A 57671-nucleotide genomic window follows, 5' to 3' on the forward strand; every position below is an offset into this window, starting at 1 on the left:
ACACCCCGGACCTCAATCCCGAAGAGCAGTGCAATGCGAGCGTCAAGAAGGCCCTGCTCAACACTCTGCCTGGAAGCATTGAGGAATTGCGTCGACAGGCGCGCAGGGAGTTTCGGCGGCTCCAGCATCGCCCTGCCACCCTCCGCGCCTACTTCGCTCACGCCGGCCTACCTCTTAACTCGACAAGCTGAAGCTCATTAGTCGAGGTACTACTGCAGCTTTTTCGCGTCGGCGACACGCGCGTGGCGCAGCATCTCTCGGCGTATGCTGCCCACGGCCCGTTCGGCGTAATAATTCATGATTGGCAGATGGACGGGCGTCAGCTCGTCGTCGATTTCGAGCACGAGCATCTGCCGCGCGAACTGCCCGGCGAAGTACGAGCCGTGAACGTGGACCACCTTCTTCGGGCGGCGCTTCTCGCGAGCGCAGGCCTCGTTGAAGGTGCGGATGGTCCACACCGAGTCGACGTCCCAGCCACCGTAGATGCGCAGATCGATGAGTTCGCGTGTGTGGACGTCGATGATGAGTAGCGTCTGCAGCCAGATGCCCTTGGCCGTCTTCACGGCGAAGAAGTCGAGCGCCCAGAGGGCGTCCTTCACTGTCGACGTCACGCGTTCGAAGTCGAGCTTGCGGCCCGGTCTGGGCGAGAAGCCGTTCTTACGGAGGATTCGCCCGACGGAGGGCTCGGAGATGGTGATGCCCATGCGCCGAAGCTCCTCGCGGATGCGGCGCTGTCCCCACGCGGGGTTCTCGCGCTTGAGCGTGACGACCGGTTCCACCATCTTCTCGTCGATTCTCGGCCTGCCGACGACAGAGCGGCGTCGGCCTCACGAGCGGAAGAGCGTCGCCCACCGCTTGCTGGTCAGCACCGAGGCTGAGAGGAAGTGGCGCGTGAAGGGCTCGTTCCCGCGCGTGAGGAAGTAGGCGAAAACCTGCGCGGCTCGCGTCGCCATCGGGAGCGGCGCGGGCTGCGTGCGTCGATCCAGCTCGGCTTCGCGCAAGTCGCTCTGCGTCTTCAGCACGATGTTCTCGCGGTAGAGACGCATCGCCTCGGACATCGCCGAGGTGCGTGGTAGCCGGGTGCTGCGCTCGACGGCGGTGAGGAGGGCCTTGTAGTAGGTTAGCTCGAACACGCGCAGCGTGAGGTCCATGGCGCTGACGACGCGCTCGCCAATGCTGATGCAACGTGCCGTCGAACTCTTGGTGGCGCTACTCACTGGCATTCACACCATTGGAAGGTCTTGGAGTCGATCAGCCTGACGAGCGCCGCGTGCTGCAAGGGCGCCACGACCTTGACCGGGTCCTGGGTGAGCAGAGTCATTGCCCACCAGCACCTTGTACTTCGCTGGAATCCGACGCGTAGGTCGCGATGCTTCTGATGGTTCTCGCCTCGGGGGCATCAGCAGCGGCTTCTCCGAAGACCGCATGCCGAGAAGTTGGGCGCCAATTGCCCGGGCAAACACCTCGGCTAGCAATGAGGGCACGGCGTTACCGATCTGCTTCTGAACCACATGACGGCTGCCGCGTACCACGACGTCGTCGGGGAAGGTCTGAATCCGGCAGAGTTCTCGCATCGAGAGGCGCCGGTTGTCCCAGTGGAACGGACCGATGGCCGGGCCGGGCTGTGCCTGAACAGTCCACGACGGCTGGTTCTTCGCGAGCTTCAGTAGGAAGGACCAGTACCGGCGACGCCAACCGAACAGGGGGACGCCACCGCCACGGTCAGTGTGCCAGAGGTAGTTCGACCCCTCCGGAATCGACGGCAACAGGTCGGCCCAGTGCCCTGTGGCGGCGACGTCTTCTTCGGGAGCAAGGACGAGATCGCCAAGCGCATCCCAAGCGGTGTGCGGCGGCGCGAGATGCACATCTGCAGGATCGGATTCGGTGACCGAGACTCGATGGGTTGGCGAAGGGACGTTGAATACCTTGCCGTCGCGCGCACCAACCATGATGAGGCGTTTTCGAAGCTGCGGCACGCCGTAGCTCGCGGCGTTGACGACATGGAACACCGGTCGGTACTTGGTGCCGATGCGGCCATTGATCGCCTCGATCTCGTCGAGGAGCAGGCGCAGTCCTTCATCTTTGCCCCGGTAAGCGAGGCCTTCGACGTTCTCGAGCAGGAACGCGCGTGGCTTGGTCTGCTCCAGCATGCGCAGGTAGGCAGCGAGTGTTGCTGCCCGCGGGTCGCTCAGCCGGAGAGCGTCGCCTCGCGCCCAGTAGCCCGCCTTCGAAAAGGGTTGGCACGGCGGCCCGCCGATCAGAACATCCGCCTCGCCAATCTTCAGGCCGGCAGCCTTGAGCACGTCTTTGCCGCGGACCTTCAGGATGTCGGTCTCCATGACGGTCCACGACGGACGATTCTCACGCAGCGTCTCGCAGCACGCGTGGTCCATCTCCAGCGCGACTGCGGTCTCGAATCCGGCGGCCTCGAAGCCGTAGTCCAGACCCCCGGCACCCGAGAACAGGCTGATGACTTTGGGCTTGGTCATGCGGGTACTCCTACGAATAGCTCTGGCAAAAGGTCGGCGTACAGCGGAGCGAGTGCGCGGGCCTGGTCGAGACGCAACTCGTGTGCGTTCGAGAGGTCAGCGACGAACTGCACCCGCTTGATCCCTGCAGGTAGCGGTTGCGGCACGGTCGGAACGTCTACGGCGCGATACAATCTTAGGGTCTGTCTCGTGGCATCGAGGTCGAAGCGCACGTCATCGGCGTCGGCATCCGGCCAGTCGCGCCCCAGAGAGTCGGCGATGATGGTCTCCAGCCGGGCGGTAGCCCCGTCACCGACTCGAGTTCCAATCTGTTCGACGAGGTCGAACACGCTCACCCCGTGCGGAGTCTGCTGCAGCATGAGCGAGGCGATGACGGTCTCGCCCGTGATCGCAGTGCTCAGTTGGTCGAACTGGAAGTGGTGCTCGCGCAGCTTGGTCAGCGTGGACTTGATCTCGAGCCGATGTGATCCGAGCGCGAAGTCGTGAAGTTCGGTTGGTTCCGAGTGCCAAGCCGAGATTGCAACCTCTGGTACACGGGCCCACGCGATGATCGCGAGTTCGGCCCAGAGTCCTTGGACCGACTGCCTTGGCGCTCGGTTCAGAACACTAAACAGCGCGGTGATTCCGTCGAGCGTCCGCTCCACTTCCTCAGCAGAGGGCGCAGTGACGGAACCGTCGCCCACGTTGCCGAAGAATGCTCCGACCACCCGACAGAAGTAGCGCTCGAGTTCGGCATCGTCGGCGGTGCAGACGAGTACCGCGAAACGCACGTGTTCGGAAGCGCCATCGGCGCGGGCGACAATCATCTCTAGCGGAGGTGCGAAGGTGAGGTTGGCTAGCCGTCGCGGGGTTAGCCCGCTCCCAGTGGTCGCAATTAGGAGCGCCGGCTGATTGGCAGAACTGCGCGCGAGGCGAAGCGCTCCGGCACCATGCGCGATCGTGTACGTAGCCTCAGGCGAGGGGCGTGGTAGTGCGCGATATGTGCTCCAGAGGTCCGTCATTGTCCCTGCGCGATGACGTCGTCCTTGCGGAGCTTGGTGTGGATATGGACGGCGATTGCCGGCACCGGGTTCTTGAGGTCGGGAACGTTTGAAATCCGAAGCCAATGGATCTGGAGCGTGACGAACGTCGTGTCATGCATCTTCGCGTCGCCGGGATACTTCCCCTCGCCCTTGGCTGACGACCGGCCCTGGTGGAGCTTAAGGGCACCGGCTCTCGCATCCACGCTTCGCGCACGGGAAAGGCCTGCGTCCATCTTCATGACCAGGACCTGTGCTTCCGGGTTGTCGTCCAAGATGTCGCGCAGCGTGACGAGCTGCCCGTACCAGTCCGCGACGTCGCCGCCGCGAACCTGATAGGCGAGGAGCACATCGCGGAACAGTGGAGCAAGCGGAGCTGTCGCAACCCGGTGTTTGAAGAACGCCTCGTCGGCCTCGAAGATAAGGCCCGCTTCGAATTCGCGAAGCATCACGCCGTTGCGAGCGGAGGCCTCTGGATCAAGGTGAGGCTGCTCTTGCAAGAACCACTCATGGTCGGCCGAGATCCGATAGTAGGGGTCGGCGAGGACGTTCTTGCGGGTCGGCTTGAGCTGCGAGTCGAGGAAGAAGGCTCGTCGCCATTCCCGCAGCGGCCGGCCACGATGCTGCGCGAGCTGGGTTCGCACATCCTCCTCATGGCGCACATACGACCGATAGGCGTGAATGACATCGGGGTGCAGGTAGAGTCTGCAGAGTGAGAGGTACGCCTGCTTGTAGCCAAAGAAGCGGGCGCGCTGTTGGATGGTATCGGCGTTCCAGTCACCTGCGCTGCGCGGCATGTACGTGACCGTCAGCCCCTCGACGGTGAAACCGCGGTTGAGCTTTTCGCCACCGACAAGAATGTGGGTCTCGGCATTGTCCCAATCGACCTGGTCGTTGCCGTTGCTCGAGTTGACCTCGCTCAGGTGGACGTCGCTCACGCAGCGCCGGAGCTGCACGACCAGCTCGTCGAAGGTGGGCAGCGTTGAATCCGTCGTGCGCAGGTCATTGTAGGCTGGGCGAAACTCAGCGAGCGTATCGGTGCGCTCATCGCTGTCCTGGCTCCGCAAGCCGGTGGTCCACCTCCCGATGATCGCCTGCACCCACGCCAAGTAGCGCTTGTGGTCGTCCTGGTGCTGGCTCGGGTGGATCAGCATCGAGATCGGACGAGGCTGGTTCCGAAGGCCTCCCACGGCGGCGCCGACAAAGAAGACGCGCATCGCGCTGAGCAGCGTTTCGGGCGGTTCTTCAGTTGCGCTGACGTCCAAGTCGTGAGCTGGGATGGCGTGAACGAGCGCGGGGTTGGCGTCGACGCCAAAGAACGTCTGCCCGCCGGTGTAGCCATCGCCAGGGCGCACGAGCTCGGCGAACGCGGGGGAGAGCATGTCATCCAGCGCAATCAGCAGCGGTGCCTGCGGCGTCGCCGTGTACTGGAGGTAGGTGTGGTTTGGGAGTGCCGCGCGAACCCGTGCGATGCGCTTGTAGGTGGTTGATGCCTCGACGGCGTTCGGCTTCGTATTGAGGCCTGCCTGATCCGCTTCATCATCAAGAATCAGCGCCGGGATGCCGCGCAAGTCGACCTTGCTGAGGAGCGAGGCGAGGCCGTCGAGGTGGGTGTGGTTCTTCAGGACCAAGTAGAGCAGGGTCTTCTTGTCCTCCTCCCGAAACGATCCGTCGCGCCAGTCCTCGGCGGCACGCTGGAGATCTCTGACCGCATGCTCGCCGAACCCCTTGGCCGAGTTAAGGATGCGCCACGCGGATGGCCGCCCCGACGCTTCGCGGAGGTCCTTCTGAAATCGATCAGCGTTCTGCTGCAGGAGGTTGGTCGTCACGCCGGCCAACAGGATGATGATACGGCAGCCGTTGTCTCGCGCGAGGGCGCTGACCGTGGTCATCGACATCGTCTTGCCACTTTGGACGTAGCCGATGGTGAGGCCCGTTCGGGTATCGTCGGTGGCGCTGGTGAACGGGCGGCAGTTCCGCACGATTGCCAGGGCGTCGTCGCGCACCCGCGTGACTGCCTCAGGGGTCTTGAGCTTGCCAATCCTCTCCAGATACTGCCCGAGGCGGATCGTGGTCTCGCCGATCACGGGCGACCATTCACTGCCGGCAGGGGCAACCACACGGGCTTCGTCGAAGGTCGTTGTCATGAACTAGGAAGGCTCCACCGAGAGCGCGTTGAGGATCTTGTTCGCGCCGCTGCGCACGATGCTGGTATGGCTGATGCCGCTCTTGCGAGCCATGCGCTCCGACAGCGCAAGGGCGGCCAAGATGCGCAGGATCGGCTGCAGGGCCTGCTCGTTGTCGTTGATGAACGCGATGCTGAATCGGTGGTCGAGGTTGAGCCGAACGGAGAGGACCTCCTCACTGGTTGCGCTCTTCTCGACGGCCGCGACGAAGAAGTCAGCCGCTTGATCCTGGACGAGTTGGAGCACAACCCTGATGGATGAGCCCTCCCACGGCAGCACGAGGATGTGTTCGCGCTGCTGAAGCACCGCCTTGGGCTCGGGCGACGGCGACACCTGATCGACCTCGGCGGGGGGAGGCGCGGCGGCAACTTCGCTGATGGCCTTGCTCGTACCGGCGTCGGCGATGGCCTCGGAGGCATCTGCGAGCGCGTTCGCCCCAAAGTCCTTGGGAAGTTGGTCTGCCGTCTTCCGCGCGCGGTATCCGTCGGCCTGGTCGAGCAACGGGCAGTCAGGCGAGTTGATCTGTCGCCAAATCTTGTCGAGGAGTTCGTCTTCGTAGCCTCCCCACTGGATACCATCTTTCGTGTGCGAGACGTCGAAGCCCTCGACGAACATCTCGCCGATCACACGCTGTGACGCGAAGCTATTGGGCGTGCCGAAAAGAGCGGACGGCTTGTAGGCTTCTCCAACGCTGCCCTCGATGAGCCGACGTCGGCGGAAGACGCTGAAGCCGGCGTGGACGTGGCTACCCTTCTCGAGGATGCCGGCCCAGCCCGTGACTTTACGGTCGCCGAAGTCCACGTCGAACGTCTGGCGCCAGAGCCGCGAACTCGCGTTGCGAGTCTTGTAGTATGGGGCGTCGAGCAGTTTCGGTGGGTCGTAGGAGAGTTCTTCGACGCTGCCCGCAGTCGTGACACGGAGCTTGACGATGCCCTCGTTAATGAGGACGCGGTAGATGCTCTGCAGGTGATCTTTGATCTTCGCCAGGGTGCGGCCCTTTGGGCGCACCCTAAGGTCAGTGAGCGTGACGACGGTGAAGTGGTCGCTCTCTCTCGCCGTGGTCGTCTCGATCGGGAGCACCTCAGCCCCAGAGCGCATGATCGCCGGGATGTTGAAGGTCACGGTGCGCTGAACCGGCTCACCGAGCGCGGAGGTGCGAACGGTCCACTTCTTCGCAAACCAGCATGCTGCCGCCTTCATGCCGAGGCCGAACTCGCTGAGGCCGGTGGCATCGGTAGGTGGCGTTGCCGGTGAGAAGGCCCGCGGGAAGTCCACCCAGGCGATGCCACCTGCGCGGTCGGTGATCGCGATCTCGTTGTCGTCGATGTTCACGTCGATCACGAGCGGGCCTGCGTGGCCAGCGTCGGCGAGGCGCTGTTGGTTCGAGAGGAAGCTCTGGATCGAGTTGTCGATGAACTCGGCAAGGGCGAACCAAGGCTTGTAGTTGAGACGCGCGAACGCGGCGTACATCCCCACCTGTGGGCGGATGTTGAGCTGACTCGAATGGGTGACCGACCGTGTGGCGGCGGTTGGCGTGGCTTGGTGTTCGGTGGCCTTCGCCTTGCTCGTCGTCCAGATGCCTTCCGAGAGCATCGCCTGCACATAGCGGTCGATGTTCTCCGGCCGGAACGCATACAACGTCTCGCCCGACGTATTCTCGTGCGTGGCGAACCCGGTGTCGGCGGCCTCTTCGAGCAGCGACAGAGGCATGAACATTGAGAACCGGGTCGTTCGACCCATGCGGCGGTAAGGATCGAAGGCGACGATGACGGCCCGTCCGGGGCCCTGCTCCTGCCAGATGCCAAGCAGCAACTCGTGGCGGTTCGGGTCGTCGATGATCGGTGTGCCCTGGGCCGGGTTCTGGAAACGGCGTTCGAGGTGGCGACCCCGAGCACTCCCGCCGATGCGGCGCGCATAGATGGCTACGTTGAAGGTCTGACTGTCGACGGTGAGCGTTCCCTTGGTTGGCCAACCCGAGCCGGCGTCGACGACCGCCAGCGCCGGTCGCAGCAGTTCGCCGAGGCTCATCGCGGGCGAGGCGTCGTCGCGTGCTGCGCGCTCGGCACGACCGGGCGACTTCTCCGCCACGTCTACACCAACCTCCTCGTCATCATCCTCCTCATCCAGCGCCGTCGCGCTCTCGGAGCGGAGCTGGCTCACGTAGTTTCCGAGCAAGGTGCGCCCGTGCGTCGCCTGCAACTGCGCTCGGAGCGAGTTCGGATCAGTCCTGAGCAGGGTCGCCAAACGACGAACGGCGCGGGCATCCTCGCGCACCTCGGACACCGTCTGGTCGAGATCGAACTCCTGTGCGACGGGATCGAGACGAAACGCCAACTCGGCTTGCAGGTCTTCGAAAGAGCGCCGCGCCTGACCTCCGAGGTTCGTCGCGACCAGGTTCCAGTCTGCCAACGTCAACGGCCCCGTGTGGCTGACCAAGTTCGTGAGATCGGGTCCCACACGCGTCATCGCCGCTACGACCATCTGCTCGTGCGTCCGAGCGCGCGGGAGACCATAGTGATCGACGATTCGCCGCAAGTCGTCGATAGGCAGAACTCGGAGAAGGCGGCGAGACAAACGTGCAGGGCGACCGGGCGGCATGTTGGAACCTTATACGACACGCTCCTCTCGACCAGAGGAGCCACGCTCTGCCTTAGACGATTTCTCGATCAGACTCAACACATGTTCAGGTGTGCGGCAGCATCTGCGCGAGCAAAGACGCGAGGTTACGGCTCAATGGCGACCGGTAGGCCGACCTGGGTGGCGACCGGCGTCCTGATGTCGGTGTCGACGCCGGGCGTCTCGACAGAGAGCACCAGCGCGTAGCGCACGCCGTGCTCGCTGCGTTCGCGCTTGGACTGGTCCTTCCTCCAGCCGCTCACCGGGTAGACCGCGATGACGGCGACGTCGGCGGCATTGCACGAGAGGATGTCCGAGTGGAGCGAGCCTCGGTTGCGGGCGTGCTCGCCGAGGCACCACTCCGACGAGTCGCCGCCGGTGGTGGGCTTGGCCTCGTCCTCCTCGATCGCCTGCTTGTTGAGGCGCTTGTGGAAGTCGGCGAAGGACTCGGTGGGGCCCTTCACGTCGAAACGCAGGCCGTGGGACTGGTAGCGGTGCCGCTTCTTCCAGCCGGGTCGGCCGGGGTTCGGCTCGATGAAGTACGAGAGAGTGATGCGCAGGCGCGCCGGCGTAGCACCGAGTTCCGCGAGCACGTCGCGCGGCCACGGCAACTCGAAGAAGTGCAGCTCGCGCATCTGGCCGTCCACGAAGGGGCGGATGCTGCTCTGCGCGACGAGGGTGAGCGCGTCGTTGGCGCACCGCAGCGCACGCTCGGCGCTGGGCACGCCGAAGCCGTAGCGTTGGACGAGCTTCGCGCGGGCGCGCTTGCCGCTCGCGCCGAGCAGGTGGGGCTGCATCTGCGCCGACCACTCTGCGGAGTGGACCACTAAGAGTTCCTGTCAAAAGTAGTCCCATAGGTACGCCAGGATGCATCCGCTTCCTGGCGTGCGTACCTCCGGGGGCATGAGGCGTGAACTGGTGCCTGATGCCCTCTGGAAGCGGAGCGCCCCACTGCTACCTCGTCGTCGCCGAGCCTCCACGCGAGGGCGGCCCAGGTGCGATGACCGGGCGGCGCTGCGCGGCATCATGTTCGTGCTCAAGACAGGCATCGCCTGGGAGGACCTGCTGGCCGAGGTTTTTGGCGTGAGCGGCACCACCTGCTGGCGTCGGCCGGACGAGTGGGCGCGTGCCGGGGTGTTCGAGCGGCTCCAGCAGCGACTGCTGGATGAGCTGGGCATCCTGGTGCGCATCGACTGGCGGCGTGCGGCGTTCCACTCCGGCAGCGTCCGGGCGAAAAAGGGGGCCCAAGGCCGGCCCGAACCCCACGGACAGAGGGAAGAAGGGCACCAAGCACCATGTCGTGACGGACAAGAGGGGCAGTCCGCTGGCGGTGCTGCTGACAGCAGCGAACGTCCACGACAAGAAGTGTGCGCTGCCGCTGCTGGACGCCATCAGGCCGGTCCACAACGGACGCCGAGGTCAGCCTCGCAAGAGGCCCAAGAAGGGACACGGTGACAAGGGGTACGACTACTCGAACATCCGGCGCGGTCTTCGCAAGCGCCGCATCATCCCGTGTATTGCGCGCAGAGGTATCGAGTCGAGTCAGCGGCTCGGCCGACACCGGTGGGTCGTGGAACGCACGTTGGCCTGGCTCCACAACCTCAAGCGGCTGCGCATCCGCGAGGAGCGCCGGGACGACATCCACCTCGCCCTCCTTCACCCGGGCTGCAGCCTCATCCTGCTGCGGAGGCTTGCCGGGCATTATTGAAAGGAGTTCTTAGCGCTGGCCGAACTTCACGGCGGCCTGCAGGCGGATGACGTCCGTCAGCGCGCCCGGGTCCACCAGCTCCATGGCCGCCTGCTGGGAGAGGCCGGCGTAGCGGCGCTTGCGGTACTCCTCCTCGTCCTCCTCACCGCCGCCCTTGTCGCCCTTGTCGTCACCGCCGCCCTTGCCGTCATCCGGGCGGAGGGACAGCGACTGCGCCGGGGACAGCCCCTTCTCGATGTGCACCGACGAGAGCGCGTCCGCGCGCAGGGAGGTGAACAGGCTGGCCATGGAGAGGCAGAAGACGACGGCAACGGTGAGGTTCTTCATGGGGGGGCTCCGTTTCTCTTGAGGGGATGACGCGCGGCCTCGAACGGAAATTCAAGGGGCCGTCGGCGCCTTCATGGTGCGGATGTATCCCACCAGTGCGTCAATCTGCGCTGGGGTGAGCTTGTCCTTGAAGGGCTTCATCTTGCTGTTCCGTGGATCGCCGTCGGCAATCACCTTGCGGATGTCGGCGTCCGTCCGGGACTGCTGCCAGGCGGGCCGGCTCATGTCGCCGATGGACTCCTTCTGGCCCATCTTCGTCTGCGCCTTGCCGTCACTGCCGTGACACACGGTGCACTTCGCCTTCCACACGTCAGCAACAGCGTCCGCGTGGGCGCCGGTGGCTCCACCCAGGCTCAGGACCAGGACCAGCCGCTTCATCATCGTCGGGGGCTCCTCGCGGACGGCATGCCGGGCCCTGGGCCCGGGTCCCCGAGCATACGCCGAAGAGGCCCGTTCGCACGCGCGACGGCGGCGGTGCGGACGCCGCCTACTGGCAGCCTGCCGTGGAGGCGTGCTTGTCACAATCCATGGGGCGTACGGCCGCCGTCAGGCCATCCGCCTGGAATACCAGCTCCGGTTTCCAGTCCGGCGCTTCGAGCGTCCCCCTGTTGCGCAGGAGGACGAGCCGCTCCGTCGGGGGCAGCGGGGCGTTCTGTTCGCACACCCTTCCGCCGGGCGCCGGCGGAGCCACGACGGGCGCGCCGGCGCCGGGGTTGCCCAGCCAGCACAGGCCCACCAGCAGGTTCACGTCGAGCTTCGGCGGGATGACCAGCTCCGGCCCCAGCTCCGCGCATTCGCAGCCGCCCACGCCGCAGGCGTTCTCCTGGCAAGCGGGCATGGGACACACCGAGCCCCAGGCATCACTGCATGCCAGTGCCTCCCAGCGCATGCGCGTCACCTGGACGCCCTGCTCATCCATGACGCGCGTGCCCAGCCGCACGGGCTGGTGGGTCGCGCGTGCTTTCTGACGGGCCTCCTGCATCATCAGCACCAACTCGCGCTGCGCGGCGCTGAGTCGCTGGCGCTCCGTCATGCCCTGGAAGCTGGACACGGAGAGGGTGGCGAAGAGGCCAACCAGGGCCACCACGACCATCACCTCCAGCAGCGTCATGCCTCGGTTCCGTGGCCGCATGTCAGCCCCCCGTTCCCACGAACGCGAAGTTGCGAGGCGCCAGGCGGATGACGCTGTGCCGGCGCTTGTAGCCATCCCGGAGGTTGCCGTCGTCGTCTCGCGCTCCGGGCGCTTCGTTCCCCGTCAGCTCGGCGCGCTGCGAGCGCGCGGTGATGGACACCTCCACCACGCGCATGTGGCGCATCAGCTCGTCACCCGCGCTGCCCGGGCCGCGGTCCGGTGGAACGGGCACGCCCGGGTCCCAGGCCCAGGAGATGTGCGCGGCGCAGGCGGCCTGGGTGCAGGTGGCCAGCGAGGGGCGCCCGGCCTCCGCGTCCGGGAAGAAGCGCACGGGGGCGCCAGGGAGCACGTTGGGTGCAATCACGCCCAGCCGGACCTGCAACTGCTCGATGTCCTGGGACACCGCGGTGTAGCCCGCGGGCCCCATGGGCCCATCCGCGTCCATCTCCAGCACGGGCGTGCCGCCGGGCCAGTTCACCCGGTAGCTGCGGCTGGTGAGCGGGAGCAGGTACATGCCCCCTTCGCGCGGCTCCCGTGTGCCAAGCCAGGGCGACTCGGGAAGCGCCACGGCATCGGGATGACAGTTGCCGTCGGCGGGCGCGGGCCGGCCTGGGATGGCGGGCGTCCACTCCACGCCTTCCGCCACGAGGTTCGTCACCTGCCCCACGCAGGCCCAGCCCCGCTCGTCTTTCGTGCCCGGGAACACCACGGCGATGAACGCATTGTCCAGGTAGGCGGGGGGCAGGCCTCCGATGCACAGCGTGTCCTCGAACCAGGCCGCAGTCGCCGGCAAGGGACACTGCTCCAGCAGCACCATGCGCGCCGGGTCCGTCTCCCAGACCTCCAGGGCATCCGACAGCAGCGCGGCGTTGGCGGGTGGGACGAAGGTGGCGTCATTCGGGAAGGTGGCCTGGGGCCGGGCCCACACGGCGTAGAACAGGTCTGCTTCGCCGGCGGGAGTCCGGCCGCCGGTGAGGGAGACGCTGCCGATGCCCGCGCCCGCCCGTTGCACGCCGAACGCCATCAAGTCACGCGCGGCCCGGCCCTTGTTCTGTGTCTCCATGATGCGCTCTTCCAGCAGGCCCCGGCGCTGGAGGTGGACGCTCACGCCAATGGCGGTGGCGAGCACCACCATGGACATCGATGCGGCCACCATCAGCTCGATGAGCGTGAAGCCGTGCGGCGTCGTCGAACGAAGTCGCTTCATGGCGCCATCCGGGTCTGCAGGGCCACCGCGCGGCGGGGCGCACCGGGCTCTTCCATCCAGCTCACGGTGACGCGGACGTTGACGACCTGGTGCAGGGCCAGGTTGCTGGCGTGGGGAAGCGGGATGGCGCGGTTCAGCGCGGGCTCGCCTGTCTCGGCGCCCTCGAAGGGTGGGTCCACGTCCAGCGTCAGCGTGTAGGCCATTTGCGGCGTCGCGGCCGGAAGGGGCGGCGTCTCCGTCATGCGGCCATTGGCGGACCACCACACGTCACGCCTCGTGTTGTCGAGCTGCTTGATGTTGACGCAGGGGTCGTTCAGCGGCTCGCCCACGCAGCGGAGGTTGACCACACGCTCCAGCTCCTGCTCGGCGATGAGGCTCGCCTGGCTCAGGTTGTTGTTGCGGCGGTTGTGACGGGACGCGGTGCCCAGCGTGAGCATGATGCCCAGGATGCCGAGCATGAGCACTGCGGCGGTGGCGATGGTCTCCAGGATGCTGAGGCCGCGCGGATGGGCGTGGAGCCTGCGCCGGTTCATGGCACCACCTCCTGGACGCGTGAGCCGGACTGCACGTCCCAGATGAGGACCCGGGAGCTGCTTCGCGGCGACTCCGAGGTGGGGTTGTTGTACGTCCCGCTTCCCAGTGCGCGCACCTGTCCGTTCTTCACGATGAGCAGGTGATTGTCATAGAGCACGGGCGCGTGCGTGCCGTGGCCGTCGATGGGGGTGTCGTTGCCCGCGAGCGCATTGCCCGAGGTGCTGTAGGCGTAGACCCTGCCGCTGGTGGTGCTGTCCAGGTCGCACGCGCTGGCGGCGCGGCCCACGGCGCTGGTGGTGAAGACGCCATCCTGGGTGGTGGAGACGCCGCCCCAGACGACCTGGCCCGCGCCCAGCTCGCGTGTCCATTCGAGGTGCGCGGGGCAGTTGGCGCCTGGACGCGTGGCGGGCACCGGGTCGCGGTCCTCGAAGGCCATCAGGTGATAGCGGGGCCGTGGGTCGGCGGTGTCGTCCGGCTCGTTGGCGATGTCCGGATTGTTGGCGGTGCCGAAGTACAGCCGCACCCGGCGGGAGCCGCTGTCAGGCACCACCGACGCGGAGATGGTGGAGTAGATGCGTTGGCTGGTGGGGTTGCGGATGCCGGGCACGGCCTGCGCGTCCGCGACGACACAGGAGGCCAGCACCTTGCCCAGCGGCGTGTTCGACCCGGTGTTCGAGTAGGTGGGGTTGATGCGGTAGATCTTCCCCGAGGTGGACGGGACGTAGATGACGTCGACGTTGCCGTCGCCATTCACGTCCAGCGGGATGGGCTCTCCGCCGATGCCTTCATTCGCGTCCGCGGTGGTGCCCAGCGTGACGACGCCCGCCAGCCGCGCCTTCGCGCTGTTGCCCGTCACCTGCGCGGGCAGGCCCGTCTTGAGGTCCATCAGGTAGACGGTGCCCACCGTGCCGGACTCAGGCGAGTAGTCCGTGCCGAACATGGACACCCACTTCTTGCCACCCGCCTGGCCGAAGTCCATGCGCACCAGCGAGGGCGCATGGCGCGAACCGCGTGTGTCGGGCTTGGGCGTGGCGCCGGTGAAGAGCGCCGGCAGCGGGTTGCAGCCGTTGCCGCTGCCCGTGCACGGAATGCCCGCTGACGTGAAGCGGTCCCGCTTCATGTCGAACTCCCACAGGGGCGTGGGGTAGCTCGAGTCCGTGGGGTTGGTGACGTCGAGCGCGAAGAAGACGCTCTGCTTGGGGCCCGTGGCGCTGGCCAGCACCGTCTTCGCGCCCTCGTTCCGGGCAGGGCGGGGACGCCAGGCCTCGTCGGTCTCCCGAGGGTCGTGGCCGGTGTCCGGGCGGTAGTCATCGCTCCGCAGGTCCACGTCCGCCACGGAGGGCGTGGCGTCCATCGTGGCGCGCTCGGTGGAGTACGCGTCGTTGGCGCGGCGGTAGTTCTCCACGTAGTAGGGCAGCATCTTGAAGGGCAGGTAGGCGAACAGCTCGTTGCCCGCGCCGTAGTCATGGCCACTGGCGCAGTTGCCGGCGCGGCCGAAGTAGCCCTGGTACTCCACGCGGCCTGGCGTGCAGGGGTCATCCCCCGTGCGGAAGTAGCCCGTGCCCAGCGCGTGGAGGTACCCCTGCGTGGTGCCCACGTACGTCACCGTGGGGCGGCCCGTGTTGGCCGCGCTGAAGTTCTCCGTGAACTTCCGGCGCTCCGCGTCCAGGTTGCGGCCTTCGAGCAGCCACGCGGGCACGTTGGGCGGCCCGATGACGGCCGCGGTGGACAGGTTGATGCCGCCCAGCGGCCAGGTTCGCATCCGGTTGCGGATGACCGAGGACTGGCGGTCCTCCCAGCCGTAGAGCCAGTCGCGCAGCGCCACGCGGTCATCCGCGGTGCAGCCGTTGCGGCCGTCCAGGTCATACAGGTACACGCTGCCGTTGCGGCGGGTGCAGTAGGTGTCTGGGAAGAGGGGGCTGGTGGTGTTGGTGCGCGCCATCAGGTCCTTCACGTCGATGGCCTGCTGGTTCGCCGGATTGAGCGTGACGAGCCTGCGCGTGTCGAGCGGCTCGCCGGGGCGGGTCTCCAGCGTGCGCATCAGGTCGCGCATCCACTTGCCGGAGTCCCAGACCTCCTGGGTGGGCTCATAGGGCACCAGCGTGGCGGGCTCGTAGAGCTTCTTCAGGTAGATGTGGCCCCGGTCGATGGTGTCCGGACGGTTGTCGTAGGTGCGGATGGAGACCTGGTCCACACCTCCGTCGGCGACCCAGGCGCGCCCGGGCGTTTCATAGACGCCGTGGATGACGGCGTTGGCCATGGGGATGAGCGACGCGCGGCCGTATTCACCGCTGCGCTGCGCTTTGTAGGAGACGTTGATGTTGTGGATGGTGGGCTGGCAGGACTCACCCGGGCTCTCCATCACCGCGCGCCAGCACAACTGTGTTCCCACGCGGCCCTGCTCCAGGAAGTCCTGCAGGACGGCTGTCTCATTGCGCACGCCGCCGTCGCTGTCCGGGATGGGGACCCGGAGCCAGTTCGGATTGTCGTTGAGGATGTACGTGGGATTGGAGGTGTTGCAGGGCTCCTGGCAGACCTTGCAGTCCAGCGCCACGTCATAGCTGATGTCCGGCCTGCGCTGGCCCGTGCCGCCGTCCGGCAGCTTGACGGAGAGCGAGCAGGGCGCGACGCCGCCGCCATCCGCCGCGTAGTAGGGCTGGTCCTCCACGGTGAACGTCACCTCGGTGATGGTGAAGTCCAGGGAGATGTCCGGAGAGATGTCCGACACCACGTCGGAGCGGTAGGAGCCGTTGTTCTGTTTGTTGATGAGGATGACGATGTCGCTGTACGTGCGGTCACCGCCCGCGTTCTGGTCTTCCCAGCCCAGAATCCAGACCAGGGGGTTGTCACGCGGCGCGCCCACAATCGTGTGCGCCGCGCGGCGGTTCACGGAGGGGACATCCTGCGTCTGGTCGAACGGGAAGACGACGCCGCCATAGGCCGGGTCGTTCTCCAGCCGTGGGTACACCATGGGATTCAGCCAGTTGGTGCGGAGGTTCTTCTGCCTCACCACGAGCGGGTCACTGCCCTGGTGCAGGTCCATGTTGAGCGGCGTCTTGGTGAAGAAGACGTTGATGTCGCCGTGCATCCACAGGTCACACTGCACCTCGCGCCCATCCGTCGTCGGACGGGTGATGAAGCACGAATCCGTGGCCGGGCCGTACACCTGCTCCACGTAGGTGACGAGGAAGAAGACGATTTCACGCCGGCCCGCGAGGCGTCCCATGGGGACGACCTGGTCCTCGGCCTTGGTGATGGCGGCCGTTGTGCTCTTGCCGGTGATGAGGCGGCCCGCGCTGTCGAACGCGCTGGCCTTGTAGTCAGGGATGCCGTCCGCCTCATCGGATTTGTCCCAGGCCGTGCCGGTGCGCATGACCTGGCCGTTGCCGTCGAGCGTCCAGCCCTGACGTGGCGCGAAGCACTCCGCCGATTCCGATTCGTGGCACGACGTCTCGTCGTCGTCCGTGGAAAGGAAGACGAGGTTGCCAATGCCTCTGTTCCCGTTGAGTGCATGCCGGGGCTCCAGCAGGTTCGGGATGTGCGGGAACAGGCCCTGGTCGCTGAAGTAGGTGTCGATGATGCCGGAGGTGACAGCGCTCTGCCTCAGGTTGTCGCGTCCGTGGTAGGGGTCATACGCGAGCAGGTCGTTCGCGAAATCACGCACCGGGCGGCCCACCACGCCGCCGGTCGAGGGCCGGGTGGGGTAGTCAGCGCGCCCCTGCCACCTTCGAGGTCCCGTATCGGCGGTGTAGCGACTGCCGGCGTTACACGGACCCATCAACAGTTCGGGCTCGCGCAGCGTCACCGTCCCCGCGTCGCCCCAGCGCCGGTGGATGAACGTCCGGTTGGGACAGCGGGGCGCCACGCCGATGTAGCGCGTGGGGTTGAGGTTGTAGAGGTCCTCGTGGAAGTCGGGCACGCCGTTGTTGTTCTTGTCCAGCAGCCGGTCGTCATCGGAGTCCTCTCGCGTGCCGTTGTCGTCGATGTATTCGGCGTCGATGAGCTCGTCGTAATAGAACCAGCCCAGCGTGCTGGAGGCGCCGCTGCCCGCGCGGTCATCGACGATGAGCGCGGTGAGCTCCTGCTCGAAGGGCAGGATGATTTTCTCCGGGTCCAGGACGTTGAGGTTGGTGTTGAGCCGCAGCTTGGGCGGGTTGTCATCCGTGACGATGATGGCGCTGGGGATGCCCGCGTCCCTGCTGAAGTCGGGTTGCTTGTCCTGGTCCGTGGTGTCGATGCACAGCGCGAGGCTGTTGGCGCCGCCATCCGTGCCGCCACTGCCCGTGTCGCCGCCGGGACTTTGGGCGAGCACGGCTCCCGCGGCGGCCACGGCCACCGCGGCCATCCAGGTTCGAGTCCAGCGCATGATGTCCCCCCTGGCGGCCGGTGCTTCAGGGCCGCCCGATTCAGGTGCAACGGATTGCGGTCGAAGGCTTGGGAATCAGAATGTCGGAAGGCCGCTGCTGGAGGTGCCGTTGCCCCGGCAGCCCATCTTCATGCCGTAGCCGCACGCGAGCCCTCCCGGGGTGCTGCTGTGCTCCAGGAGTGAGCGGACGATGGTGCGGTAGGGGAGGCCCGGGCCTGGGGGTTGGACCTCGCCCACCGACACCAGCCAGATGCGGCCGTTGGCGTCGGCGTTGCGGTCGGCGTCGTCGTCGTCCTCCACGACGAAGACGCGGAAGGAGACGCTGCGAGCCTCCGGGTAGGCGCGGATGGGCTCGCCCTCCACGTCGTTGATTTCGACGGAGGCGCCCGGCACGGTGTCGTCGATGGCCGTGCCACGCGCCAGCGTGTACGGCGTCTGGGGAATGAGCTCTCGCCAGGGCACGCCGCCCGCGGCGACGTCGGGCAGGCCCTGCTCGGCCACGACCTGCAGGCGCTGCAGGACGTCCTGGCTGTAGCTGCCAACGCCTCCCGCGACGGGGTTGTTCATCATCGCCAGGACGACGGCGCGCCCTTCAGCCATGCCCGCCTCGGCGGCGAAGAGGGCTTCACGCGAGCGGCGCTCATGGGATTGGAGCGTGCTCTCCGTGGTTACCGCGCGGAGGGACACGAGCACGCCCGCGGTGACCAGCGCGATGAGGCCCAGCGCCAGCAGCAGGGTGAACCCTCTCCTCGCGCCAGAGGCGTGTGCGGGCTTGCGGGTCGGATGACAGCGCACCGGGGACTCCTTGCCCTGAAGGGCAGCAGGGAAGCGCAGGTGTCTGTCTCAGCAATCCTCAGGCCCGCTCTCGCGATGCAGCCATGCCAATGCATCCAGCCGCTTGGCCAGAGGCCTGGGTAAAGCCTGACACGGAATCACACGACACGAATTGCGGACCTCGCAAAACTTGCGAGTCAGCGACAAAGTGGGACGGACCGTGAGGCTCATCCCAGGGGGCGAGACGGGTGGTGGCTCCGTGACAGTCTCACGGAGCGTCGAGTTTCAGCCGCGCCCTCGAGGCCAGAACGTCACGTCGCGTTCCGGCGCGTTCAACCAGACGGACTTGAGGAAACGCACGGCGTTGCGGTCCGCGGTGTCATGCCGGCTGGTGAAGACATGCGCCGTGCCCAGCAGCAGCAGCACCGCCAGGGATGCTCCCAGCGCGGGCACCGCGGGCCACGTCTGGCCGGGCTTCCGCGCCAGGCTGACGAAGACCCAGGCGGCGGTGCCCAGCAGCAGCCCCGCCAGCACCCCACCCGTCAGTCCCGCCGGCAGCCCCAGGAAGGTCAGCACGCCAGGCGGGAAGTAGCCCGCGCGCAGCAGCGGCAGCGCCAGGGCGCCCACGGCGTTGGAGACATCATCGGGGATGTAGTTGATGAAGGTGGCCACTCCGGTGGCGACGATGGACACCGCGCACAGGAGCGCGGCCACGCCCAGGGCCCACGTGCCCTGGCCGGCCGCGCGCAGGCGCTCCAGGAAGAGGCCGGCCGGCAGCAGGAGGAAGGGCACCAGGCCGGTGAGGTGACGCGGCCCTGTCGTCCAGCCCCACGAGTCGTAGGAGAACGACGAGGTGAAGTACGTGTAGCCCAGGAGCAGGGCCAGGCTCAGCCACGCCAGCGCACGGGCTTCCGGCGACTGGCTCCGGCGGCGCCACACGAGCAGCAGCCCCGGCAGCGCCAGCAGGAGGAAGGGCGCCAGGGTGAACAGGCCCCGCAGCGGGGAGAAGAAGGACAGGGCGAAGGCACGCGGGTCCGGCGTGCGGATGCCCAGGAAGCCGCCCAGGTGCCAGGGCTGGTAGCCCGCGTCGTTGAGGTACTTGTAGCCGCTCGTCAGCGGGTGGCCGAACGTCACCTGGTGGTAGGCCATCAGCGCCACCAGGAAGGGCAGGGCGCCCAGCGTGGCCAGCCCCGCGGCCCGGCCCAGGCGCGCCCAGCGAACACGCGCGGGCGCGTCCTGGAAGGCGATGGTGAGCACCGCGTACAGCACCAGGCCGAGCACGCCCAGCGCGCCAGTGTACTCGGCGGCCACGGTGGCGCCCGCGAAGGCGCCCGCCAGGACATAGCCCCGCTCGCGCCATTCGCCACGCGCGCAGCGCCACAGCGCGTAGAAGCTGGCGAAGAGCAGCACCGCCGTCGTCTGGTGGCTCATGAAGAGCAGCGAGTAGCTGAAGGCCAGCGAGCCCAGCCCATACGTCACCGTGAGCGCGTCCGCGACGAGCGGCTCCAGGGACGCGCGCAGGTAGCGGCGCACCAGCCACAGCAGGCCCAGCGTGGGCAGCACGGTGAGCAACAGGCGCGAGAAGAAGACCAGGGGGACTTCTGGCACGGCATGCCGGTGGCCGCCGCCCACCGCGCGCAGCGCGGCGTAGAGGGGCACGGCGGCGAACGACAGCAGCGGCGCCTTGCTGGGGTAGTACTTCCCGTCCTTCACGGACAGGTCTCCGACCTTGCCGTAGTCGTGCAGCGCCTGGTTGATGTGCAGGGTGCCGTACTCCACCAGCGCGCGCGTCTGCCACAGCCGGCACAGCTCGTTGGGCGAGCGCAGGCCCGGGTGGTACGGGAACAGCAACACGTACAGCGCCGCCAGGGCGGCCCACACGGCGCGCGGCGCGCCTCGGGACGGCAGGGGCTGGCGCTCGGGAGTGGGGGCCGTGGTGGGCTCCGGGGGCGCGTCGGCGGGCAAGGGCGTGGAGTTCATGGCAGCGGGGCCCTGCTCTCGGGCGAGGCCGCCTCGGAAGGCGGCTGCGATTCAATGGACAGCCGGGGTGTCACGCGTGGCGGCGGTGCCTCACGCATCGCCCCCGGTGGCGCGGGCCACGGCGAAGAGGCTCATGCCCACCGGCAGCTTCACGTGCGACTCCGCCCGCGCAATCAGGGGCGCCAGCGTGTCGTAGAGCTTGAGCTGGAGCTTGGGCACCGAGCGGCGGCGCAGCAGGCGGCTGTTGACGAACCATCCCGGCAGGCCGGCCAGGTTCATCCACTCCAGGGTCTCCACCTGGAAGCCGTTCTCCTCCAGCACCGCGCGCAGCGTGGAGGGCGTGTAGCGGCGGTAGTGGCCCACGGCCTCGTCGATGGCGCCGAAGAGCTGCTGGAGCGCGGGCACCAGGATGACCACCCTGCCTCCGGGCGCCAGAATCTGCTTGAAGCGCCGGACGGCGGACGCGTCATCCGGGATGTGCTCCAGCACGTTGGAGAGGACGATGGTGTCCAGCCGCTCCGTCTTGAGCGACTCCCAGTCCGCCAGGGCCACGTCGGACAGGTACGGCCGGATGTGCGGCTTGCCGCGGAAGAGGTTCTTCAGGCGGTCCACGTAGAAGCGGTCCACCTCCAGCGCGATGAGCAGCTCCAGGCCCGACTCCAGCTCGCGGGTAATCGTGCCGATGCCGGCGCCAATCTCCAGCACCCGGCGGCCCAGGTGCTCGCGGAAGCGGCGGCCCAGCCACTGGTTGTAGTGGACGGCGCCGTCCATGCGCTCCAGCGTGGTGTAGCCCTCGTGCTGGTTGTCCGCGTCGTCGCGCACCGTGGCGTAGCGGACCAGCGTCTTGAGCCGGGACAGGTGCGCCGCGGGCGTCCGGCGAGGCACCGCGCCAGGGGGCAGCGTCACCTCGGTGAGGCGGAACAACTGCGCGGCCAGCTTCACCACCAGCTCCGCGTCCACCGCGTCGTCGTCGCTGGTGAGCGTGACGGAGCGCAGCGCCTCGGTGCGGAAGGCGCGCAGACCGGTGAGCGGGTCCGTCAGCGGCACGTCGGTGACGAAGCGGGTGACGTGGCCCAGGGCCCGGTCCGCCAGCAGCTCCGGCGCCAGCCCCTGCGCCGTGCGCAGGCCGAAGACGGCGTCCGCGGTGTCCGCCTGGATGGGGCGCACCAGCGCGTCATAGACGTCCTGCGAATACGAGGTGTCTGGATCCTGCAGCACCGTCACCGCGCCCGACACCTTCTCCAGTGCGGCACGGATGGCCGCGCCCTTGCCACCCGGCACCGTGAGGACGTGCACGTTGGGCGAGGAGGCGGCGTCGATGGAGCCCTCTCCTGCGAGGACGACCTCCGCGCCAGGAGGCAACGCTTGGGCGAAGCGGGAAGCGGCAGCCGCGGTGTCGGGCGAGAAGGGGAGGACGAAGGAAAGCGGTGGCGTCACGCCGGGCTGACTAGCACAGCCGGCTCGGCCATGCGCGTCAGTGCCCGCGAAGAAGCGTGGATGGAGGGCATCCAGGCGACTGCGGAACGATGGACAACCCCGCGGGGACACGGCACGCTCGTCGCGGTCCCCAAGCGTGTGGGTGTAGGTCGGCGGAGTGCCGCCAGGCCGTGGAGTCGCTCTGGAGACAGCAGGGAGACGTGACGTGGATGGAACCGGTTTCGACCCCGCCGGCGGTGCCGGTGGCCTGACGCCCGCGGGCCTCATGCAGTATGTGCGCGCGGTGTGGCGCCGCAAGTGGGTCGTCCTTGGCGTGGCGGTGGTGGTGGCGGCGCTCACGGCCGCCCACACGTTGCGCCAGCCCAAGGTGTACTCGGCCAGTGCCTCGCTCATCATCGACGTGATGGCGCCCCGCTTCCTGGATGGGGAAGTGAAGGAGGTGATGGGCGAGGAGCGCAGCAACTACTGGTTCAACAAGGAGTACTACGCCACCCAGAGTCAAATCATCACCTCGCGCGCGGTGGCGGGCCGGGTGGTGGACAAGCTGGGCCTGTCCACGGACGCGGACTTCCTGGGCATGGCGCACATCACCGACGAGAAGGCGCGCCTGCAGGCGATGCAGGGCGCGGACGCGGTGGCGCTGGTCCAGTCGCGCATCCGGGTGATTCCCGCGAGGGACTCGCGGGTGATGAACATCGCGGTGGATGACTTCGACGCCAGGCGTGCCGCGCTGCTGGCCAACGAGGTGGCCGCCGCGTACATGGCGGAGAACCTGGCCCTCAAGCTCCGGACGACGGAGGACGCGCGCGACTGGTTGGAGATTCGTCTGGCCGAGCTGGAGTCGCAGTCCAAGACGAGCGAGCTGGCCGTCTACGACTTCAAGAAGGACGCGGACATGCTGTCCACGTCGCTCGAGTCGAGGATGAGCATCGTCAGTGAGCGCATCAACAGCTTCAACCTGAAGCTGACCGAGGTGCGCATCCAGATTGCCGCTCAGCAGGCGCGGGTGGAGGCCATCCACCGGCTGCGCAAGGCATCTCCGGAGGATGAGACGTGGGCGGAGGCGCTGTCGGGCGCCTCGGACGGACCCATCCAGGACCTGCGGCGCAGCTACACCGAGCTGCGCATGACGTGCGCGGAGCTGGGCGAGCGCTACCTGGCCGAGCACCCGAAGCTCCTGGAGTGCAACCGCAAGCTGTCGGTGGTGCGCGAGGACTTCCTCAAGAGCCTGAGCAACGTGGTGCGCAGCGCGGAGACGTCGCTGGCGGAGTCGGTGGCGCAGGAGAAGAACCTGGTGCGCCTGCTGGACGCGGAGAAGTCGGAGGCCTTCCTGGTGAACAAGAAGGCCATCGAGTTCGACCGGCTCAAGCGCGACTCGGACAACAACCAGCGCCTCTACGAGCTGGTGGCCCGGCGCCTGAAGGACATCGAGCTGTCAGGCATGCTGCGCACCAGCAACGTGCGCGTGCTGGACCCGGCGCGGCCCATCCTGGTGCCGGTGAAGCCCCACGTGCGCCGCAACCTGGCGGTGGGGCTGGTGATGGGACTGCTGGCGGGCCTGGGCGTGGTGCTGCTGCTGGAGCTCCTGGAGAACAGCGTGGCCACGCAGGCGGACGTGGAGGAGCGGCTGGGGCTGGCCTTCCTGGGCGTGATGCCGCGGCTGGACGGCAGCAAGGCGCCGCGCGAGCGGGACCTGCACGTCCACCGCGAACCCAAGTCGACAGCGGCGGAGTGCTGCCGCGCCATCCGCACCAACCTGCTGTTCATGTCGCCGGACAACCCGTTCAAGACGCTGGTGGTGACGTCCAGCGGGCCGCAGGAAGGCAAGTCCACCACCTGCATCAACCTGGGCGTGGCCATGGCCCAGAGCGGCAACCGGGTGCTGCTGCTGGACACGGACATGCGCCGGCCGCGCCTGCACCGCGCCTTCGGAGTGCCCAACGAGCTGGGCATCTCCTCGCTGGTGGTGGGTGAGGGCACGCTGGACGCGGCGGTGAAGAGCACCGAGGTGCCCGGCCTCTTCGTGCTGCCGTGCGGACCGCTGCCGCCCAATCCGGCGGAGCTGCTGCACACCCAGGCCTTCACGGACCTGCTGAAGGCCGCCTCCGAGCGCTTCGACCGCGTCATCCTGGACAGCCCGCCCATCAACGCGGTGGCGGACGCGGCGGTGCTGGCCACGAAGTGCGACGGCGTGGTGCTGGTGCTGAAGGCGGCCAAGACGAACCGCGAGTCGGCGCGGCGTGCGCTGCGCTCGCTGGCGGACGTGCAGGCGCGCATGTACGGCGCCATCCTCAACGACGTGGACCTGTCGGCGCCGCGCTACGGTGACTCGTATCTGGGCTACCAGGGCTACGGGCAGTACGCGGAAGACTCCAAGGATGGGGTGGCGCAGTCGTGAAAGCGCCATCAGCGGGCGCGGGCTTGCGGGTGCTGCACCTGGGCAAGTTCTATCCTCCCGCGTCGGGCGGCATGGAAGCCCACGTGCAGACGCTTGCGCGCGCCCAGGCGGCGCTCGGCGCGCAGGTGGAGGTGCTGTGCGCCAACCACGCCGCGGACGGCGCGGGCACCAGCCACGAGTTCCAGGGCCGCAGCCCCACGTGTGAGACGTGGGACGGACCGGTGCGCGTGACGCGCCTGGGCCGGCTGGCCTCCGTCGCGCGCATGGACGCGATGCCGGACCTGCCGCGCATGCTGGGACGCGCGTTGTCGCGGGGCGTGGACATCGTGCACCTGCACACGCCCAACCCGACCTGGGTGCTGGCCCTGGACGTGGTGCGCCGGCTGCCTCCTGTCTTCATCACCCACCACAGTGACGTCATCCGGCAGAGGGTGGCGGGCGCGCTCTTCAAGCCCTTCGAGGCGCTGCTCTACGCGCGGGCCCGGCGGGTGCTGGCCACCAGCGAAGCCTATGTCTCCGGCTCACCGCTGCTGCGCGCCTTTCGCGGCAAGGTGCGGGCGTTGCCGCTGGGGCTCGACCTGGCGCCGTACCTCCATCCCTGCGCCGCCGCGCGGGAGGCGGAGGCCCACTGGCGGGCACAGGCCGCGGGCGCGCCGCTGTGGCTCATGGTGGGGCGGCTCGTCTACTACAAGGGCCTGTTCACCGCGCTGGAGGCCCTGCGCCGGGTGCCGGGGCGGCTGGTGGTGGTGGGGCAGGGGCCGCTGGAGGCGGAGGCTCGACGCCGGGCGCGCGTGCTGGGCGTCGCGGACCGGGTGACGTGGGCGGGCTATCTGCCTCCGGATTCGCTGGTCGGCGCGCTGCACGCGGCCACCGCGCTCTGGTTCTGTGGCAATGCCCGCAGCGAGGCGTATGGGTTGTCGCAGGTGGAGGCCATGGCCAGCGGTCTGCCCGTGCTGAACACGGCGATTCCGCACTCGGGCGTCGCGTGGGTGAGTCTGCATGAGCAGACGGGGCTGACGGTGCCGGTCGGTGACGCGGAGGCCCTGGCGGCGGCGGCGCGGCGACTCCTGGAGGAGCCCGGGTTGGCGCAGCGGCTGGGGCGCGAGGCCCGGGAGCGGGCCGTGGCGGAGTTCCGGCATGACGTCATGGCCTGGCGCAGCCTGTCCCTGTACTCGGAGGCGCTGGGCCGGCCCGCGCCGGTGATGGCGCCCGACGTGGCGCTGCTGCGCTTGACGGGGAGCGTATGAGCCATCCCCTGCGCGTGCTGCACATCTCCAGCGGCAACCTCTACGGTGGCATCGAGACGCTGCTGCACACGATGGCGCGCGAGCGGAACCTTCGCCCGTCGCTGTCACATGCCTTCGCGCTCTGCTTCGAGGGCCGGCTGGCTCGGGAGCTGCGCGACGCGGGCGTGGAGGTGCATGTGCTGGGGCCCGCGAAGACAGGCCGCCCCTGGTCCGTGTGGCGCGCGCGGAGCGTCCTGCGTGAGCTGCTGCGCGGCGGGCGCTACGACGTCGTCATCTGCCACGCCATCTGGCCTCAGGCGCTGTTCGGGCCCGTGGTGCGCACGGCTGGCGTTCCCCTAGCCTTCTTCCAGCATGACGCACTGACGGGCCAGCATTGGCTGGAGCGGTGGGCGCGTGTCACGCCGCCCGACCTGGTGCTGACCAACAGCCGCTTCGCCGCGGGCACGCTGGTGTCCGTCTATCCCCAGGTGCCTTGGCGTGTGACGCACTGTCCGCTGCCCATGCCACCGCCGGCGCTGGAGGCGTCCGAGCGCGCGCGCGTGCGCATGGAGCTGGGGGCCTCCGAAGGGGACGCCGTCATCTTCCACGCCAGCCGGATGCAGGAGGGGAAGGGCCAGCGCTTGTTGCTGGAGGCGCTGGGCCGGCTGCGAGCGGTGCCGGGCTGGTGCGTCTGGTTCGCTGGCGGCGCTCAGCGTCCGGACGAGGAAGCCTATCTGGAGGGGCTGCGGGCGCAGGCGAAGCACCTGGGGATCGAGGGGCGGCTGCGACTCCTGGGGCAACGCTCGGACGTGCCCCGGCTGCTGCGCGCCGCGGACATCCACTGTCAGCCCAACTCGAGGCCGGAGGCGTTCGGTCTGGTCTTCGTGGAGGCGCTCCAGGCGGGCCTGCCCGTGGTGACCACGCCGATGGGGGGCGCGCTGGAAATCGTGGATGCCTCCTGCGGGGTGTTCGTCCGCCCGGAGCCGGAGTCATTGGCCCTGGCCCTGGGACGGCTCATCGAGGACCCCCAGACGCGTGTCCGGCTGGGCGCGGCGGGGCCCGCGCGTGCCGCGGCGCTGAGCGACGCGGGAGGCTTCCTTCGCGGCATGGAGGAGGCGCTGCGCGCGCTGTCCGAGCAGGAGGTGCCGGTGTGAGGGCACCCCAGCTTCAGGGCCCCGGCGTGCTGAAGCGCCGGTACGTGCGCCGCGCACCGGGGGCCGCGCTGGAGGCGGTTCCGGAGGGGGGCTCGCCCACCGCGCCCGTCGCTCGAGGTGCGCGCATGGGCGGCGGCCTGCTGGCGTCGAGCCGATTGGTGCCGCTCTTCGTCGGTCTGCTCATCTGCTGCCAGCTCGCGCTGCTGGTGGAAGCCATCGCGCCGCTCCGCGTGGCGGTGCGCGTGCTGGCCTTCGGCGTCAGCCTGGTGCTGCTGGCGCTGGTGCGGGGACGGAGTCTGAAGCACCCGGCGCTTCCCTTTATCCTGGCCGCGCTGGGCATCACCGCGCTCCAGCTCTTCAATCCTGGCACCGGCGCCCCGCTGGCGGCGCTGGCGCAGTTGGGCATCCAGCTCGCCATCGCCGCGCCACTGCTGTGGGTGACCCGGCTGGCCATCGACCCGAAGACGTTCCGTCGCACGCTCGCGCTGCTCTTCTTCTTCAACGCGGCCAGCGCGGGCGTGGGCGTGCTGCAGGTCTACTTCCCCGGACGCTTCCAGCCCGCGCTGTCAGCCGCGGTGCAGGGCCAGGGCGAAGGTTATGTGAGCAGCCTCAAGTTCGAGACCTCGGACGGCGTGCGCGTGTTCCGTCCCATGGGCCTGACGGACATTCCGGGCGGCGCGTCCACTGGCGGCTTCTACGCGGTGCTGCTGGGCGGCGGCTTCCTGCTGTCATCCCGTCGCGGGCTGACGCGCGTGTTGAGTGTGGGCGGCATCCTGGTGGGGCTCTTCGGCATCTACCTGTCGCAGGTGCGCGCCACCGCCGTCATGCTGGTGGTGTGTCTGGTGGCCCTGGCGGCGGTGCTCCTGGTGAGTGGCCGCGTGGGACGGTTCCTGGCCCTGCTGGCGGTGGTGGGCACCGCGGGCGTGGCCACCTTCGGTTGGGCCGTGGCGGTGGGCGGCGACGCGGTGATGAATCGCTGGGCCTCGCTCTTCGCGGCCAGCCCCGACGAGGTGTACCACCGCAACCGCGGCTACTTCCTGACGGGGACCTTCGCGGACGTGCTGCCTGAGTATCCGCTGGGCGCGGGCCTGGGCCGCTACGGCATGACGAATGCCTACTTCGGCGACAACAGCGACCGCGAGCGCCCGCCGTTGTGGGCGGAAATCCAGTGGACCGCCTGGGTCTACGACGGCGGCATCCTGGGCGTGCTGTTCTACCCCCTGGGCGTGCTGATGTCGCTGCTGTGGGCCTTCCGGGTCGCTCGCAGACGGGACGGTCCGCAGGACGAGTTCTGGCTGTGGGGCAGCGTCCTCTTCGCGTACAACCTGGGCGCCTTCGCGCTCACCTTCAGCTATCCGTTCTTCATGAGCCAGACGGGCATGGAGTTCTGGTTGCTCAACGCGGCGCTCTTCGGCGCCCTGGCCCATGCGAAGACCGTACACCCTCATCGCCGGTGACTTCGTGGACACCGGAGGCATGGACCGGGCCAACCTGGCGCTGGCGCTCTGGCTGGCGAAGCAGGGGCACCCCGTCCGGTTGGTGGCACACCGCGTGGCGGAGGTCCTCCTGCGCCATCCCAAGGTGCGCTTCGTGCGCGTACCCAAGCCCGCCAATGCGTATCTGCTCGGCGAACCGCTGCTGAGCGCGGTGGGTCGGGCCTGGGCGCTGCGTACCCGCGCCGAGGGAGGCCGCGTGGTGGCCAATGGTGGCAACTGTCCGGTGGCGTCCGCCAACTGGGTCCACTACGTCCACGGCGCCTATGCCTCCGAGCCCAGCGGCGGCGTGCTGCGCCAGCTCAAGGGCCACGTGAGCCACCGGTACTACGTGCGTTCGGAGCGGCAGGCCCTGCGGCGCGCGCGCGTCATCATCGCCAACTCGGAGCGCACGCGGGATGACGTGGTGGCTGCCACGGGCGTTCTTGCGTCCCGGGTGCGCGTCATCTACCTCGGTGGGGATGCGGAGCGCTTTCGCCCGGTAACAGCCGAGGCGCGCCGTGAGGTCCGCGCGTCCCTGGGGTGGCCGGAGTCCCGGCCCGTGGCGCTCTTCGTGGGCGCGTTGGGCGACCGCCGCAAGGGCTTCGACACCCTCTTCCAGGCGTGGCTGCGGCTGTGTGCACGGGCGGATTGGGGCGTGGACCTCAAGGTCGTGGGCTCGGGCGCGCAGCGGGATGTGTGGGAGCGCGAAGCCGCGGACAGAGGACTGGGGGAGCGCATCCAGTTCCTCGGCTTCCGTGACGACGTAGCGCGCTTGCTGTCGGCGGCGGACGTGCTCGTGTCGCCCACGCGGTATGACGCGTATGGGCTGAACGTCCACGAGGCGCTGTGTGCTGGGCTGCCTGCGTTGGTGAGCCGCTCGGCGGGCGTGGCGGAGCGCTACCCGGCGGCACTGTCCGGCCTGCTGCTGGACGCGCCGGAGGACGTGGACGCGTTGGTGCGGCGCCTGGAGGATTGGCGCCAGCACGCCGCGGCCTGGGCGCCTCATGTGGCCGCGCTGTCGGAGACGCTCCGGGCGCAGACATGGGACACCATGGCCGAGGCCATCGTGGACACAGTGGAGCGCGAGGGCTGAGACGCCTGCTTCGTCAGCCGCGCCGCTCCAGGAGCTCAGTGAAGAAGTCCAGGTGGGCCTTCGCTACCACCGGCCACGAGAAGCGGGTGACGGCGCGCTCTCGGCCCCGTGTGGCCAGCTCTTCCCTGCGCTGGGGACTCTCCAACAGGTTGGCGATCGCCTGCGTCCAGGCGGACACGGACGCCTCTGGCAGCACGATGCCCGCGTCGTCCATGGTGCGCGGGACTTCGCCCGAGTCACTGCCGAGCACGGGCACGCCACACGCGAAGCCCTCCGCCAACATGCGGCCGAACTGCTCCCGCCATTGGCGCGTCGTCTGACTGGGGGCGCACAGCATGTCCATGGCGTTGAGCGCGCGTGGCACGCCTGAGTGGGGCACGCCGGTGAGGACTCGCACCGAGTGGGGGTGCCGGGCCGCCCAGTCACGCAACGCACCTTCCATCGGGCCCCCGCCCACGAAGAGCGCGCGCCACGGGGTGTCGAGCGCGTCGAGCGCATCCATCAGCAGGGGCACGCCCTTCTCCGGGACGAAGCGGCCGAGAAACCCCACCACGGGTGGGCCTGATGTCTCCCACCCGAGCTCGCGCCGCAAGGACTCGCCCGCGGCGCGATTGGGTTGGAACAGGTCCGCGTCCACGCCCATGGGAATGGCGCGCGCGGGACGCTCCGCATAGCCGGGACGGGTGAGGAGGTTGTCCCTCACGGTTTCACCCCAGGCCACCCAGCCGGAAGCGCGCTGGACGACGAAGCGCTCCGCCTGGGCGAAGGGCGGCGGGTAACGCTTGGACAGGTTCTGCGCGGTGCTGAAGACGAGTGGGATGCGACGCGGCGTGAGCAAGGCCAGCTCCAGGCCAGCCAGCACATAGGGCTCTTCCCACACGTGCACCAGGTCCGCGCCGCGCGCGAGGTGGGCACGCACCTCCGGACCGTAGAGGAAGGTGTGGAGCGAGCGGCTGAAGAAGGCGCGCACGCCTTCCGTCCTGGCGGGCTCGTCCGCTTCGAGCTGCAGGGCGAGCGGGCTCAGATCGCCGTGGAAGAAGCGGGGGGCCACCGTGGTGATATCCCATGCACCCGCGCCCACGCGCACCATCTCGTTGGCGAGGCGCCGGTTGAGGCCGACGACGTAGGAGTGGGAGAGGGTGATGAGCCGGCGTGACTGCTTCAAGGGATGGGGGCTCCACGGCTTTCAAATGAGGGACTGCTCCGCACGAGCGTGCGGTAGAGGGTGAGCACCTCGCTCGCGTAGCGTTCGCGCGAGAAGCTCGCCGCCGCGGTGAGTCGCGCGGCCGTGCCCAGCCGGGCTCGCAGGGCTGCATCCTCCAACAGCGTTCGCATCGCCTGGACCAACGCGTGCACATTGCCCGGAGGTATCAGCAGCGCGTCCGTGCCATTCGTGAGTGCCTCCGCCGCGCCGCTCGCGCTGGAGACGATGGCGGGCCGCCCGCAGGCGAGCGCCTCCGCGATGGTGAGGCCGAAGGGCTCCCGGCGGGTGCTGGCGTGAACGAAGACGTCCAGGGCCCGGTACACGGAGGCTGGATGGGGCTGGAAGGGCACCAGGCCCACGCGCTCCGCCAGGCCGCGTGAGCCGATGAGCCGGCGCAGTTCATCCTCGGAGAACTGCGAGCCGGGCGTCTGATACAGCGGCGCGCCCACCAGGTAGAAACGCACGGGCAGGGCGGGGTACAGGCGCGTCAGCGTCGCCGCGGCTTCGAGGAAGACGTCCTGGCCTTTCCATCGGGCATAGGTGGCCACCAGTCCCACGCGGAGCGTGCCCTCGGGGGCATCGGGCAGACCGGCCAGCCGGTCCAGTTGCGCGCCGTCCGCGGGGCCGGGGGAGAAGTGCGTGGTGTCCACGCCGTTGTAGACGACGTGCACGGGCACTCGGAACAGCACCTCGCGCGTGTCGTCGCCCACCGCCCGCGAGTTGGCGATGGCCGCCGATGCGAGGGGCGACAGCAGCCTCAGCGCGCGGCGGACCAGGGGCCGTTCGCCCAGGAAGTCGTGGATGTGCCACACCCGCTTCAAGGGCAGGCCCGCGGTGGCGGCGCTGAGCAGGTGCGTCTTGATGCCGTTGGAATGCACCAGGTCGGGGCTGATGTCGGCGACGTCCCGGCGGAGCGCGCGTCCATGGTCCACCAGCAGTCCGGGTGTGGGCGCCAGCCGACGGGCGAAGCGCAGCGCTTCCAGCGGACCGTGGCCTCGCAATGCGGAGTCGCCCAGCGTGGACAGGTGCTCTGGCAACGGCAGCAGCCGCGCATCCACGCCCAAGGCGCGCGCTTCGTCGAGCAGCGGCCCCGCGGTTCCAGCCAGCAGGTGGAGCGACAGCGTTGAGTCCTGCTGCTTCAGGCACGCCATCAAATCGAGGAGCGCGCGCTCGGCTCCACCAAGGATGCCCACGGGATTGAGGAAGAGGAGGCGCACGGCGGGTGGACCGAAGCAAACACCTCTCCTCGGGTCAAGGCACGTTGCTGGGGCTTGAGGCCCTGGCAACGCCGCCGCGCACTGTGTTCGCGCGATGACCCTGGGCATGTCGGTATCGCCAAGGGCGAGCGGAATGCTCCGGGTGGGGTGAAACCTGCCGAACTCACGCCGTGGAGGCACCGAGCAGCCGCAGGTAGGCGTCCAGCACCGTACGCGCATGCGCGGCCCAGGTGAAGCGCGAGGCGCGAGTCAGCCGAGCCTCGCGCGAGGGCTGGGCGTCATGGCCGGCGAGCAGCGCGGCCACGGACTCCACCCACGCCGGCACGTCCCCCACGGGGCAGTAGGTGCAGGCTTCTGCTCCGACCTCCCGAAGCACGGGCAGGTCGCTGGCCACCACGGGGGCACCACAGGCCAGCGCCTCGATGACGGGGAGTCCAAAGCCCTCCGCCTCGCTCGTTACCAGCACGGCCGTCGCGCGCCGGTAGAGGCCTGCCAGCGTGGCCCGTTCCTGCCGAGGAGGCTGAAGCAACGCATCGCCAATCCCCAGCGCCTCCACCTGCGCGCGCTGTGTGCCGTTCAGTGCGCCGCCCTGCTGCACCAAGCGAAGCTCCGGGTAGCGCGCGCGAAGCGCGGCGAACACGGCGAAGAGCACGTCCAGGCGTTTGCGAGGAATCGCGCTGCCGACGTGGAGCAGGTAGGGCCGGCCCCCCAGCGGTGCGAGCACGGCTTCGCTGGCATCGGGTGTTCCGGGCGTGGGTTCCGGGCGGTATTCGGGGGACACGCCATACGGCGCCCAGACGAGCCGCGACTCCGGCACCACGTCATGCGCGAGCAGCTCCATGCGCACCGCCTGGGTGCTGTGGAATACGATGGCCGCGTGCTCCAGTCCCGCGAGCTGGGTACGGGCCATGGCGCGGAACCACGCTGGACGCGGCTCGCGCCGAGGCTCCAGCACGGAGCGGAACGCATCCAGGTCATGGCAATAGACACCGGTGCGCGACGCGGGCAACGCGTGGACGAGCTGCGCGTAGGTGTGGTCCACCACGTGGAAGGCGTCGTGCCGCCCCCGGGCGAGCAGCGCGCGGCCCGGGTAGAGGCCGAAGCGGGTGAGGAGCCGGTCCGCGTTGAACGCTGCGTTGCGCGCGCCTGCTCGGGGAAGCCGTCGCAGCACCGCGGGCATGGCTGGCCGCACGGCCGTCGCGTGGACCTCGGAGGGATGCGCGGCAAGCCCCGCCAGGAGGGCCTCGCCCACCAGGTCCATGCTGGGCCAGCCCTCCTCGGGCGGGTCCATCAGCAGCGCCAGCCGGGCCGCGGCCTGGGGTGTCGCGTGGCGGGGCGTCATGTCGGGCCGACGCGCAGCAGCGCATCCACCGTGCGCTCCAGCGCGAAGTGCTCGCGGTAGATTCGGGCCGCGTGCTGGCCCAGCTCCCGCCGCATGTCCGCGCTCGACAGCAAGGCCTCGGCGCGCTCCACCAACGCGGCGGGCGCCGTGCCTTCGGCCAATGCGGCGGCGCCGTGTTCGCGCCACACCGGTTCCGTGAGGTGCCCGGTGTTCGTGACGACAGGAAGCCCCAGGGCCAGGCCGGCCATGACCGTGGTGCGTCTTGTGCTCACGCCGTCCGGATAGGGCTGCAGGAGCACGTCACACGTCGTCAGATGCACCGCGATGTCGTCCAGCGCGAGCGAGTCCCTGGCCACGAGCCGGCCTCGCAGCTCGGGGTGGCGCGTCTCCACGCCTTCGACGAAGGCGCGGCTGCCTCTGCCCAGCATCAACGCCCGGCGCGTTCCCTCACCGCGCAGCAACGGCACCAGCGCGGCCTCCAGGGGCTCAGCGGTGAGACGTCCGAAGGTGCCGAAGTGTCCCAGCCAGGGCCCCTCACCCAATTCCGCGCGGAGCGCGTCCACCGCGTCACGGGAGACATCGACGGGCAGATTGCTGGGAACCGGCAGCCAGGCCGCATGGGGCCGGACGCGAGCGGGCAGGTGCTCCGCCCACTGGGGAATGGAGACGAACACGCGGTTGGCGGCGCTCGCCACCAGACGCACCATCAGCCGCGTGGTGCCCGCCAGGATGTGGTGGCGCCAGGGGCCGCGCGGGCTCCACGGATGCACCGCCTCGTGGATGTAGACCCAGCGCGCGTCGTGCCGGCGCGCGGCGAACCACGCGCAGAAGGGGACGTTCATCGCCCTCAACCCCAGGGCATGGGGGACGTACTGGAGCAGCAGGCGCCGGGGCCCCGGGCACGCATCCAGAGCGCGTGACAGGCCCGGCAGTCCCCTGGGCGTCAGGAGGTCGGGGACACGGTGCACGGTGACGCCGTCCTCGTCGCGTACACCGCCTTCACCGGGAGCCCAGACGTGGACCTCCTGCCCGGCACGGGCGAGCGCGCGGCTCAGTTGCCGGGTGTAGTCACCGACGCCGCCGGGCCGCGGCGGGTACTCGCCAGTGAGGACATGCCAGGCGGGAGCGGTGCGCGAAGGAGGCATGGCGCGGCGTCAGGACACTTCCATGTCGCGGATGGCGAGGAGCTGGAAGGCGTGACGGGGCCAGCGCGTGGCGAAGGGCTCGGTGAGGATGGACAGGCGGCTGCCCAGCCGGAAGGGCCGGATGCGCGGCAGGGCGTAGTCACCGCGCAGGGGCTTCCAGCCGCTCATGCCGGTGACGTGGTAGCCGCGCAGCTCGAAGTCGTAGACCTCCCAGCCGGAGCGGTGCACCTGGTGGACGTTGTTGTCCCACTCGTCCTGGGGGAGGAAGCCATTGGGCGTGAAGATGATGACGCGCTTGCGCGCCAGCGACTCCATCATCTCCAGCAGCCGGAACCCGTCTGGCTTGTCGAAGTGCTCGATGACGTCCAGCGCGACGACGGCGTCGAAGCTCTTCGGACCGAAGCGCTGGCCCGCTTCCATCAGGTCCATGCAGTGGTACTCGCGGTGGATGCCCGCGGCCCGGCTGCGCTCGATGCTGGTGGGGTGGCCGTCCACGCCCACCGTGTGCGGGAGCAGGTTCGAGAAGCTGTGGAGCGGCGAGCGCGAGCCACAGCCGATGTCCAGCACGCTGTCACAGATGCCGACCAGCGCCTCCTTCAGCGTGCGGTGGAGCACCTCGTGCTCGCCCACGAGGACTTCGCGCTTCAGGAACTGGAAGATGTTTCCACCGGGACGCATGTGGGCGGACCGTAGCCCCGGCGCTTCGGGAAGGGCAACCCTGGCGCGGTGTCCAGGCAGGCGAGCGGGGCATCCCGCCGTGCGGGGAACGCGCGTTGCTTGTAGGCCCTGCGCGCTGTCGCTAGCATTTCCGTTCCCGCGCGTTCCCGCGCGCTGGCCCTCCCCAGGACACCCGGAGCGGGCCGCTCGGCACCATGAACGCGACCCCAGCGCCCGAAGCCACCGCCGTCGAAGTCAAGGCGCGTGCCCTGAAGGGCATGTTCGTCCTGGCGGCGCGGACCGTGGCGTCCCAGGGGCTGCGGGTGGTGAGCGCGCTGTTCCTGTCCCGGCTGCTCTTCCCGTCGGACTACGGCCTGTTCGGAATCGTGTCCTACGCGGCCTCCCTGGGCGTGTTCCTGGGGGACCTGGGCCTGAGCGCGGCGCTGGTCCGCCAGCCGCACGAGCCCACGCGGGATGAGACCTTCACCATCTTCTGGTGCCACCAGGCGCTCACCGCCGTCGTGGTGGCCTCCGTCTGTCTGCTGGCCCCCCAGTTGACCCGCGGCTATGCGCTGGGCGACGGCGCGGTGCCCATGGTGTGGGCGCTGGCGCTGGGCCTGTTCCTGTCCTCGCTGCGCGTGATTCCGTTGATGGCGCTGGAGCGCCAGCTGGCCTTCCCCGTCATCGCCCGCGCCGAGTTGATTGAAAATGTGGTGCAGGTCATCACCACCATCTCCCTGGCGGCGCTGGGCTTCGGGGCCTGGGCGCTGGCGCTGGGCGGCCTGGTGCGCGGCGGGGTGGGGCTGGTGTGCATCTGGTGGGCATCCCCCTGGCGTCCCCAGGGGCGCTTCCGCGTGGACGTGTTGCGGCGGCTCCTGGGCTTCGGGCTGGCGTTCCAGCTTCCGCCCCTGGTGGCGGCGATGGTGGCGGGCTGGGTGCCGCTGGTGGTGGGGCACGTGTTGGGCAAGGAGGCGGTGGGGCTGGTCAACTGGGCCTGGGCGCTGGCCTCCACGCCGATGATGCTGAGCGTGGTGCTCAACCGCGTGGCCTTCCCCGCCTACTGCCGGTTGCAGGATGACCCGGAGGGCTTCGCCGAGTACCTGCGCACGTCGCTGCGCCGGCTGTCCTCGGTGTTGCTGCTCGCCATTCCCCTGGCGGTGCTGGCCGTCCCCGTGGCGGTGCCCTTCTTCTTCGGCACGCGGTGGCTGCCCGCGGTGGTGCTGGTGCAGTGGTTCAGCATGGAGTGCATCCTCACCACCCTGGTGGGGTTGCTGGCCACGGCGCAGAATGCGGGCGGCAGGCCCTGGGAGCGGCTGGCCGTCGTCGTGGGCGTGGGTGCGGCGAAGTGGGGGCTGGGGACGTGGGCCATCCAACGCTTCGGCCTGGAGGGCATGGGCCCCGCGGGCGTGGTGGTGGGACTGGCCGAGGTGTGGGTGACGGCGTGGCTGGTGGAGCGGCTCAACCCGTCGATGCGAGGGCTGGTGCGGCAGGTGGTGGAGCCCTTCATCACCCTGGGGCTGGTGCTGCTGGGGGCGTGTCTGGCGGCGCCGCGGCTGGTGGAGGAGGGTGTGGTGGCGCAGGCGCTGGTGGGCGCGGGGCTGTTCGCCATCCTGGTGTGGGCCCGTGAACGGCTGCCGGGAACGCTGCCACTCCTGGGCGAGCTGAGGCAGATTCTCGAATTCATCCGGGCACGGAGGGCCGCGAGGCCAGCTCCGGTGAGTCCGGCGTCGACGTGAGCAGACACGCGGAGGTCCCGATGAAGAAGCCCGACCTGGTCATCTCCATCGTCAATCACAGCAATCCGGAGTTGCTGCACGACTGTCTGCGCACGCTGTACGCGACGACGCGCGACACCTCCTTCGAGGTCTGGATTGTCGACAACGCCACGGGCGGTCGCGGCGTGGACGCCATGCGGCGCGACTTTCCCCAGGTGCGCTGGCTCTTCAACACGGAGCGCAAGGGCTTCTCCGCCAACCACAACCAGGTGCTGCGCCTGGCCCGGGGCCGTCACTTCTGTATCTTCAATGACGACACCATCGTCCACGAGGGCGCCTTCGACGCGCTGGTGCGCTTCATGGATGACAACCCGCGCGTGGGCATGGCGGGCGCGCGGCTGTTGAACGCGGACGGCACCATCCAGAACTGCACCTTCCGGCCCATGTCGCTGGCCGGGCAGCTCTTCGACATCGTCTTCCTGCCGCGTCCCCTCCACTTCCTCAAGGCGATGGCCATCGACCCGGCGCAGTACGGCCACGACGAGGCCCGCGTGAGCTGGGTGCTGGGCGCCTGCATCGTGGTGCGCGAGGAGGCGCTCGCGGAGGTGGGCCTGCTCGACGAGCAGATGTCCCCGCTGGGCAACACCGAGGACACCGACTGGTGCGTGCGGGCCTGGAAGGCGGGCTGGGAGGTGGCCTTCTGCCCGGAGGCGGTGATTACGCACCTGACCAGCCGCTCATTCCGTCCGTCCGACACCGGGGCGGACAAGGTGCGCATCGAGCTGTGGCGCACGCGGCTGGCGTACTTCCGCAAGCACCACGGCCGGCTGCACGAGACGGCCATGCGGGCCATCCTGGTGGGGACGTTGCCGTACAACTCGGCGGTGCTGACGCAGACGCTGCTGCGCGGGCGCATGAGCCTGCCGGAGTACCGCAAGCAACTGGCCACCTTCCTGGGCATCTCCCAGATGGGCCTGCGCGCCCGCGTGTGACATGCCGTTCTTCTCCGTCATCATCCCCACGTACAACCGGGCGCGGCTGCTGGAGGCGGCGCTCGCGTCCGTGTTCGCGCAGGAGGAGCGTGACTTCGAGGTGCTCGTCGTGGATGACGGCTCCACCGACGACACGCTGGAGACGCTGGCCCGCCATGGCGAACAGGTGCGCGTGCTCAGCCAGCGCAACGCGGGCCCTGGCGCCGCGCGCAACCTGGGCATCCAGGAGGCCCGGGGCACCTACGTGGCATTCCTGGACAGTGACGACGTGTGGTTCCCCTGGACGCTGGCCACGTACCGGCAGGTGCTCGAGGCGGAAGGGACGTCGTTGGTGCTGGGCACGGCGGCGCTGTTCTCCCGGGCCGAAACCCTGGCGACCATGCGCCGCGAGCCGCTCCAGGTGCTGCGCTTCGCGGACTATCTGGCCAGCGCGGAGGACCGGACGCCGCGCACCGCGTGCGTGCTGGCGGTGCGCACGGAGGCGCTGCGGCGCGTGGGGGGCTTCACCCCGCTGCGCATCAGTGGCGAGGACTACGACCTGCTGTACCGGCTGGGCACGGACCCGGGCTTCGCCTGGGTGCGCGCGCCCGTGGTGGTGGGCTACCGGCAGCACGTGGGCTCCACGTCCACGTCACTGGAGTCCGGCTACCGGGGCACGCGGTATCTCCTGGAGCAGGAGCGCCTGGGGCGCTACCCGGGAGGCACGGCCCGCAGGCGTGAGCGGCTGGAGATGCTGCTCTACAGCCTTCGCCACGTGACGCACTGGCTGTTGTCCCAGCGCCGCGTGGACCTGGCGCTGGACCTGTACCGGCGCGGCCTGCCGCTCCACCTGGAGGCGCCGCGCTGGCGCTACGTGCTGGGCTTCCCGCCGTGGGCGCTGGCCACCACCTTGCGCCAGCGCGTGACGGGCCGCTGACGGCGCGGGCTTCAGCGTCCGCCGCCCATCAACCCGCCCAGCAGCCCCCCAAGGCCGCCACCGCCGGGCGTGTTGCCACCACCGCCCGCGCCGGCCAGCAGCGGCACCACGGAGAGGATGCGGCCCACGAGCGCGGGGTCCAGGCGCGACTTGAGGAAGTTCAGCAGCAGGGGCGCCACCAGGGACGCCTTGCTCGCGTCGATGTTGAAGCGGCCCAGCAGGGACACCACGGCGGCCACATCACCAGCCTGCCCCGCGGCGCCACCCAGCGCGCTCAGCATGCCGCCCGCGCCGCCCTCCTGTCCGGACATGAGGCCGCCCAGCGCGCCCATCAGCCCGCCCCCCGCATCCGGCGCCGTCTGGGGCGCGGACGTGGTGCTGGGGGCCTGCTGCCAGCTCTCCATCTCTGGAATCGCTTGGCCCATCTGGTTCGCGGCGTCGGGGCCCAGCTTCTCCTGCACCGTGCCCTGCACCAGCTTCAGCAGCGAGCCCGCCAGTCCCTGGGCCTGCGTTCCATTCACTCCGAGCTGCTGAGAGAGCTGTCCGATGAGGTCCATCCCTTGCTCCTTTCCTGTCGCGCGTCCGTGTGGAGCGCCTTTCTAGCGGGCCCCGCGAGGCGCCGTGGAAGCGTTGGTGGGGAATCGTTGCTCACGGACAGGCCGGGCGGCACGCGGGCCGGCCGCTCCCTTGCCTTCCCGCCGCCTTCACCCGGTCCGTGGCGGACTGCGCATCTTCGCTGGGGAGGCGTGTCATGCGCGAGGCGAACGCGGTGGGCTCGCGAGGGAAGGCGGCGGAGCGCGACACCCTGGAGTGCTGGGGCGGCGTCGACCTGGGCGGGACGAAAATCGAGGCCGTGGTGGTGGACCGCGCCGGTACCGTCCTGGGGAAGATGCGCCAGCCCACGCCCGCCGACGGCGAGCCCGGCGACGTGGTGCGCGCCCTCCACGACGCCTTGGAGGGCGCGGCGCACGCGGCGGGCCTGACGTCCCGTCAACTCCTGGGGGTGGGCGTGGGCGCGCCCGGCGCGGTGAACGCCAACGAGGGCACGCTGGGACATGTCAGCAACGTGGGCCAGGGCTGGAGCACGCCCTACCCGGTGGCGGGGGACCTGGGCGCGCGGGTGGGCCGGCCCGTGGTGCTGGGCAACGACGTCCAGGTGGCGGTGGCGGCGGAGTACCGGCTGGGCGCGGGCCGCGCATATCGCTCCCTGCTGGGCGTCTGGTGGGGAACGGGCGTGGGCGGTGGGTTGGTGCTGGACGGCGTGCCCTGGCGAGGCCGGGGCGCGGCGGGCGAGGTGGGCCACATGGTGGTGAAGCCGGGCGGGGCCCGGTGTGGTTGTGGCCGGCGCGGCTGCCTGGAGGCCTACGCGGGCCGCGCGTCCATGGAGCGCCGTGCGCACAAGGCCGTGCGCCAGGGCGAGACGACGATTCTCTTCGACTTGATGCGGAAGAAGGGGCGCACCCGGTTGACCAGCAGCATCTGGGCCCGGGCGCTGGCGCAGGAGGACGCACTGGCCACGTGGCTCATCGGCCGCGCGGTGCGGATGCTGGGCGTGGGGCTCGCCTCCGCCATCAACCTGCTGGACGTGGAGGCAGTCGTCCTGGGTGGAGGCCTGGGCACGCGGCTGGGGCCTGAATTCGCCGGCCGCATCCACGAGGCCATGCGCCCGCACATCTTCGTCCCCGAGCGCCAGCCGCCCGTGCGCGTCGCGGAACTGGGAGAACTTTCCGGTGCCATTGGCGCCGCGCTGCTGGCCCAGCCCCCCATGAAGTGAGCCTGGGGACACAGGGCATGGGGCGCTCCGCCGGACGCCCGCCCGCACGCAGTGTGGCAGGTGACAGAACCCCGACCCCAGGCGCATGGAACGCCCGGGGGCCTGTCAGGTAGTCTCCGCGCCCTCCCGCTCCCTGGTCGGCTCCTGGAGGCACTTGTCGTTGGCACGTCGCGCACGGATTCCCAAGACCTTGTTCTTCCAGCGGCCCCCCTCCAACCTGTGGCCGTTGGTGGGCGTCATCCTGGCCTCGGCGGTGCTCGTCGGGGCCATGGAGCTGACCATTGCCGTCTTCTCGTCCGCGGGCCTGGAGGGCATCACCCAGCGCAACGTCTACTCCATGCTCCTCAGCGTGGGAGTCATCTCCGCGGTGACGAGCCTGCTGTGGGCGGTGACGAACCGGGTGGGAATCTCCGGAGCCCTGGTGGCGGCGGCGATGCTCTTCACCGTCACCCTGCACATCCGGAAGGTGCAGCTCATCGACCGGCCGCTGATGCCCTGGGACTTCCTGGAGTGGCGGCAGGTGACGTCGCTGGCGCCCACGCTGCTGCCTGGCGGCGGCGCGGTGGCGGCCATCGGCTCGTGTCTGCTGCTGGTGGCCATGCTCGCCGTCATGTGGCGCGCGGTGGCGCGCGGCACGCCCCGGTACCCGTTGCCCAAGGCCGGACGCCGCAACCTGGCGCTGGCGGCGGTGGCGTACCTGCTGGTCATCATCTTCCAGCAGCACCTGCCCGTGCGGCGCGTCTTCAACCGCTTCGGCATCTACGACCAGGTGTGGGACCAGCGCTCCAACTTCCAGATGAACGGGCTCACGCTGATGATGCTCTGGAACTGGGAGGGGCTGCGGTTGGAGCCGGGCAGTGAGTACTCCCAGGCGCAGGTGCACGCGGCCCTGGGGGGCCCTCCAGGCGTGGTGCCCGCCGCGCCCCAGGAGCCCGTGGACGTCGTCGTCTTCATGGCCGAATCGCTCTGGGACCCGACGCGGCTGGGCATCCCCTTCAGCGAGGACCCGCTGCCCTTCGTGCGGTCGCTCATGGAGAGCCACAGCTCGGGCAACCTCATCAGCCCGGCCTTCGGTGGCGGCACGGCCAACGCGGAGTTCGAGCTCCTGACGGGCATGTCCTCGTCGTTCGCCCCGGACGGCGCGTTTCCCTACCAGCACTACGTGATGCGGCCCGTGGACGCGCTGCCGTCGCTGTTCCGCCGCGCGGGCTACCAGACGGTGGCCATCCACCCGTTCCACGCGTTCTACTGGAGCCGCGACGTGGTGTACCCGTTGCTGGGCTTCGACACGTTCCAGTCGCTCACGGACTTCACTTCCCCCCGGCTCGAAGGGCCCTGGGTGTCGGACGAGGAGGTCGTCGACCACATCCTCCACGAGCTCTCCGACGAGCGTCAGCCGCGGTTCATCATGGCCGTGACGATGTCCACCCACGGCCCCTACAACCTGCCGCTCACCGGCGAGGAGCGGATCGAGGTGCAGGGCGAGAAGCTCTCGCCGGACAACCGGCTGCTCTTGAAGAACTACGTGCACAAGCTGCGGCAGATGGACTCGGCCGTGGAGCGGCTGGTGCGCAGGCTGGAGGCGCGCAAACGCAAGACGCTGCTGGTGCTCTTCGGGGACCACCTGCCGATGCTGGGCTCGGACTACGCGACCTATCGCGAGGCCGGCTACTTCCAGGAGCCATGGACGGACGCGCAGCGCGAGCGCATGGCGGAGGTCCCCGTCGTCCTCTGGACGAACTTCCCCGTGCCCCGGCAGGACATCCACCTGAGCATCAGCATGCTCACGCCGCGCATCCTGGAGACTGCGGGGCTGCGGCCTCCGGGCTTCTTCGCCTTCGTCTCCGAATTGTCCAAGGTGCTGCCCGTGGTCCGGGGAGACCTGCTGCGCAACGCCTCCGGCGAATACCTGCCCGCGGGCGACAAGCTCCCCAAGGCCCAGGAGCCGGGCTCGTGGGAGGACTGGATGCGGCGCTACCGGCTGCTCACGTATGACCGGCTGGCGGGCGACAACTTCAGTGCGGCCCAGCCGGCCGGGACGGCGTCTTCGGAACCGCTGTGACGGTGGCCGCCGGACGCCGCACCCACGCGGGGAGCCTGTCCTTGCGCCGCAAGGCGGGCTGCTCCACCCACCGCCACGACAGGGCCGCCAGCAGCAGCACACAGGGGAAGGCCACCGCCGCGTTCACCCACCACGCCGTGGGCCCGCCCAGCAGGGTGGAGACGGCCTGCTGCACGGGGAAGGCGTAGAGGTAGACGCCGTAGGACAGGTCGCCCCGGCGCCCGAAGTCCGCCAGCGCCCCCATGGGCCGGAAGGCGAGGTACAGCACGACGTATCCGCCCAGCAGGCCGGTGGCGATGCGGCAGCCGTATCCGAGCCGGGCCGTGATGAGCCACCCCACCACGCACGCCGCCGCCACCCAGGGGCTCATGCGCACGTGTTCGCGCCACTGGTACAGCGCCACGCCGCCGCCGAAGTACAGGTACAGCTCCGGCCAGAAGCCCAGCCGTCCGGTGACGAAGGTGGCCACCGCCGCGCCGACGAGGCCGAAGATGACCATGCCCTTGCGCAAGAGGCCCGTCAGGCCCAGGCCCAGCGTCAGCAGGTAGAAGCCGACCTCGTATTTCAGCGTCCACAGCGAGCCGTTGACGGCGTGGGGGTAGGCGTTCGCCTCGAAGACGCCCGGCAGGTGCCACTGGGGCCAGTTCAGGGCGAAGTTGCCCAGCAGGTACAGGGCCGTGTCCGGGGCCGTGAAGTAGTCGCCCAGGGACAGCCGGGTGAAGGCCGGTCCCAGCACCCCCACCGTCAGCAGCAGCATGGCCCCCAGCCCGGGGAAGATGCGCAGCACCCGGGCCCAGACGAAGCGCGCCGCGTCGGGCGTCCGCTCCCAGCTCCGGGTGATGAGCACGCCGCTGATGATGAGGAACACCGCGACGCCCAGCCGTCCCAGGGAGAACTGTCCCCGGGTGAAGGACTCCAGCGGCTCCACCGTCCCCTTGCCCTCGCCCAGGGGAAAGGCATGGCTGAGCAATACGCACGTCGCCGCGGCGAAGCGCAGGAAGTCCAGGTTGTTGCGGCGCGAGTCGAGGCTCGCCTGCAACGTGGGAGCGGAATGCAGGGACATGGGGGCGGGAAACGGTGGCATTCTGGCCCACGCCGCACACCCCTGGAAAGCAGGCAGGAGAGGGTCGCTCCGTTCCCATGCGCGTCTTGCTTGGCATCCACCATCCGTTGAACGCGAACATGGGGGCGCCGGGGGTGACGCTCGCGCTGGGGCAGGCGCTGGCGGCGCGGGGCTGCCAAGTAGACTACTTCAGCTACGACGACGCCTATCCCGGCCTGCGGCACCACACGACGATGCACGAGCTGCGGTTCCCCTGGATGCTCACCGCGCACCTGCTGCGGGCCGCGAGCCGGTACGACGTGCTGGACATCACCACCGGGGATGCGTGGCCCTGGATGCGCTTGGGCCGTCCGGGGGCGCGGGCCCGCCATGCCCTGGTGACGCGCAGCCACGGCCTGGAGCACACCTTCTCCGAACGGCTGCGCGCCGACGCGCGTGCGGGGCACCTGTCGCTGAGCTGGAAGTACCCGCTGTACCATGGCGGCTATCGCCTCTGGGAGGTGCGCCAAACCCTGCTGCGCGCGGACCATGCGGTGCTGCTCAACACGCAGGATGCCGCCTACGCGACGGAACGGCTGGGCGTGCCCGCGCGTCAGTTGAGTGTCATTCCCCATGGGCTGGATGTGGCCTTCCAGGGGCTGCCTTCGCCCACGCCTTCCGCGCCCGGTGCGCCGCTGCGGGTGGCGTGTGTGGGGAGCTGGCTGGCGCTCAAGGGGCGCGCGGAGATGGTGGCCGTCGCCGCCCACCTGCATGCCGAAGGCGTGTCCTTCACGCTGACGTTGTACGGCACGGGCAACCCGGAGGCGGAGGTGCTGGCGGCGTTTCCCGCTGGGGCGCGCGAGCACGTGCGCGTGGTGCCTCGTTATCCACGCGCCGAGCTGCCACGCCTGCTGCGGGACGAAGAGGTGCTGTTCTTCCCCAGCCATTCGGAGGGCTTCGGGATGGCGCTGGTGGAGTCGATGGCCAGCGGGCTCACGCCGGTGTCGACGCCGGTGGGCGTGGCGCCCCAGGTCGTGCGTGACGGCGAGACGGGGTGGTTGGTACCGATGGGAGACGTCGCCGCGCAGGTGGCGGCGCTGCGCTCGCTGGCGGAGGATCGCGCTCGCCTGCTCCGGTTGCGTGAAGCCGCGCAGGTCGCGGTTCGGGACATGACGTGGCGGGACATCGCCGAGCGCACGTCAATCCTTTACGAGTCGCTTCTCCGCTCGCCGCGGACCGTCTAGAAAGGGCGCTTGCCTGGTCGGACTGCGGGCGGACGCAAGCGCCCATTGCTTCACAAACCTATCGTACTCCCGCGTGCATTGACGCGTGGAGCCGCCGACCGCCACGATGCGCGGACGGTGCACGCCCCATGATTACGCTTCTGGTCGCCTTCTTCGTCTCGCTGCTGGTGGCACTGGCGCTGACGCGGCTGGTGCGCGACCGGGCCCTGGCGTGGGGATGGCTGGACCAGGCGAATTCCAGCCGGAAGGTCCATGTCCGGCCGATTCCCCGGCTGGGCGGGGTGGGCATTGTCGGTGGATTCTTCGCGCCATTGTGCGCGTTGTTCCTGGTGGACTCTGGCGTGGGGGCCCACTTCCGCTCCCACACGGAGCTGGTGGCGGGCCTGTTCCTGGGCGGCGCGGCGATTGTTGCGTTGGGCCTCTACGACGACCTGCGGGGCGCGGGCGCCCGTCTGAAGTTCGCCGTCCAGTTCACGGTGGCGTTCGGCTTGTATGCCATGGGGTTCCGCATCGACGTCATCGCCAACCCGTTCGGCCCGGAGTTGGTGTTGGGCGCGTTGAGTCTGCCTTTCACCGTGTTGTGGGTGGTGGGTGTGGTCAACGCGCTCAACCTCATCGACGGCCTGGATGGGCTCGCGGGCGGCGTGGCCTTCTTCGGCGTCGGCACCAACTTCATCCTCGCGCTGTCGCGAGGTGACGTGCTGCTGTCATTGCTGATGGCGGCGCTGGCGGGCGCCATCCTTGGGTTCCTGGTGTTCAACTTCAACCCGGCCTCCATCTTCATGGGGGACACCGGGAGCATGTTCCTGGGCTTCGTGCTGGCCGCGGTGTCCATCAAGACGAGCACCAAGAGCGGCACGGCGGTGGCCATGCTGGTGCCGGTGATGGCGCTGGGGCTGCCCATCATGGACACGCTGCTGGCCATTGTGCGGCGCTCGCTGCTGGGGCGGCCGATGTTCAGCGCCGACCGGGAGCACATCCATCACCGGCTGATGAGCCACCTGGTGCTCAGCCACCGCGCCACCGTGCTGGTGCTGTATGGCCTGTGTGGCCTCTTCATGCTGGTGGCGCTGGCGCTGAGCTTCGCCAGCAGCGCGCAGAGCGCCATGCTGCTGTGTGGCATGGGCGTGCTCATCGTGCTGCTGATGCGGCGGTTGGGCTACCTGGACCTGGGCCGCGCCAGGGACATGCACCAGGTACGTCAGCGCAACCTCTGGCTGCGGACCATGGTGAAGGACGTCACCCGCGCGGTGCGCGCGTCGCCTTCGCTGGAGGCGGTGTGGAACGCGGTGCGCCCGCTGGCGGATGCCCTGGGCCTGTCGCGCCAGGAGCTGCACTTCCAGCGCGTCCGTCCCACGGGGCTCGCGGATAACGTCGTCTTCGAAGCCCAGCGGCCCGCGGGCTCGGGGATGCCATTCGAGGTCCGCATCACCCTCGAGGCCGACGGCGAGGTGCTGGGCGCGATGCTGCTGGTGTGGCGGGATGGCCGGGCCGCCATCAACCGCGATGAGGAGCTGGCGCTGGAGCAGGTGGCGGACGCGGTGGCGGAGAGCGCCGGGCGGCTCCGGCCCCGGGCCGACGCCGAGCCCGGACGCCTGGTCGCGATGAGGAAGTGATGCCAGACGGGCGAGCGCCGTCTCGCGCCAGTCCGGGTGGTTCGATGTCCCCGGGGGCAAGCGCGCTCCATGCGCTGCTGCGGGCGTGGCCGGACGCCCCGGTGCGCGCCGCTCCAGAGGGCGCGGACGCGGACGGACTGGTCCACACGGCGGTGGGGCACGGGCTGGTGGGCTTCGTGGCGCACGCGGTGGAACGGGCGGGCTGGGCGCTGCCCGAGTCCGCGCGTGCATCCCTGCGCCGGGAAGCGTTGGGGAACGCGGCGCGGGCGCTGCGCGTGAAGACGCTGCTGCTGCGAAGCCTGGACGCACTGGCGACGGTGGGGCAGGTGCCGGTGCTGCTCAAGGGGTACGGGCTGGCGCTGCGGCTGTATCCGGACCCGTTGCAGCGAGCCACCACGGACGTGGACCTGCTGGTGGCGCGCGCGGATGTGCGCGCCGCGGTCCAGGCGCTGGCCCGGGTGGGGCTCTCGGTGCGGCGGGACGACGGCGCCCGGCACGGGGAAGAGGACGCTCACCACTTGGAGCTGGCGGGGCCGGCGGGGCTGGTGGAGCTGCACTACCGCGCGCTCGCGGGATGGGGCGAGGCCCTGGAGGGCGACGCGCTGCTGGCGCGGGCGGAGGCGGGCGCGGTGGACGGCCGGGCGGTGCGGTGGCTGCGGCCCGAGGACGAGGCCGTCTACCTGGCGCTGCACGCGAGCAACCACGCGTTGCAGCGGTTGGCGTGGCTCTTCGACTTGAAGCTGCTGGCGCTGGCGGACACGCGGCTGGACTGGCGGATGGTGGTGGAGCGGGCACGCGGCACGGCCTTCCCACATGCGGCCTGGTATGCGTGGGATGTGGCGCGGAGGCTCCTGGCGGCGCCGGTGCCGGACGAGGTGCTGGCGGCGCTGGCTCCACCTCGCTGGCAGCAAGTGCTCGCACGGCGTTTTTTCTCCGACGCGCGGCTGCTGGAGGCGTCGCTGCTGGATGGCCGGACTGGGTGGATGGCGGCGAAGCTGCTGCTGGCGCCACGGATGGGCTCCGTGGCGCGGTATGGCGTCCGGCGAGCCCGGAACGCCGTGCGGGCGAGGCTGCGCCGTCCAGGCTGAGCGGGGTGTGCGGCATGTCTCCGCCGCAGCCAGCACGCCCATCGCCAGCTCGCCAGGCGGCGTCTTCATGCGCACCTGCCTCATGAAGGAGCGGCCACAGCTCCCGCCGTGCGACTCGGTCCGTGGGCCACGGTCATTTCGGCGGATGCCGCCGCGGGCGGCCAGAACGCGTTCAGAGGGTTTCTGGGCTCCGTTTCGTAGAGGCTTGAATCTGCTTGGGTTTTTCAGGGCCCGGCCGCCGTGTCGATTTTCTGGGGGCCGTGTCGATCCGCGTTCGGCTGATTCGTCGCCATTTCAGAACGGGGCGGTGCCCCCCAACCGAAAGGACGATGCGATGAAGGTCATGGTGCTTGTGAAGGCGACGAAGAACTCCGAGGCCGGTGTGATGCCCAGCGAGAAGCTGTTCGCGGACATGGGCAAGTTCAACGAGGAACTGATGAAGGCCGGGGTGCTGCTCGACGGAGACGGCCTCAAGCCGAGCAGTGCAGGCAAGCGCATCCGGTTCTCGAACGGCACCAAGCGCGTCATCGACGGCCCCTTCGCCGAGACGAAGGAGCTCGTGGCCGGCTATTGGGTCTGGCAGGTGAAGTCGATGGAGGAGGCGATGGAGTGGGCGCGCCGTTGCCCGGACCCGATGCCCGGAGAGGAGTCGGACCTGGAGATCCGCCCCTTCTACGAGTTGGACGATTTGGGCGCCGAGTTCACGCCGGAGCTGCGCGCCCAAGAGGAGAAGCTGCGCGCCGAGCTGGACCAGCGTCGCGGCGCCTGATGCGAGGGGCCGTGGAGCGACGCCGCTCCACGCCCCTGCCTCGCTCACCTCACGGACACAGCGGGCTGCCGCCGAGGCCCGGCGCGCAGCCCTGGCCCACGCAGTACTTCGGCCCGCTGTCGTGCACCTGCTGGCCGGCTGAATCGCGCGGCACCTCCACGGTGCAGCGCCCGTCGGCTTGGTTCCCGGACGGGTCCTCCACCACGTAGTGCACCGTGTAGACGCGGCCATCCCCGGCGTCGTCGCGCTCTGCGCGCAGTTGGACGGAGGTGGCATTCACCCGCACGGCGATGTCGTCGCACGTGGCGCCGTCGCAGATGCCCGCGACGTCCTCGGACTCATCCGACGTCACCCGGACGATGCGGCCGTACCGCTCCAACGACAGGTCTCCCAGGCACGCGTCCTTCGCGGGCGCCGCGCACTCGGCCAACGTCACCGTGCGGTACTGGTGGTCCGCCGGCCACAGCCGCTTGCCCAGGGACGCGCCGGGCACGGGCGCCCGCGTGTCCCGCACCGTCACGGAGAAGGCGCAGCCGCACGCGTTGCCGGAGCCATCCACCGCGTTGCAGTCCACCACCGAGCGCCCCAGCGGGAAGCGGGAGCCATCCGGCGGCGTGCACGTCACCGACACCGGCCCGCAGTTGTCCTCCGCCCGAGCGGTGTAGGCCGCCTCCGCGCCGCCCGCCACGCACTCCAGCACCTGCGGCGCCGGGCAGAGGATGGACGGCAGCGTCGTGTCCACCACCTTCACCGTGGCCTGGCACACCGCGCTGTCCTCACCGTCGTGGGCCGTCAGCGTCACGGCATGTCGCCCCAGGCCGAAGGGCCCGGGCGCCGCCTGCGTCAGCGTGAAGGGGCCCGGCTGTCCGTCCGGGTCATGGCTGCCGTGGTCCACGTTGGCCGACGCGCGGCACTGCGCGTCCGCCTCCACGACGACGTCCTGGCACAGCGCCACCGGAGGCTCGTTGGGCGCGCACGCCAGCTTCAGCTGCGCCGACGCGACGTTGTTGTCCTCGCGGCACTCCAGCTCACGTCCCGTGCCGGTGCCGTCGTCATCCACCACCGCGTAGACCAGCACCCAGCCACTCTCCGGGGTGTTGAGCGCCAGCTCCACGGACGCCTCTTCGCCCGCTTTCAGCTTGTGGGGCACGGTGGCCACGCCCAGGAGCGTGCCGCCTTCACCCACCGCGTCCTGGTAGAAGGCCACCTGGACCCCCGCCGAGGCCGCCGAGTCCCCCTGGTTGCGCACCCGCGCGCCGAGCGTCACCACGCCCTCGCCCGAGCAGGTGGCCGTCACCTGTCCGACGGCGAGGTCCGGCGCCGCGAAGGGCCGCACGGTGCCCGTGCCCTGGCTGTTGGTGCGGAAGGTGTTGAGCCCCGGCGCCAGCCAGTTGCTCACCGGACGCGCGGGCAGGGTGCCGTCGTCATTCACGTTGGTGACGGAGTAGGCGTGCTGGTTCCAGATGCGCCGCGTGTTCACCCAGCCGTCCTTGCGGTCCCGGTACACGCGGATGCCCTGGAAGTCGCCGTAGCCGCAGGCCGTGTTCTGCGCGACGATGATTTCGGCGTTGCCATCACCGTCCACGTCCGCGACCACCGGATTCTCATACGCGGTGCACGAGCTGTGCGGCGCCTCGAAGCGGACCTGGCCCGTCACGCCGTCGTAGATGCGCAGCGCCGTCTCGTCCGCGTAGACGACCTCGGCGCGGCCATCGCCCTCGAAGTCGAAGGTGGAGGAACCGGTGCGGTTGGAGCTGTGGTCCTGCGTGGGGCTCAGCCACTTCACCGTGCCGTTCGGCTCGAACACGGCGTAGTGGGACGCGCCCGCCACGCCAATCTCCGGCTGCCCGTCCCCGTCGAAGTCCGCGATGTTCGGAGGTCCGCCCACGCCGCCGCCCAGGTGCTGCACGGTCCACTTCACCTGGCAGTTCGCGTCCATCAAGGACACGTGGCCGTCCCACACCACGACGATTTCGCCCTTGGGACCCGCGTCGAAGTTGCCCACGCCCGAAAGCCCGTGGCCCAGCTCCGCCGCCTTGCACTTGAGCGTGCCGTCATGCCGGTAGATGGCGCGGCCATTCACCACCTCCTGGAGCCCGTCCCCGTCCAGGTCCACCGCGAACGCCAGCGGTCCGGTGTCGTTGGCCGGGCTGCCCACGCCGTCGCTCCCCACCCACCGGAGCGTCCCGCTGCTGTCGTAGACGTGGTTGCCGGCGATGATTTCCACCGACCCGTCCCCATCCAGGTCGGCCAGGGACACGCCGCCCCAGTCGAGCGGGGGCCCGTCCGCGCGGAACTTGAAGGCGCCGGTGTGCTCGAAACAGATGATGCCCTGGGCGCTCTCCGGCACGGTGCACAGCTCCACCTTGCCGTCGCCGTCGATGTCGCCCGCGGCGACGCTGGCCGAGCCCCGGGTGCGGTACGCCGGGTCCGTCACCGCCCACAGGTCCGAGCCGTCCGAGCCGCTGATGGCGCGCAGCACGCCGTTCGTCTTGAAGTTCCAGCCCTCGAAGCTGTTGAACACCACGTCGGGGACGCCATCCACGTTGACGTCCACGACCACGGGCGTGGCCTGCGCGTTGGTATGCGTGGGCATGAGGGGACTGGCCGTCCACGCCCACTCCACCTCGGGCTCGAAGTGGGGCTCGAAGGGCGGCCGCACCTCGCACCGGGCCTCTGACTCCACCGCCGTGGTGTTGTCGAATGCCGGAGGTTCCGCGGGGGTCGTGCCTGTGCACGCCACCCATCCGAGCGCTCCGAGCGTGAGCCAACGGCCCGGACGCCCGTCCGACCATCCCTGCTGCGACATGCCGCCTCCCAGAAAGCCTGCCCGGCCCGCGACGTACCGGGCGGCCCAGGTATTCACTCGGCTCGGTTTGGGGACCCACCCCGGAAGGCCGCCCAGTGTCGGCTGTTCACCCTTGGTGCTTGGGCGTGACGCCATCCGGACGTTGCAGGCCATGCGTCCGGACCGTTAAAGGGGGCCCCATGTCCGCCGGTCTTCTCAATACCTTCCGAGTTCTCTCTTCGTTCGACCCGCCGCGTGGCGCGCTTCGGGGGGCGCCCTGGGATGAGTATGTGGACTGGGCCATCATGCAGGGCCTGGCGCCCCTGGCGGCCTACAACCTGGAGTACCGGCTGGGCGCGGGCAACGCGCCGGAGTGGGCGCGGGACAAACTGCTCAGCATCTATCAGGGCTCCGTCAACGACAACGTGATGAAGCTCGTGAACTTCAAGCGCATCGTGGGCGCGCTGGAGGGACGCAAGCTGGTGCTGATGGGAGCCGCGTCCTTCGCGGACTCGCTCTATCCACACGTGGGCTTCCGGCCCGTGCCGGAGCTGCAAATCCTGATGAAGCGCCTGGACGTGGACGGCTTCTCGGGCTTCCTGTCCCACCACGAGTTCGTCCCAGAGCCCGACACGGAGAACAGCGGCGCCACGAAGGTGGTGTCCGACGGGCGCACCGTCATCCTGCTCTATTCGGACGTGCTGGGTCCTCAGCGCCGCGAACAGACGGCGGGCATCATCGAGCGGGCGAAGCCCATGCGCGTGTATGGCTCCTCGCTCTACCGCCCGGAGCTGGAGGACGCGGTGCTGCTGGTGGCGCTGGAGCATGCGCGCCATGGGTACGCGGTGCCGTGGTTGTCCTTCATCGACCTGCGCGAGCTCGTCACCGGCGCGAAGTGGATGGGCGGCGTGTACTCGCGTCCGTTGGATGTGCCGGTGCTGCTGGCCCGGGCCGCGGAGTGGCGTCTGGAGCGGGCGCTCTACACGTCCCTGTCGATTGTCGCGCGCTTGTTCCCGGACGCCGCCGCGGACGCCACCGCCGCGCTGCCGCCGCTGCGCCGGGCGACGCGGGAGCTGCTGGAGCGGACGGTGGTGGGTCCTGTATGCACCCCCGGCCGGACCTCGGCCCTCAAGGGGATGGAGCGGGTTCGCCGCCTGCTTACGGGCCAGTAGGCTCGGCTGCTCGCAGAGGAGCCCCCGTGACGGGGATGGGCTTTCTTTCGGACTCCCTCCCGGCGTATGAGTCCTTCAAGAGACATTCACTGGGGCTCCCTCAATGCGTATTGCCATCATCGGAACCGGCTACGTCGGACTGGTCGCGGGCACCTGTTTCGCGGACTCGGGTAACGACGTCACGTGCGTGGACATCGACGAGCGGAAGATCCGCATGCTCCAGGCGGGCGAGGTGCCCATCTACGAGCCCGGCCTGGAGGAGCTCATCAAGAAGAACGTGCGCGAGAAGCGCCTGTTCTTCACCCGGGACCTGACGGAGGCCGTCACCAACGCCCAGGTCGTCTTCATCGCCGTGGGCACGCCGGAAGGTGAGAGCGGCGACGCCGACCTCCAGTACGTGCTGGCCGCCGCCGAGCAGATTGGCAAGGCGATGAAGCAGTACACGGTGGTGGTGGACAAGAGCACCGTGCCGGTGGGCACCGCGGACAAGGTGCGCGAGGCCATCCGCAAGGTGACGGACATCGAGTTCGACGTCGTCTCCAACCCGGAGTTCCTCAAGGAAGGCGCCGCGCTGGACGACTTCCTCAAGCCCGACCGCGTCGTCATTGGCGTGGACTCCGAGCGCGCCCGCAAGGTGATGGCGGACCTGTACTCGCCCTTCGTGCGCACCGAGAACCCGGTGCTGTTCATGGACACGCGCTCGGCGGAGCTGACGAAGTACGCGGCCAACGCGATGCTGGCCACGCGCATCTCCTTCATGAACGACATCGCCGCGCTCTGCGAGAAGGTGGGCGCGGACGTGGACTTCGTGCGCAAGGGCCTGGGGTCGGACAAGCGCATCGGCTATCCGTTCCTCTTCCCAGGCGTGGGCTACGGCGGCTCCTGCTTCCCCAAGGACGTGAAGGCGCTGGTGGCCACCGCGCGTGAGTACGGCCTGGAGCTGGACCTGCTGCGCGCCGTGGAGCGCACCAACGAGCGCCAGAAGAAGCTGCTGGTGAACAAGGCCACCAAGCACTACGGCTCGCTGGAGGGCCGCAAGTTCGGCGTGTGGGGCCTGGCCTTCAAGCCGAAGACGGACGACATGCGCGAGGCGCCGTCCATCGAGGTCATCGAGGGCCTCATCGGCAAGGGCGCCCAGGTGATTGCGCACGACCCGGTGTCCCCGCACACCGCCAAGCGCGTCTTCGGTGATCGCATCCGCTACGCCTCCGTGCCCTACGAGGCGCTGGAGGGCGTGGACGGCCTCTTCGTGGTGACGGAGTGGAACGAGTTCCGCCACCCGGACTTCGAGCGCATGAAGACGCTGATGAAGTCGCCCGTCGTGTTCGACGGCCGCAACGTGTACGACCCGGCGCGTATGCGTGAGCTGGGCTTCACGTACTACGGCATCGGCCGGCGGTAGCGGTGAGCGGGAGCAGGGCCCTCGACGCGCTGACGGGGCTGCGCTTCGTCGCGGCCCTGCACGTCGTGTTGTTCCACTTCGCGGCGCCGTGCTTGGGCACGGCGCCGGAAGCGCTGCGGAGCTGGGTGGGCGCGGGCTATGCCGCGGTGGGCGTCTTCTTCGTCCTGTCCGGCTTCGTGCTCGCCTGGAACTACCTGGACGCGGACGGGCGCATGGAGACGTCGCCCCGGGCCTTCTGGGCCGCGCGCGTCGCCCGCGTGTACCCCGTCTACGCGCTGACGTTCCTCCTGTCCGCGCCCACCACCATCGCCGCGTCCGTGGCGGACAACGGCTGGAAGGTGGCCGCCGCGAAGCTCGCGGTGGGCGGGGTGGCGACGCTGGCGCTGCTCCAGGCCTGGGTTCCCCGGCTCGCGCTGTACTGGAATCCGCCGGGCTGGTCCGTGGCGGTGGAGGCCTGCTTCTACGGCCTCTTTCCCCGGCTGGCGAAGGGGCTGCCCCGGCTCAAGCCCGCGTGGCTCCCCGTGGCCCTGGGCGGCGCGTGGGGGCTGGGGTTGCTGCCGCCGCTGCTGTACCTGGCGCTCCTGCCGGACGGCCCGGGCCTCGTGGACGTGCATGCGTCGGGGCCCTGGCTGATGGCGCTCAAGTTCAACCCGCTGGCGCGGCTGCCGGAGTTCCTCTTCGGCGTCCTGCTGGGCTGGTGCTTCGTGCGCGAGCGCGCGGCGGGAGGGGCGAAGGGCTCCGGCGCGGTGCTGGCGGCGCTGGGGACGGCGCTGCTGCTGGCGGCGGGCGCGGCGGGCTCGAGGGTGCCGTACCCGCTGATGCACAACGCCCTGCTGGCGCCCGCGTCGGGGCTGCTGGTGTACGGGCTGGCGCGGGGCGGAGGCGCCCTGGGCTGGCTGCTGTCACGGCCCACGCTGGTGAAGCTGGGGGGCGCCAGCTACGCGCTCTACCTGCTCCAGTACCCGGTGTCGGAGGCGGCCAAGAGCCTGGGGGCTTGGGTGTCACCCTGGATGGAGCTGCGCACGCCCGAAGGGCTGCTGGCCACCGTGTTGCTGCTGGGCGTGCCCGCGTCGCTGTGGGTGCACCGCGCCGTGGAGACACCGCTGCGCTCACGCGTCCGCGCCGCGCTGACGCCCTGGGTAGAGGGGGCGCCGCGCGAGCCCGTGAAGCCGGTGGTGCCGGGGACCTGAACGGCGGGCTGGCGCCGTCAAGCGAGACGGGCGGCGTCCGGGGCACAGGCGCCCGGAGCCTCCGGTCAGGTGGGCCGCCTCAGCGGGAGAGGCCGCAGGCGCGCTTGCCTTCGTCGGTCTCGATGGCGCGGCAGTCGCAGCCGGCCAGGCGCTCCTCGCACACGGCCTCATCCTCGGCGGTGGGCTCCACGCGGTTTTCCTCCTGAGAGGCGCGGCGGAGGCACAGCTCCTTCTCCACCGAGTTGATGGAGCAGTCGCACAGCTTCTCAGACAGCTCGCGGCAGGCGCCCTTGCAGCCGGTGAGGCCGGACAGGGCGGAACAGAGGAGGGCGGCGGTGACGATGAAGCGGCGCATGGCTGCGGCGAACATGCCAGAAGGTCCCCTGGATGCAAGCTGGCTTCGAGCCCTTCGTGCCTGGGCGGATGCTAGGGTCGCCCGCCTGCTCCACACCTGGGGGAAACGCCACACATGTTGTCAATCGTCGTCGCTGCGTTGCTGGCCACCGCGTCCACTTCAACGTCCCACTCACTTCTGACGCCCGTGTCCGAGCGGCCCGTGTCGGCCCGGCTCCTCGTGGCCCAGGCCCCGGCGGAGGAGGCGCCGGACGTCTCTGGGACGTCCACGCCGCCGCCCGTGCCGGAGGACCTGGAGGCCCGCGCTCGCGAGCTGACGCAGCAAATCGCGATGCTCCAGAGCGAGATTCGCTCCGTTGACACGAACTGGCCCGCGGGGTCGTTGGTGATGGCGTACTCGGGCTACGTGCTGTCCCCGCTGCTGCTATTGGGCATCCCCCTCATCATCGTCGGCATGAGCTCGTCGAATGACGACGACGCCGGCACCTTGCTGGCCCTGGGGGTGGGCACGACGCTGGGCGGAGTCGCGGGGGTCGGGCTGCTCATCGCGGGCATCGTCACGGGTTCCAAGCAAGCGGGTATCAACCGGGCCCACCGGGAAAGCCTGGTTCGCGAGCGCATCCGCCTGGAGGATGAGCTGCGCGACGTGAAGGCCCGCCGGGACGCGCGAGGGGCCATGCAGACGCGGCAGTGGACGCCGCGCGCCGGCATCCCGTTGGTCGCCTTCGCCTTCTGATGTCACCTTTCGCGCACGTCCGGTCTCCTGGCGGCTCGTCCTGGAGGCGGGGTGGCGGGCGAGGGGCGCGGGTGCTGTGATACTCACCCGGCCAATCCCCGCATGCTCCGCGCTTCCCGCAGTGCCTCTCGATTCACCCTGTTCGCCGAGGCGGCGCTGGCGGCGCTCGTCGTGGTGTGTCCGCTGGCGTTGGGTGGCGCCGCGGGGTGGTTGCTGGGGCCGCTGGTGCTGTTGTCCGGCGCCGCGGCGGTGCTGGCAGCGATAGGGGCGAAGCGGCAGGGCCAGTCGCTGCGCGTTCCGCTGCTGGCAGTGCCCCTGGCCCTGGGGGCGGGCCTGTGCGCGGTGCAACTGGTGCCTCTGCCGGCCGGTGTCCTGCGCCTGCTGAGTCCGGAGGCGGCCGCGCTGCGGGAGTTCGCGCTGGTGCCGCTGGGGCTGGAGCGGGCGCGGCCGGTGTCGCTGGACCCGTCCGCCACCTGGCGCGAGCTGGCGAAGCACCTGGCCTACCTGCTGGCCTTCCTCGCGACGGTGCAGGTGAGTCGCTCGCGGAGCAGCCGGGAGCGGTTGCTGGCGGCGGTGGTCTTCACCGGCGCGGGCCTCACGGTGATGGGGCTGGGCCATGCGTTGATGGGCGTGAAGTCCCTCTTCGGGCTGATGCACTGGATGCACGCGCGGCCCACGCTGGTGACGCCCTTTGGCAACCCGAACCACCTGGCCGGCTTCCTCGCGCTGGCGTCCACGCTGGGCGTGGGGCTGGCGCTGACGCGCGGACAGCAGTCGCGAGCGTTGCCATACGCGCTGGCGGCGGGCGTGTCGGGGCTGGGCGTGGTACTGTCGCTGTCGCGCGGAGGCATTGCCTTCTTCGCCTTCGGACAGGCGCTGCTGGCGCTGTTCCTGCTTCGCAATCGCCGCGCGTCCGGTGAAGGGGCGCCCCCGGTATGGGCCCGGAGCGCCGCGGCGCTGCTGGGGCTGCTGGGCGTGCTGATGGTGGGTGCGTACACGGCGGCGGACGCCCTATGGGCGGAGGCGCGCACCGCGGACAGCGTGGAGAAGCTGCGCCAGTCCAAGGTGGCGCTATGGCCGATGCTGGCGGACGCCGCGCGGGCGTTTCCCGTGCTGGGCATGGGGCGCGGCGCCTTCGAGGCGGCGTTTCCGCGCTACCAGTCGGAGCCCAATCCCAACACCTTCACGCACCCGGAGAACGCGGTGTTGCAGGTCGCGGCGGAGCTGGGCGCGCTGGGGCTGGTGGTGCTGGCGGTGGCCGTCTGGGGCTTCTTGCGGCTGCTGCGCCGTGAGGGGTTGGAGACGGTGGACCTGGCGGCGCTCGCGGGCGTGGCGGCGCTGGCGCTGCACGACCTCTTCGATTTCAGCTTGGAATTGCCCGCGTGCGCGGTGGCGGCGTTGGTGGCGCTGGGCGCGGTGGCGCGTCCCCGGGAGCGGGCCGCCGAGGAGAAGGCGTGGAGCGCGCGGCCCTCGGGCGCGGTGCAGGGGACGGGGCTGGCGCTCACGGCGGTGGCGCTGGTGGCGCTGGTGCCCGGACGTCATCGCCTGGGCGACGCGGAGGCGGAGCTGGCGCGGCTCGTCACGTCGGGGGCATCCGCGCGGGAGGTCCACGCGCGGGGACTGGCGCTGGTGGACCGGCACCCCTCGGACTACCTGTTGTACCGGCTGGTGGCATCGGCGCACGCGGCGCGAGGGCGTGAGGGGGCAGGGGAGGCGCTGGCCCTGGTCAACCGGGCGCTGTTCCTGGCGCCGTTGGATGCCAGCTCCCACCGGGTGGCGGCGCGGGCGCTGCTGGCGCTGGGCCGGAGCGCCCAGGGCTTCCTGGAGTACCGGCTGGCGCACGAGGCTGGGGATGCCACCGTGCTGCTGGGCGAGGCCTTGCCCCAAGCGGAGACCCTGGCGTCGCTCACGGTGCTGACGCCGCAGTCGCCCGCGACCGCGGTGCGGCTGCTGGACGCGCTGGCCAACACGCCGGGGCGGTTGGCGCTGGCGCTGGACTACTCGGGCTGGGCGCGGGAGCACTTCGCGGGTCAGCCGGAAGCCGCGGCGCTGTGGGCGCGTGAGGCCCGGTTGCGAATCCTGCGAGGGGACCTGGAGACGGCGGAGGCCGCGCGGGCGCAGGTGG

The 57671-nt window shown here is 69.7% G+C and carries 45 protein-coding genes and 1 pseudogene (1 of these 46 running past the window's edge); 21 read left to right on the plus strand and 25 right to left on the minus strand.

Features of this window, described 5'->3' with window-relative positions; translation table 11 throughout:
• Positions 1-209: 209 nt before the first annotated feature.
• The 7 genes from FL344_RS19595 to FL344_RS19625 all read right to left on the minus strand — a co-directional run bounded on the left by FL344_RS19595 (position 210) and on the right by FL344_RS19625 (position 9137).
• Positions 210-782: a hypothetical protein gene (locus FL344_RS19595; RefSeq protein WP_141619591.1), complete on the minus strand. Its 573-nt coding sequence runs from the start codon at positions 780-782 to the stop codon at positions 210-212.
• 45 nt (positions 783-827) lie between these two features.
• A complete protein-coding gene (locus FL344_RS19600) occupies positions 828-1223 on the minus strand; it encodes a hypothetical protein (RefSeq protein ID WP_228565196.1) in 396 nt (131 codons plus the stop codon).
• Positions 1224-2489, minus strand: a complete 1266-nt coding sequence (locus FL344_RS19605) for a DNA cytosine methyltransferase (protein WP_141619592.1) — start codon at positions 2487-2489, stop codon at positions 1224-1226.
• Positions 2486-3295: a PD-(D/E)XK motif protein gene (locus FL344_RS19610; protein WP_228565197.1), complete on the minus strand. Its 810-nt coding sequence runs from the start codon at positions 3293-3295 to the stop codon at positions 2486-2488. Before FL344_RS19610 ends, FL344_RS19605 begins: the two co-directional genes overlap by 4 nt.
• A 191-nt stretch (positions 3296-3486) precedes the next feature.
• Positions 3487-5655 carry a Z1 domain-containing protein gene (locus tag FL344_RS19615; RefSeq protein ID WP_141619594.1) on the minus strand — a complete coding sequence of 723 codons (2169 nt, stop codon included), beginning with the start codon at positions 5653-5655 and terminating at the stop codon, positions 3487-3489.
• Positions 5656-5658: 3 nt separating this feature from the next.
• Entirely contained in the window at positions 5659-8229 is a 2571-nt protein-coding gene (locus FL344_RS19620; protein WP_228565198.1) for an ATP-binding protein, read from the minus strand.
• Positions 8230-8417: 188 nt separating this feature from the next.
• A complete protein-coding gene (locus tag FL344_RS19625; RefSeq protein WP_141619596.1) occupies positions 8418-9137 on the minus strand; it encodes a hypothetical protein in 720 nt (239 codons plus the stop codon).
• Between the two features lie 76 nt (positions 9138-9213).
• Between FL344_RS19625 and FL344_RS39200 the strand changes: the two are divergent.
• Both FL344_RS39200 and FL344_RS19630 read left to right on the plus strand, forming a co-directional pair.
• Positions 9214-9399: pseudogene (locus FL344_RS39200) on the plus strand (transposase); the annotation flags it as partial.
• A gap of 76 nt (positions 9400-9475) precedes the next feature.
• A complete protein-coding gene (locus tag FL344_RS19630) occupies positions 9476-10018 on the plus strand; it encodes an IS5 family transposase (protein WP_228565200.1) in 543 nt (180 codons plus the stop codon).
• A gap of 9 nt (positions 10019-10027) precedes the next feature.
• Here FL344_RS19630 and FL344_RS19635 read toward each other — a convergent pair whose 3' ends face one another.
• The 9 genes from FL344_RS19635 to FL344_RS19675 all read right to left on the minus strand — a co-directional run bounded on the left by FL344_RS19635 (position 10028) and on the right by FL344_RS19675 (position 21775).
• Positions 10028-10345 (minus strand): hypothetical protein, encoded by a 318-nt coding sequence (locus tag FL344_RS19635; RefSeq protein WP_090485148.1) that lies wholly within the window; start codon positions 10343-10345, stop codon positions 10028-10030.
• 51 nt (positions 10346-10396) lie between these two features.
• A complete protein-coding gene (locus FL344_RS19640; protein ID WP_141619597.1) occupies positions 10397-10726 on the minus strand; it encodes a cytochrome c in 330 nt (109 codons plus the stop codon).
• Between the two features lie 106 nt (positions 10727-10832).
• On the minus strand, positions 10833-11477 hold the full coding sequence (locus FL344_RS19645) for a Tfp pilus assembly protein FimT/FimU (RefSeq protein WP_141619598.1): 645 nt from the start codon (positions 11475-11477) through the stop codon (positions 10833-10835).
• Between the two features lies 1 nt (position 11478).
• Positions 11479-12684 carry a PilW family protein gene (locus tag FL344_RS19650; RefSeq protein WP_141619599.1) on the minus strand — a complete coding sequence of 402 codons (1206 nt, stop codon included), beginning with the start codon at positions 12682-12684 and terminating at the stop codon, positions 11479-11481.
• Entirely contained in the window at positions 12681-13217 is a 537-nt protein-coding gene (locus tag FL344_RS19655; protein ID WP_141619600.1) for a hypothetical protein, read from the minus strand. Before FL344_RS19655 ends, FL344_RS19650 begins: the two co-directional genes overlap by 4 nt.
• Positions 13214-17584 (minus strand): pilus assembly protein PilY, encoded by a 4371-nt coding sequence (locus tag FL344_RS19660; protein WP_141619601.1) that lies wholly within the window; start codon positions 17582-17584, stop codon positions 13214-13216. The genes FL344_RS19655 and FL344_RS19660 overlap by 4 nt, the downstream gene beginning before the upstream one ends.
• A 75-nt stretch (positions 17585-17659) precedes the next feature.
• Positions 17660-18379 (minus strand): hypothetical protein, encoded by a 720-nt coding sequence (locus FL344_RS19665; protein WP_141619602.1) that lies wholly within the window; start codon positions 18377-18379, stop codon positions 17660-17662.
• 264 nt (positions 18380-18643) lie between these two features.
• A complete protein-coding gene (locus tag FL344_RS19670) occupies positions 18644-20338 on the minus strand; it encodes a hypothetical protein (protein WP_141619603.1) in 1695 nt (564 codons plus the stop codon).
• A 90-nt stretch (positions 20339-20428) separates the two neighbouring features.
• On the minus strand, positions 20429-21775 hold the full coding sequence (locus tag FL344_RS19675) for a bifunctional glycosyltransferase/class I SAM-dependent methyltransferase (RefSeq protein WP_141619604.1): 1347 nt from the start codon (positions 21773-21775) through the stop codon (positions 20429-20431).
• 205 nt (positions 21776-21980) lie between these two features.
• Between FL344_RS19675 and FL344_RS19680 the strand changes: the two genes are divergently transcribed.
• Genes FL344_RS19680 through FL344_RS19700 form a run of 5 tightly spaced genes read left to right on the plus strand, consistent with a single transcriptional unit; the run spans position 21981 to position 29121 of the window.
• The gene (locus FL344_RS19680; RefSeq protein ID WP_141619605.1) at positions 21981-24173 is read left to right on the plus strand and encodes a polysaccharide biosynthesis tyrosine autokinase; all 2193 of its coding nucleotides are present in this window, start codon (positions 21981-21983) and stop codon (positions 24171-24173) included.
• The gene (locus FL344_RS19685) at positions 24170-25420 is read left to right on the plus strand and encodes a glycosyltransferase (protein ID WP_141588226.1); all 1251 of its coding nucleotides are present in this window, start codon (positions 24170-24172) and stop codon (positions 25418-25420) included. Before FL344_RS19680 ends, FL344_RS19685 begins: the two co-directional genes overlap by 4 nt.
• On the plus strand, positions 25417-26553 hold the full coding sequence (locus tag FL344_RS19690) for a glycosyltransferase family 4 protein (RefSeq protein WP_141619606.1): 1137 nt from the start codon (positions 25417-25419) through the stop codon (positions 26551-26553). The genes FL344_RS19685 and FL344_RS19690 overlap by 4 nt, the downstream gene beginning before the upstream one ends.
• Positions 26550-28010, plus strand: a complete 1461-nt coding sequence (locus tag FL344_RS19695; protein ID WP_141588224.1) for a hypothetical protein — start codon at positions 26550-26552, stop codon at positions 28008-28010. Before FL344_RS19690 ends, FL344_RS19695 begins: the two co-directional genes overlap by 4 nt.
• Positions 27979-29121, plus strand: coding sequence for a glycosyltransferase family 4 protein (locus FL344_RS19700; RefSeq protein ID WP_141619607.1), 1143 nt, complete (start codon positions 27979-27981; stop codon positions 29119-29121). Before FL344_RS19695 ends, FL344_RS19700 begins: the two co-directional genes overlap by 32 nt.
• Before the next feature lie 13 nt (positions 29122-29134).
• Here the strand turns inward: FL344_RS19700 and FL344_RS19705 are convergent, their stop codons facing one another.
• The 5 genes from FL344_RS19705 to FL344_RS19725 form a co-directional block, all read right to left on the minus strand.
• Entirely contained in the window at positions 29135-30286 is a 1152-nt protein-coding gene (locus FL344_RS19705; protein ID WP_141619608.1) for a glycosyltransferase family 4 protein, read from the minus strand.
• Complete coding sequence (locus FL344_RS19710) at positions 30283-31542, minus strand: glycosyltransferase family 4 protein (protein ID WP_141619609.1); 1260 nt, start codon at positions 31540-31542, stop codon at positions 30283-30285. Before FL344_RS19710 ends, FL344_RS19705 begins: the two co-directional genes overlap by 4 nt.
• Positions 31543-31705: 163 nt before the next feature.
• Positions 31706-32884 (minus strand): glycosyltransferase, encoded by a 1179-nt coding sequence (locus FL344_RS19715; protein WP_141619610.1) that lies wholly within the window; start codon positions 32882-32884, stop codon positions 31706-31708.
• Positions 32881-34029 (minus strand): glycosyltransferase family 4 protein, encoded by a 1149-nt coding sequence (locus FL344_RS19720; RefSeq protein ID WP_141619611.1) that lies wholly within the window; start codon positions 34027-34029, stop codon positions 32881-32883. Before FL344_RS19720 ends, FL344_RS19715 begins: the two co-directional genes overlap by 4 nt.
• 9 nt (positions 34030-34038) lie before the next feature.
• Positions 34039-34707 carry a bifunctional 2-polyprenyl-6-hydroxyphenol methylase/3-demethylubiquinol 3-O-methyltransferase UbiG gene (locus tag FL344_RS19725; RefSeq protein ID WP_090485111.1) on the minus strand — a complete coding sequence of 223 codons (669 nt, stop codon included), beginning with the start codon at positions 34705-34707 and terminating at the stop codon, positions 34039-34041.
• Positions 34708-34901: 194 nt separating this feature from the next.
• On the opposite strand from FL344_RS19725, the gene FL344_RS19730 reads away from it, so the two are divergent.
• Genes FL344_RS19730 through FL344_RS19740 form a run of 3 tightly spaced genes read left to right on the plus strand, consistent with a single transcriptional unit; the run spans position 34902 to position 38309 of the window.
• Positions 34902-36422, plus strand: a complete 1521-nt coding sequence (locus tag FL344_RS19730) for an oligosaccharide flippase family protein (protein ID WP_141588218.1) — start codon at positions 34902-34904, stop codon at positions 36420-36422.
• A gap of 20 nt (positions 36423-36442) precedes the next feature.
• Entirely contained in the window at positions 36443-37393 is a 951-nt protein-coding gene (locus FL344_RS19735) for a glycosyltransferase family 2 protein (protein WP_141619612.1), read from the plus strand.
• A 1-nt stretch (position 37394) separates the two neighbouring features.
• Positions 37395-38309 (plus strand): glycosyltransferase family A protein, encoded by a 915-nt coding sequence (locus FL344_RS19740; RefSeq protein WP_141619613.1) that lies wholly within the window; start codon positions 37395-37397, stop codon positions 38307-38309.
• 11 nt (positions 38310-38320) lie between these two features.
• Here the strand turns inward: FL344_RS19740 and FL344_RS19745 are convergent, their stop codons facing one another.
• Positions 38321-38866: a DUF2780 domain-containing protein gene (locus FL344_RS19745; RefSeq protein WP_141588215.1), complete on the minus strand. Its 546-nt coding sequence runs from the start codon at positions 38864-38866 to the stop codon at positions 38321-38323.
• A gap of 194 nt (positions 38867-39060) precedes the next feature.
• On the opposite strand from FL344_RS19745, the gene FL344_RS19750 reads away from it, so the two are divergent.
• Positions 39061-40083, plus strand: coding sequence for an ROK family protein (locus FL344_RS19750; RefSeq protein ID WP_141619614.1), 1023 nt, complete (start codon positions 39061-39063; stop codon positions 40081-40083).
• A gap of 160 nt (positions 40084-40243) precedes the next feature.
• A complete protein-coding gene (locus tag FL344_RS19755; RefSeq protein WP_141619615.1) occupies positions 40244-42145 on the plus strand; it encodes an LTA synthase family protein in 1902 nt (633 codons plus the stop codon).
• On the opposite strand, the gene FL344_RS19760 is transcribed toward FL344_RS19755, so the two are convergent.
• The gene (locus FL344_RS19760; protein ID WP_141619616.1) at positions 42099-43229 is read right to left on the minus strand and encodes an acyltransferase; all 1131 of its coding nucleotides are present in this window, start codon (positions 43227-43229) and stop codon (positions 42099-42101) included. The genes FL344_RS19755 and FL344_RS19760 overlap by 47 nt on opposite strands.
• 56 nt (positions 43230-43285) lie before the next feature.
• Here FL344_RS19760 and FL344_RS19765 point away from each other — a divergent pair, with 56 nt between their 5' ends.
• The 4 genes from FL344_RS19765 to FL344_RS19780 all read left to right on the plus strand — a co-directional run bounded on the left by FL344_RS19765 (position 43286) and on the right by FL344_RS19780 (position 47904).
• On the plus strand, positions 43286-44431 hold the full coding sequence (locus FL344_RS19765; RefSeq protein WP_141619617.1) for a glycosyltransferase family 4 protein: 1146 nt from the start codon (positions 43286-43288) through the stop codon (positions 44429-44431).
• A gap of 128 nt (positions 44432-44559) precedes the next feature.
• A complete protein-coding gene (locus FL344_RS19770; RefSeq protein WP_141588210.1) occupies positions 44560-46047 on the plus strand; it encodes an MraY family glycosyltransferase in 1488 nt (495 codons plus the stop codon).
• Entirely contained in the window at positions 46047-47135 is a 1089-nt protein-coding gene (locus FL344_RS19775; RefSeq protein WP_228565199.1) for a nucleotidyltransferase family protein, read from the plus strand. Before FL344_RS19770 ends, FL344_RS19775 begins: the two co-directional genes overlap by 1 nt.
• A gap of 334 nt (positions 47136-47469) precedes the next feature.
• On the plus strand, positions 47470-47904 hold the full coding sequence (locus FL344_RS19780) for a YciI family protein (protein WP_090485091.1): 435 nt from the start codon (positions 47470-47472) through the stop codon (positions 47902-47904).
• Between the two features lie 49 nt (positions 47905-47953).
• On the opposite strand, the gene FL344_RS19785 is transcribed toward FL344_RS19780, so the two are convergent.
• Positions 47954-50713: an FG-GAP-like repeat-containing protein gene (locus FL344_RS19785; RefSeq protein ID WP_141619618.1), complete on the minus strand. Its 2760-nt coding sequence runs from the start codon at positions 50711-50713 to the stop codon at positions 47954-47956.
• A gap of 179 nt (positions 50714-50892) precedes the next feature.
• Between FL344_RS19785 and FL344_RS19790 the strand changes: the two genes are divergently transcribed.
• The 3 genes from FL344_RS19790 (at position 50893) to FL344_RS19800 (ending at position 54456) form a co-directional block, all read left to right on the plus strand.
• On the plus strand, positions 50893-51864 hold the full coding sequence (locus tag FL344_RS19790; protein ID WP_194863168.1) for a nucleotidyltransferase family protein: 972 nt from the start codon (positions 50893-50895) through the stop codon (positions 51862-51864).
• Positions 51865-51967: 103 nt separating this feature from the next.
• A complete protein-coding gene (locus FL344_RS19795; RefSeq protein ID WP_141588207.1) occupies positions 51968-53266 on the plus strand; it encodes a UDP-glucose/GDP-mannose dehydrogenase family protein in 1299 nt (432 codons plus the stop codon).
• Between the two features lie 2 nt (positions 53267-53268).
• Positions 53269-54456 carry an acyltransferase gene (locus tag FL344_RS19800; RefSeq protein WP_141619620.1) on the plus strand — a complete coding sequence of 396 codons (1188 nt, stop codon included), beginning with the start codon at positions 53269-53271 and terminating at the stop codon, positions 54454-54456.
• A 79-nt stretch (positions 54457-54535) separates the two neighbouring features.
• Here the strand turns inward: FL344_RS19800 and FL344_RS19805 are convergent, their stop codons facing one another.
• Positions 54536-54826, minus strand: coding sequence for a hypothetical protein (locus FL344_RS19805; RefSeq protein WP_011551171.1), 291 nt, complete (start codon positions 54824-54826; stop codon positions 54536-54538).
• Positions 54827-54925: 99 nt separating this feature from the next.
• Between FL344_RS19805 and FL344_RS19810 the strand changes: the two genes are divergently transcribed.
• Entirely contained in the window at positions 54926-55546 is a 621-nt protein-coding gene (locus FL344_RS19810; RefSeq protein ID WP_141619621.1) for a hypothetical protein, read from the plus strand.
• Positions 55547-55648: 102 nt separating this feature from the next.
• Positions 55649-57671, plus strand: the 5' portion of a protein-coding gene (locus tag FL344_RS19815; RefSeq protein WP_194863169.1) for an O-antigen ligase family protein. It continues 596 nt past the right edge of the window; only the first 2023 of its 2619 coding nucleotides appear in the window; the start codon lies at positions 55649-55651; its stop codon lies off the right edge, out of view.

This window comes from Myxococcus sp. AB036A, assembly GCF_006547355.1.
Lineage (GTDB): Bacteria > Myxococcota > Myxococcia > Myxococcales > Myxococcaceae > Myxococcus > Myxococcus virescens.

Excerpts from the sequence above, each read along its gene's own strand:
- FL344_RS19610 (WP_228565197.1), bottom strand. The coding sequence starts at position 3,295 with ATGATTGTCGCCCGCGCCGATGGCGCTTCCGAACACGTGCGTTTCGCG.
- FL344_RS19725 (WP_090485111.1), bottom strand. The coding sequence starts at position 34,707 with ATGCGTCCCGGTGGAAACATCTTCCAGTTCCTGAAGCGCGAAGTCCTC.
- FL344_RS19805 (WP_011551171.1), bottom strand. The coding sequence starts at position 54,826 with ATGTTCGCCGCAGCCATGCGCCGCTTCATCGTCACCGCCGCCCTCCTC.
- FL344_RS19740 (WP_141619613.1), top strand. The coding sequence starts at position 37,395 with ATGCCGTTCTTCTCCGTCATCATCCCCACGTACAACCGGGCGCGGCTG.
- FL344_RS19690 (WP_141619606.1), top strand. The coding sequence starts at position 25,417 with ATGAGCCATCCCCTGCGCGTGCTGCACATCTCCAGCGGCAACCTCTAC.
- FL344_RS19660 (WP_141619601.1), bottom strand. The coding sequence starts at position 17,584 with ATGCGCTGGACTCGAACCTGGATGGCCGCGGTGGCCGTGGCCGCCGCG.
- FL344_RS19760 (WP_141619616.1), bottom strand. The coding sequence starts at position 43,229 with ATGCCACCGTTTCCCGCCCCCATGTCCCTGCATTCCGCTCCCACGTTG.
- FL344_RS19670 (WP_141619603.1), bottom strand. The coding sequence starts at position 20,338 with ATGAACTCCACGCCCTTGCCCGCCGACGCGCCCCCGGAGCCCACCACG.
- FL344_RS19635 (WP_090485148.1), bottom strand. The coding sequence starts at position 10,345 with ATGAAGAACCTCACCGTTGCCGTCGTCTTCTGCCTCTCCATGGCCAGC.
- FL344_RS19735 (WP_141619612.1), top strand. The coding sequence starts at position 36,443 with ATGAAGAAGCCCGACCTGGTCATCTCCATCGTCAATCACAGCAATCCG.
- FL344_RS19640 (WP_141619597.1), bottom strand. The coding sequence starts at position 10,726 with ATGATGAAGCGGCTGGTCCTGGTCCTGAGCCTGGGTGGAGCCACCGGC.
- FL344_RS19770 (WP_141588210.1), top strand. The coding sequence starts at position 44,560 with ATGATTACGCTTCTGGTCGCCTTCTTCGTCTCGCTGCTGGTGGCACTG.
- FL344_RS19810 (WP_141619621.1), top strand. The coding sequence starts at position 54,926 with ATGTTGTCAATCGTCGTCGCTGCGTTGCTGGCCACCGCGTCCACTTCA.
- FL344_RS19775 (WP_228565199.1), top strand. The coding sequence starts at position 46,047 with ATGCCAGACGGGCGAGCGCCGTCTCGCGCCAGTCCGGGTGGTTCGATG.
- FL344_RS19650 (WP_141619599.1), bottom strand. The coding sequence starts at position 12,684 with ATGAAGCGACTTCGTTCGACGACGCCGCACGGCTTCACGCTCATCGAG.
- FL344_RS19785 (WP_141619618.1), bottom strand. The coding sequence starts at position 50,713 with ATGTCGCAGCAGGGATGGTCGGACGGGCGTCCGGGCCGTTGGCTCACG.
- FL344_RS19615 (WP_141619594.1), bottom strand. The coding sequence starts at position 5,655 with ATGACAACGACCTTCGACGAAGCCCGTGTGGTTGCCCCTGCCGGCAGT.
- FL344_RS19600 (WP_228565196.1), bottom strand. The coding sequence starts at position 1,223 with ATGCCAGTGAGTAGCGCCACCAAGAGTTCGACGGCACGTTGCATCAGC.
- FL344_RS19595 (WP_141619591.1), bottom strand. The coding sequence starts at position 782 with ATGGTGGAACCGGTCGTCACGCTCAAGCGCGAGAACCCCGCGTGGGGA.
- FL344_RS19655 (WP_141619600.1), bottom strand. The coding sequence starts at position 13,217 with ATGAACCGGCGCAGGCTCCACGCCCATCCGCGCGGCCTCAGCATCCTG.
- FL344_RS19720 (WP_141619611.1), bottom strand. The coding sequence starts at position 34,029 with ATGCCTCCTTCGCGCACCGCTCCCGCCTGGCATGTCCTCACTGGCGAG.
- FL344_RS19715 (WP_141619610.1), bottom strand. The coding sequence starts at position 32,884 with ATGACGCCCCGCCACGCGACACCCCAGGCCGCGGCCCGGCTGGCGCTG.
- FL344_RS19780 (WP_090485091.1), top strand. The coding sequence starts at position 47,470 with ATGAAGGTCATGGTGCTTGTGAAGGCGACGAAGAACTCCGAGGCCGGT.
- FL344_RS19630 (WP_228565200.1), top strand. The coding sequence starts at position 9,476 with ATGAGCTGGGCATCCTGGTGCGCATCGACTGGCGGCGTGCGGCGTTCC.
- FL344_RS19730 (WP_141588218.1), top strand. The coding sequence starts at position 34,902 with ATGAACGCGACCCCAGCGCCCGAAGCCACCGCCGTCGAAGTCAAGGCG.
- FL344_RS19795 (WP_141588207.1), top strand. The coding sequence starts at position 51,968 with ATGCGTATTGCCATCATCGGAACCGGCTACGTCGGACTGGTCGCGGGC.
- FL344_RS19750 (WP_141619614.1), top strand. The coding sequence starts at position 39,061 with ATGCGCGAGGCGAACGCGGTGGGCTCGCGAGGGAAGGCGGCGGAGCGC.
- FL344_RS19645 (WP_141619598.1), bottom strand. The coding sequence starts at position 11,477 with ATGCGGCCACGGAACCGAGGCATGACGCTGCTGGAGGTGATGGTCGTG.
- FL344_RS19605 (WP_141619592.1), bottom strand. The coding sequence starts at position 2,489 with ATGACCAAGCCCAAAGTCATCAGCCTGTTCTCGGGTGCCGGGGGTCTG.
- FL344_RS19745 (WP_141588215.1), bottom strand. The coding sequence starts at position 38,866 with ATGGACCTCATCGGACAGCTCTCTCAGCAGCTCGGAGTGAATGGAACG.
- FL344_RS19765 (WP_141619617.1), top strand. The coding sequence starts at position 43,286 with ATGCGCGTCTTGCTTGGCATCCACCATCCGTTGAACGCGAACATGGGG.
- FL344_RS19790 (WP_194863168.1), top strand. The coding sequence starts at position 50,893 with ATGTCCGCCGGTCTTCTCAATACCTTCCGAGTTCTCTCTTCGTTCGAC.
- FL344_RS19700 (WP_141619607.1), top strand. The coding sequence starts at position 27,979 with ATGCGAAGACCGTACACCCTCATCGCCGGTGACTTCGTGGACACCGGA.